Genomic DNA, 51376 nt, shown 5'->3' with positions numbered 1-51376 from the left:
CGCCGCCGCGGCCCCCGCTCCGGCCCCCGCCGCCGCCGCTCCCGCCGGAGGCGAGCAGGTCACAAGCCCCATGCCCGGCACCATCCTGGACGTGAAGGTCAGCCAGGGCGCTTCCGTGAAGAAGGGCGACGTGCTGATGATTTTGGAGGCCATGAAGATGGAAAACGAAATCATGTGCCCCTGCGACGGCAAGGTGGCCTCCATCAACGCCGCCAAGGGCGCGGCGGTGGAGTCCGGCACGCTGCTGTGCGTCATCCAGTAAGGCGCTGGAGGGACTGGAATGGAAGCTATACTGGATTTTGTAAACAGCTCGGGATTCGCGCTGTTTGCCCAGGGGGACAACTGGAAGTGCCTGGTGATGCTCCTCATCGCGTGCGGCCTTCTCTACCTGGGTATCGTCAAGAAGTTTGAGCCCCTGCTGCTGGTGCCCATCGCCTTCGGCATGCTCATCACCAACCTCCCCGGCGCGAACATGTATCACGAGATTTTCTTCGCCGGGGGGCACATCCACTGGGACCTCATCGGCGGGACCCCCGTCACAGCGGAGTTCCTGGCGGAGCTGGCGGCGGCGGACGTCTCGGACGCCGTGCTTGCAACAGCCACGGTGGGCCAGTCCATCACACCGGGCCTGGTAGACATCCTGTATCTGGGCGTCAAGCTGGGCATTTACCCCTGTCTGATCTTCATGGGCGTGGGCGCCATGACGGACTTCGGTCCCCTGATTGCCAACCCCAAGAGCCTGCTCCTGGGCGCGGCCGCCCAGCTGGGCATCTTCGTCACCTTCGTGGGCTGCCGGATGTCTGGGCTCTTCACCTCTGCTGAGGCCGGTTCCATCGGCATCATCGGCGGCGCGGACGGCCCCACGGCCATCTTCGTCTCCACCCTGCTGGCCCCCCAGCTGCTGGGTCCCATTGCAGTGGCGGCGTACAGCTACATGGCCCTGGTGCCCGTCATCCAGCCCCCCATTATGCGGCTTTTGACTACAGAGGAAGAGCGCAAGATCGTCATGAAGCCCCTTCGGGAGGTCTCCAAGAAGGAAAAGATCATCTTCCCCATCATGGTTGCCATCTTCGTGGCCTTGCTGGTGCCCTCCGCCGCTCCCCTGATTGCCTGCCTGATGCTGGGCAACCTCTTCAAGGAGTGCGGCGTGGTGGAGCGCCTGAGCAAGACGGTGCAGAACGAGCTCATCAACATCGTCACCATCTTCCTGGGCGTGTCCGTGGGCGCTACCGCCACGGGCCGGACCTTCCTGAGCCTCCAGACCATCGCCATCATGCTGATGGGCATCGTGGCCTTCGGCTTCGGCACCGCCGGCGGCGTGGTTCTGGCCAAGATCATGAACCTGTTCCTGAAAGAAAAGATCAATCCCCTCATCGGCTCCGCCGGCGTGTCCGCCGTGCCCATGGCCGCCCGGGTCTCCCAGGTGGAGGGCCAGAAGGCCAATCCCAGCAACTTCCTGCTGATGCACGCCATGGGCCCCAACGTGGCCGGCGTCATCGGCTCCGCCATCGCCGCGGGCGTGATGATCTCCCTGTTCGGCTGATAGATAGGAGGTATTGTAATGGCTATGGAATTTTTGTCTAAGAAGCCCCTGTATATCACCGACACCATCCTCCGGGACGCTCACCAGTCCCAGGCGGCCACCCGGATGCGGGTGGAGGACATGCTCCCCGCCTGTGAGGTGCTGGACTCCATCGGCTACTGGTCTTTGGAGTGCTGGGGCGGCGCGACGTTCGACTCGTGCATGCGCTTTCTTAACGAGGACCCCTGGGAGCGTCTGCGGAAGCTCCGCAAGGCTCTGCCCAACACGAAGCTCCAGATGCTCTTCCGGGGCCAGAACATCCTGGGCTACAAGCACTACGCCGACGATGTGGTGGACGCCTTCTGCCGCAAGTCCATTGAAAACGGCATCGACATCATCCGGATTTTCGACGCGCTGAACGACGTGCGGAACCTGGAACAGGCCATCAAATCCACCAAGAAATACGGCGGCATGGTAGAGGCTACCCTCAGCTACACCATCTCCCCCATTCACAATGAGGAGTACTTCGTCAAGCTGGCCCTGGAGCTGGAGCAGATGGGCGCGGACGTAATCTGCGTCAAGGACATGGCGAACCTGCTTTTGCCCATGGACGCCTATTCCCTGGTGAAGAAGCTGAAGGAAACCGTGAAAATCCCCATCCACCTCCACACCCACAACACCACCGGCACCGGCGACATGGTGTATCTCATGGCGGCCTACGCCGGAGTGGATATTGTGGACACGGCCCTGAGCCCCCTGGCCAACGGCACGGCCCAGCCCGCCACGGAGTCTTTGGTGGCCACCCTCCAGGGCACCGTCCGGGACACCAAGCTGGACCTGAACAAAATGAGCGAGGCCGCCGCCCACTTCCGCAAGGTCGCCCAGAAGCTCAAGGAGCAGGGCAGCCTGGACCCGAAGGTGCTGAACGTGGACACCAACACCCTCCTCTATCAGGTGCCCGGCGGCATGCTCTCCAACCTGATTTCTCAGCTGAAGCAGGCGAACAAGGAGGAGAAGTACTACGACGTGCTGGCGGAGATTCCCCGGGTCCGCAAGGACTTCGGCTATCCCCCGCTGGTCACCCCCACCAGCCAGATCGTGGGCACCCAGGCCGTCATGAACGTGGTGGTGGGCAAGTACAAGACCTTCCCCAAGGAGTCCAAGGGCCTCCTCCGGGGCGAGTACGGCCAGGTTCCCGGCGAAGTCAACGAGGAAGTCCGGGCCTTGGCGGGCATCAAGCCCGAGGACGTGATCACCTGCCGCCCGGCGGACCAGCTCCAGCCGGAGGTGGAGAAGTACCGGGAGGAGTTCAAGGACATCGCCAAGAGCGACGAGGACGTGCTGTCCCTGGCGCTGTTCCCCCAGGTGGCTCCCAAGTTCCTGGCCTGGCGGGATGGTCCCCATGACGAGCCCGCCGCTGCGCCTGCGGCTCCGAAGGCCGCCCCGGCGGACCCCAACGCCGTGCGGGAGCTGTTTGTGGAGTTCAAAGGCTGATTCGTTTTGATGAAAAGAGGACGGTATCGAAAGATACCGTCCTCTTTTTACAAGCCGTCGAACTCATAATTATCGGCGCTCAGCTCCAGCGTCTCCAGGACCTCCCCGTCCCCGCCGTACAGCGTCACCTTTACCGGGAGGTCTACGTGAATGATACCGTAGCCGTCCTCTCCCTTGCTGTAGAAGCGGTACCACTGGCTTGCCAGAGAGGTCAGGCTGGTGTAATCATGCCTGTAGTCCCCCTCCTCCCGGTAGCGGAAGGAGAACACCTTGTCGTTTACTTTCTCCCCCTGGTAGGCGTAGGTCCTCTGCTCCCCGAAGGTGGTCTCACATTCCTCCGTCTCCGGGTCGTGGACCTGGGTGGTCCGCTCCAGCGTGACCTCCGCCGTGGCGGAGGCCGCGTCCTCAAAGGCGCCCGCCACGTACAGTGTTCCGTCGATTGCCGTGCAAAAGGACCCCCGGCCCATTTTCAGATACCGGTACCGCTCCGGCCAGACCCCTAAAAGGTGGCGGCTGGAGCTTGTGCAGACGTAGGTATCCCCGGTGTGAGCCAGCAGATAAGTGGTGTGCCAGGGGAAAAAATCGCTGCTGTAGCGCCGGGACTTCCGCTCCACCACCAGGGGCTCCAGGTCGGAGAGGAAGTACTGCCGCTCCACCCGGTCCAGCATCCCCTGGACGGTGTAAGGCGGAAAGCCCAGCAGGGCGTACAGCAACGTCCCCAGCAGGGCGCACAGGGCCAGATTCCGGGCCGTCTTCTGCCCGCGGTTCAGTTTCATGGCTCCGCCTCCCATTCCACCCGCAGGGTCCAGTCCTGGCCGGAGAGGGGGTAGGAGATCTCCGCCCAACGGGGCGGGCCGTCCAGCGTCAGCCGCACCGTCTGGCGGAAGCGGGTCCAGCCGGAGGACGTCCCTTTGCCGACGAGGTTCCAGCAGCGGCTCTCCGGCCAGGTCCGGGCGATCTCGTCATATCGGAAGCGGGACAGCTCCCCCCGGTCGTCCCGCCAGGTAAACTGCCAGGGCCACACGCCGCCCAGCGCCGCCAGCGGGTCCCGCATCTTCATCCACAGGCGGACCTCCGCCATGGTATGGCCGTCCTCCTCCGTCACGTCCCCCGGCGCGGCGTAGAGGGTCCCGTGCTCCAGCTCCACGCTTACGGCGGAGGCCGGGGGCTCCTCCCAGTTCCACTCGGCCTGGGTCCGGTAAAGCAGGTTCTTCCCTCCGCTGTTCTGCAGCGCCGCCGCCAGGGTCAGCAGCACCAGGGCCAGGAGCAGCGTCCGGCTGGCCTTCCACAGCCACCCCAGCCAGGGCTTATGTACCCGGTCCAGGGCCCGGCCCACCTCCTGGGCGTCCCCCATGGCCTCCAGGGCCCGCTCCGCCGCCAGCGCCGGGTCCCGGCCCAGGCGCAGGAGGTCCTTTACGTGGTCGTCGTAGTGAACCCGGAGCTCCTGGGCGATGGCCTTCCGGTCCGGCTGGAAACGGACCTGCTCACACACGGTGTCCACCCAGATTTTAAACGCGTCTCTCATAGCGCCCCTCCTCACGCCGGGGAGGCGCTGTTGACCACCGCGTCCACCTGTTCCCGGAAGGTCGCCCACTCCTCCTTCCGGGCGTCCAGGGCCCGGCCGCCCTTCCGGGTGATGCGGTAGTACTTCCTTGTCCGGCCCTCCGGGGACTTCTTTTCCCGGACGCTGACCAGCCCCTCCGCCTCCAGGCCGTGAAGGATGGGATAGAGGGTCCCCTCCTTCAGGTCGAAGACGTGGTTGGACCGCCGGGCCAGCTCGGTGATCATCTGGTAGCCGTACATCTCCTCCCCCGAAAGCAAAGAGAGGACCAGCAGCGTCGTGCTGCCGCTCATCAGGCTCTTGTCGATTTTCATGGTGCGCCTCCTTTCAAAATGCCTCGGTCATCTATGGTTAGTATACATAGATGACCGAGGTTTGTCAAGCGCCAAACGGCGCGCCCCCCGCGCCATTCCGCCCTGGAGATCAGGAAAGGGCGGACACAGCGGTCCGCCCCGGGGAAAATACCTCTTTTCAAGTATAGGACCGTTCCACCCGGACCTTGGCCTGGAAGCCGCTGTCCAGCACCTGGACGGCGCTTTGGATCTTCTCCTCCACCTCCTGGTCCGTGAGGCGGAAGTCGAAGGGCACCGCCGCGTCGAAAATCACATGGGCGTGCCCCTTCCGGGGCACCACCCTGAAGTCGTGAATGGTGATGTCCCCGTCGATGCACCGGACCAAGGCCTCCACCCGCTTGCGGGTCTCCTGGGTGACGCCGTCGTCGGTGCACACCGGGTCCATGTGAATTACCGCCTCGCAGCCCAGGCGCTCCCGGAGCTCCCGCTCCACATGGTCAATGCGGTTGTGGAGCTCCAGCAGTTCTCCGCTGGCAGGGACCTCGGCGTGAAGGGAGATCATCCGCCGCCCGGGGCCGTAATCGTGGACGATGAGGTCGTGGACCCCCAGGATGGGCTGGTGGGACAGGACCAGGGACCGGATTTTCTCCACAAACTCCGCCGAGGGCGGCGTGCCCAGCAGGGGGTCCATGGTGGCCTTAACCGCCTGGACGCCGGACCAGAGGATGAACAGGGCCACCAGCAATCCCCCCCATCCGTCCAGAGCCACGCCCGTATAGCGCTCCACCAGGGAAGCGGCCAGCACCACCGACGTGGCGGCGCAGTCGCTGAGGGAGTCCAGGGCGGCGGCCTCCATGGCTGTAGAGCCGATGCGCTTTCCGATCCGCCGGTTGTAAAAGGCCATGTAGAGCTTTACGGCGATGGCGGCGCAGAGGACCGCCGTCACCCAGGGGCCGGTCTCCGCCGGGACAGGGCGCAGAATTTTCCCCACGGAGGACTGGGCCAGCTCGAAGCCCATCAGCAGGATCAGCATGGCCACCACCAGGCCGGAGAGGTACTCCATCCGCCCGTGGCCGAAGGGGTGCTCGTGGTCCGGCTTCTGCTCCGCCAGGCGAAAGCCCAGCAGGGTGACCACGGAGGACCCGGCGTCGGAGAGGTTGTTGACAGCGTCCGCCACCACGGCGATGGACCCGGAGGCCAGGCCCGCCAGCAGCTTCCCCAAAAACAGCAGCAGGTTTAAAAACACACCCACCCCGCCGCAGAGGATGCCGTAGCCCCGCCGCAGCTGGGCCTCCGTCTTCCCCTCGGGCCTGAGGAACCGGCGGGCCAGAATCGAAATCACAAACTCCACTCCCTTCCAGGAACTCATAAACGTTAGAGGATATGCGGAAGAGCGGCATGTTGATACCGCTCTTTCCCCTTTATTTCTTCCCCGGCAGAACCAGTTTCATATGGCAGCACAGGTCGTCCAGGTCCCGGTCCGTGGCGGCGGGCACCCGGAGCCTGGCCCCGCAGTCCCGGCAGATGAGGTCCACGGCGGACCGCCGGACCTCCATGCCGTAACGTCCGCTGCCGCAAGCGCAGGAGATTCCCTTCCGGGCGGCGATGTCCCGGAGCTCCGAGAGGACCTCGTACATGATAACGTTATCCAGGAAGGCCTCGTTGTCCCCCTGCCTCTTCTCCTTCTCCGCCAGGACAGCCAGCTCCCTGAGCTGCCGGTCCACGGTGCCCTCCGGGCCGATGAAGCAGCAAAACTGCTTCGTCCCGGCGCAGGCCAGGGCCACGGCCCCTTCCAGCACCTGTTTCCGGGAACAGACGGCGGTGTGGGTCCCCCCGCAAAGGCCGCAGGGAACGGTGAGCCGGTAGCGCTCTCCGTCAAAGGCCGCCGTCAGGGCGGAGCCGCCGCAGTCACACTCCACCTCCGCGCCGGAGGCCTCCAGCGCAAAAACGGAGCGCGCCTTCATAACGGGCTTCCCGCATTTTGGGCAGAGATATCCAAAGGTCCGCATCTCCTCGCGCATGGCAAAGCACCTCTTCCACGCTCCCCGTCGAGTCCGGGGAATCTGTATAGTTAGAATTTAAATTTTACCATAAGCCTTTGGCGAAGTCCAGTGCTTTTGTGCATACTGCGCAGAATTTCTCCGCACATAACCGCCCCTCGTCCTCCGCCGCCCGCAAACCGGCGCGGCCTTTGCGGGTTGAAAGCAAAGGAATTCCCCATCCGGCGGAGCGTTCCGCCCCTTCGGGGCGGGAAGCGCAGCGGTAAGGGGAATTCCTTGTCTATCGCTGAGGGAAAAGGGCTGTCGCATTAAGTATACATGCGCAGGCAAGCCGCCCAGCCGGCGGGCCTTACTTCAGGCGGAACGCGGCCACCAGGCTCTTGAGGAGGCTGGCCTGGGAGGAGAGCTCCTGGCTGGCGGCGGCGCTTTCCTCACTGGTGGCGGAGTTGGTCTGCACCACGCTGGAGATTTGGTCAATCCCCTCCGTAACCTGGCTGATCGCAGCGGTCTGCTTTTCCACCGCCTCTACCACGATGGACATCTGGGTCGTGACGCCGCCGGCGCTGACGCTGGTGCGGTCCAGGGACTGGGTTACCTCGTTCACCACATGACTGCCCTCGGCCACGGCGGCGATGGAGCTTTCAATCAGGTCCTTGGTGGCCTTGGCGGCTTCGTCGGACTTGTTGGCCAGGTTGCGGACCTCGTCGGCCACCACGGCGAAACCCTTTCCGGCCGTTCCGGCCCGGGCCGCCTCCACGGCGGCGTTCAAGGCCAGGATGTTCGTCTGGAAGGCAATGTTTTCGATGGCGGCAATGATTTTGCTGATTTCCTCGGAGGAGCTGGAGATCTTGCCCATCGCCACGTTGAGCTGCTTGACGTATTCCATGCTGACGCCCAGCTGGCCCCCCGCCTGTTCCACAAACTGACCGGCCTCCTCCGTGGCCTGGGCGGTCCGCCGGGCGTTTCCGGAGATGTCGCTGATGGTGGCGGAGAGCTCCTCGACGGAGCTGGCCTGCTCTGTGGCGCCCTGGGCCAGGGCCTGGGCGGTATTGGACACCTGCTCGGCTCCGGCGGATACCTGTTCGGCGCTTTCCCGGATCTGGCTCATGGTCTCATTCAGCTTGGACTGGATGCTGTCCAGGGAGACCTTGATGGACATAAAGTCTCCCACGTATTCCTGCCGGGCGGAGGCGGTCAAGTCTCCGGAGGCAATGGAGTCCAATACGGAGGCAATCTCGCCGATGTAGGAGCGGAGCCGCCGGATTGTCCTCTCAAAAATAAGGGCTAACTGGCCCACCTCGTCGTTGGAGTGAATGGCGATGCCGCCCTCCTCGCCGCCGGAAAGTCCCAGGTTACCCTGCTCCAGGCGGCCGGCCACCCGGGTAATCTCCGCCAGGGGAGAGGAAACGGTCTTTTTCAGGTACGCCGTGAGGAAAAAGATGCACACAACGATGACGGCGAGGCTCACCAGGATGGTATAGATTACCGTCATAAAAATCTGATGGTTGGCCTCCGCGGAAGAGATCCCGGCAAAGAGGAGGCCGTTGACCGCTCCGGCGGCGTCTCTGGTGGGAACATAGGAGCACAGATATTCCTCATCCAGAATGGTTGCCCTGCCCACATAGCTCTGCCCTTTTTGCAGCACAATTTCAGACAGCTCGGAGGACAACGTGGTGCCCACCACCCGCTGCCCGTTCTGGACTACGGTGGTGTAGGCCCGGGTATTTCCTTCAAAGATGGTAAACTCACAGCCCATGCGGCTTTTCAGATCATCCAGCAGCTGGTTGACATCTTCTGTGCCGCCGGTCTGGCTCAGGAGGTAGTCCAGCATATTGGTGCCGTTGGTGCAGCGCTGCTCCAGCATCCCGGTTGCCAAAGAGCGGAACATAATCACGCACATGCCCACGGCGAAGACAACGGATATCATCTGCATGATGACGACCACATTGCCCACTTTTTTGCCGATGCGGGTCTGTTTTCCTTCCGCGCTCTTTTGTGAAAACGCAATCTTTTTCATAGTCGCTTACCCCGTCTGTCTGTCAGAATTAAAATCGGCATACAGCCATTTGTCATTATACTGAGGGACCGCCCTTTTTGCAAGCCCTTTTTTATCCGGGGGATGTCCTGCCGCGCGTTTTATACGCCGTGCAGAGGCCGCCCTTTGCCGCGGGCAGGAACCGGGGCGCCGAAAAGGAGAGCCAGGCGGCGCCTGACTCTCCTTTCTGGCACGCCAGGAGGGATTCGAACCCCCGGCCCCCTCCTTAGGAGGGAGGTGCTCTATCCTGCTGAGCTACTGGCGCATAAAAAGTATCTTCCCTTTTCGCTTCTTCGTCCCACGGAGCCGCAAGGGCGGATAACACTTCTATTCTACCCGCTTTCCCCCCGCCTGTCAATCCCAAATCTAAGACTCTCACCCTGGACTTTTTTCCCGTTCCGCGCTATAATGGAGCCATTCTAAAAAGGAGGGTGAACCCCATGACCCCGGAGAAAAACGACAAGAAGCTGACCCGCTGGCTGCTGGCGGCTACCATCGCCCTTTTGGCACTGGTGCTGTGCCTCCAGCTCTGGCAGATGTTCGGCAGGAAAGCCGGAAACGACGCCCTGGCCCCGGATTCCGCCAACGGCCCGGCCGCGCCCCAGGCCGCAGAGCCCCTGACTCCCCCCGCCGCCGGCGTCTCTCAAGGCAAGACTACCATAATCGAAGACGTTCAGGCCCTCAACCCCGCCCTGTCCTCCGATGATCTGGCCTCCCTCTCCTCCAAGGAGCTGGAACAGCTCTGGAAGACCGGCGCGCCGGGCCTGCCCATCGGCATGTCCCTTGCCGCCCACGCGGCGGAACAGTACGCCGGAACCCTGGAAGTGGACTCCGTCACCAGCAAGACGGAGCCGGAGCTGGACGAGGCCCCCGCCCACTACGAGGTGGAACTCCGCCACCCCACCCTGGGGAACTTCGAGTATAAAATCGACGCCTACACCGGCGAGGTGCTGGAGGGCCTTCCCGATATCATGGGAAGCGTTCCGTCCGCCGCGCCGCAGGAGGCCCCCGCTCCGGAAGCCCAGCCCCCCGCTCAGGCCCAAACCCCTTCCGCGCAGAAGCCCGCCGCCGGGGACCAGGCTCCCGCCGCCACCGGCGAGGAGGCCGCGAAAAGCGCCGCCTTCACCCACGCCGGGGTCTCCGCCGCCGACGCGGAAGCCGTCCGCTGCAAGCTGGACTGGGAGAACGGCCACCAGGTCTACGATATTGAATTCTGGGTGGGCAATACCGAATATGACTACGAAATCGACGCCTCTACCAACGCCGTGCTGGAGTCCAAGCAGGAGCAGAACAGCCGCCCCGGCGGGACCGCTGCCCAGCAGCCGGGAAGCTTTATCGGCGAGGAAGCCGCCAAGAGCGCGGCCCTGTCCCACGCCGGAATTTCCGCCGCCGACGCGGGCTATGTGCAGTGCGAGCTGGACGAGGACGACGGCCGCTGGATTTATGAGCTGGAGTTCCGGGCGGGAAGCGTGGAGTACGAATATGAGATCGACGCCTCCTCCGGCACGGTGGTCAAGGCGGCGCAGGACCGCTGAGCCCGCGATTGAAAAAGAACTGTAAACATTCGGGCTTCCTGTTGCGTTTTACCAAAGGATACGCTATACTAGACGCTGTAGCTAACGTGATTAAAACCGGGCCTTCCGCAGGACCGGAATATGAAAGGGGATCTACAACCATGGCGTTTAATTTCGATGAACTGACCCGCAAAGCAAAGGACGTAGCCAACAAGGCCGCCGACCGGACCAAGGACGCCGCGGAGCTGGTGAAGCTCAACGTGGCCATTTCCGGGGAGCAGAAAGAGATTGACAAAAACTACCGCGCCATTGGCGAGTGGTTTGTCAGCGAGTACGAGGGTGAAATCCCCGACGCGGTGCGGGAAGCCGTGGAAGCCGTCAATGCCGGCAAGGCCAAAATTGCCGAGCTGGAGGCCAGCAAGCCCGTGAAGGAAGAGCCCGCCGGGGAGGCCGAAGAAGCCCCTGCCGGAAAGAAGTGCCCCATCTGCGGCGCGGAGTCCGACAGCAAATTCTGCCCCCAGTGCGGCGCACCCATGGGCGAGTAAGCGGCCCGCCGGGATGCCCCCGCTTTGAATAAAAACGTTTTTCCGGAGAAGGCCTCCGCAGACGCCTATGCGTCATGCGGAGGCCTTCTCCTTTTGTTTCTGCGACTCGGAGACCAGGCGGATTTATCCGATTTTACCGGCCCTCAACAGGCCGGACTGCGCCCGCGGCCCTGCACACGGGCTGCTTCACAGTTCCATCCACTCGTCCTCTCCAAAACGACTGTTTCCGGCGGCTTTTGGGCTTTCGGCCTGCCCAGCTCCACGCCTTTTCCCTTTGCGGCGGCTATGTCCTCTGCCTGACGCTGTTTAATGCTGATCCGATCTTGTTCGTTTATTGTACCCGATGGCGGCGTATTTCCAGACATCACCAAGCCTTCCTCCGGCATAAGCCGGGAAAAACAGCGGATACTAGCTTTTGCCAGAGTGACATACAACCATCACTTTATCAAAGGAGTTTTTCAATATGAAGGCAACTGGAATTGTGCGCCGGATTGACGACCTTGGCCGGGTGGTCATCCCCAAGGAAATTCGCCGCACCATGCGTATCCGGGAGGGCGACCCCCTGGAGATTTACACCAGCCGGGACGGCGAGGTGATTTTCAAGAAGTACTCCCTGCTGGGCGGCGTGGAGGATTTCGCCGGGCAGCTCTGCGAGACCATGAGCCGCTCCACCGGCTGCATCTGCGCCGTGACGGACCGGGACACGGTCATCTCCGTGGCCGGAGGCGGCAAGCGGGAGCTGCTGGGCAAGCGCATCACCTCCGAGCTGGAGCAGATCATGGAAAGCCGCCGCATCTACCAGTATGACGGCGGGGGAAACCCCATCCCCGTCTGCGACGGCAGCGACAAGCTGGTCACCAACGTGGCCGCCCCCATCCTCTCCGAGGGGGATCTGCTGGGCATGGTGCTGTTCATCGGCACGACGCCGGGCATCGCCACCGGGGACACGGAATACAAGCTGGCCCAGACCATCGCCGCCTTTTTGGGGCGGCATATGGAGGCGTAAGCCCTCGATGCGCATGGGAAATGGCCCGGTCGGAAGACCGGGCCCCGCAAAGCGGGATCGCCTTTTACGGAATCCGACGCGTAATTGCGGGGCCCGCAACCCGGTGCAGGCCATTTCCCATTTTTCCAGGAGATCATACAACCTTCACTTATCTGCCGGCCAAAAGACATCATATAACTATGTAGAAATATGACCACATGCACCCCGGGTATTTTGTCACATCCTCCATTGACAGCGGGACCTTTCCAGGTGTAAGCTTTAACACAACAAAGCGATACGGAAAACGGCGTTGATGGAGAAAAGTACCGGAGGGCGTTCCGCCCCAGTGAGCGGGGGACAGTGAGAACCCCGCGCAAAGAGCCTCCGGGAAGAACACTCCGTAGCTCCAAGCTGAACCCGGGGGGTCTCTCCCTTCCCCGGCAGTAAGCGCGGCGAGTTGTGATCGTTACCTCACACGGGCTTGTTGGAGCCTTGAAGGTGACCGCCCCCGGTCAGACGGGGAGGTAAATCAGGTGGCACCGCGGATAGCAGCTATTCGTCCTGAATGTTCAGGAGATAGCTGCGTTTTTATTTTCCCAGGCGGGAAAGCCATATCAATTCGGAGGTGCTTGTTATGTGTTCGATTATGGGTTTTGAGAAAAAGGACGTCACGCGGGAGGAGCTTCAGCCCTTCTTTGCGCGCACGAAATCCCGGGGGCCGGATATGTCCCGCGTTGTGGAAACCCCAACAGGGTGGCTCTGCTTCCACCGGCTGGCCATCATGGGCCTGACCCCGGAGGGGATGCAGCCCTTCCGGCTGGGCGGGGACTATCTGGTGTGCAACGGGGAAATCTACGGTTTCCGGCCTTTGAAGCGGCAGCTTCAAGAGCGGGGCTACTCGTTTCAAAGCGGCAGCGACTGCGAGATTCTGCTGCCCCTCTACCGGGAGTACGGCCTGGAGATGTTCGCCCGGCTGGACGCGGAATTCGCCCTGGTCCTCTACGACGGGAGGACGGATTCCCTCATCGCCGCCCGGGACCCCATCGGCATCCGTCCCCTGTTTTACGGGTATGACCGGGCGGGCGGCATCGTCTTCGCCAGCGAGGCCAAGAACCTGGTGGGGCTGTGCCGGGAAATCCGCCCCTTCCCGCCGGGGCACTACTACGCCGGGGGAACCTTCGTCCGCTACGCCGATTTTACCACGGTAAGCGAATACTGCCGGGACGACCGGGAGACCGCCTGCAAGCATATTCGCGATAAGCTCATCGCCGGGGTCGACAAGCGGCTGGACGCCGACGCGCCTTTGGGCTTCCTCCTCTCCGGCGGGCTGGACTCCAGCCTGGTCTGCGCCATTTCCTCCGTCGTGCTGGGGAAGAAGATCCGAACCTTCGCCATCGGCATGGACAAGGACGCCATCGACCTCAAATACGCCCGGGAGGCGGCGGATTACATCGGGGCCGACCACACCGAGGTCTATATGACCCGGGAGGAGGTCCTGGCGACCCTGGATGAACTGATTGCCCTGCTGGGCACCTGGGACATCACCACCATCCGGGCCAGCATGGGCATGTACCTCTGCTGCAAGGCCATCCACGAGCGGACGGACGTCCGGGTGCTGCTGACCGGGGAGATTTCCGACGAGCTCTTTGGCTATAAGTACACGGACTTCGCCCCCAGCGGCGAGGAGTTCCAGAAGGAGGCAAAAAAGCGGGTGGATGAGCTTTACATGTACGACGTGCTCCGGGCGGACCGCTGCATCTCCGTCAACTCCCTGGAGGCCCGGGTGCCCTTCGGCGACCTGGATTTCGTGAAATACGTCATGTCCCTGGACCCGGAGATGAAACGGAACACCTACGGCATGGGGAAATACCTGCTCCGCCACGCCTTTGAAAAGGACCGCCTCCTGCCCGAGGGCATCCTCTGGCGGCAGAAAGCCGCCTTCTCCGACGCCGTGGGCCACTCCATGGTGGACGACCTGAAAACCTACGCCCAGGAGAAATACACGGACGGAGCGTTCGAGGCCCTGCGGCACAAGTACGATTACCACTGCCCGCCCTTCACCAAGGAGAGCCTGCTGTACCGAGAGATCTTCGAGAAGCACTACCCGGGACAGGCGGCGATGATCCGGGATTTCTGGATGCCCAACAAAGCCTGGGAGGGATGCGACGTGGACGATCCTTCCGCCCGGGCCCTGAGCAACTACGGCGCCAGCGGACAATGAACGGCCCTCTTCCGGACCGGAAGTTTAGAAGTATTACCAATTGTGTTTGCATCGTTTTATGTTACGATTTAACATAAAGGTATCATGAAACGGTACACTTCCCGATATCGGGAAGGAAGATAGTTGGAAAGAAACCCAGGAAGGGTGTCTTTCCTTTCAATCAAACGTTTTTCAACGAGTTGAAAAACGTCCAGCCTGCCGAACGCTTTCGGCAGGCATGAAATTGAGGAGGAAACGATTATGAGTACTACCTTGCATCTCCCCGAGCTCTTCGGCAGCCAGGTCTTCAACGAGGAGACCATGAAGGACCGCCTCTCCCCCGCGTCCTACGGCGCTTGGAAAACCTGCGTCACCGAGGGCACGGCCCTGGACATCTCCACCGCCAACGAAATCGCCGAGGCCATGAAGCAGTGGGCCGTGGAGCGGGGCGCCACCCACTTTACCCACTGGTTCCAGCCCATGACCGGCGTCACCGCTGAAAAGCACGACAGCTTCATCAGCCCCACCGGCGGCGGCCGGATCATGATGGAGTTCTCCGGCAAGGAGCTGGTCCGGGGCGAGCCGGACGCCTCCTCCTTCCCCTCCGGCGGCCTCCGGGCTACCTTCGAGGCCCGGGGCTACACCGCCTGGGACCCCACCTCCTTCGCCTTTTTGAAGGAGGGCTCCCTCTGCATCCCCACCATTTTCTGCTCTTACTCCGGCCAGGCCCTGGACAAGAAAATGCCCCTCCTCCGCTCCATTGAAGAGGTCAGCCGCCAGGCCATCCGCATCCTCCGCCTCTTCGGGGACACCGAGAGCCGGAAGGTCATGGCCCAGGTGGGCCCGGAGCAGGAGTATTTCCTCATTGACAAGCAGCTCTTCGGCAAGCGGAAGGACCTGCGGATGACGGGCCGGACCTTATTCGGCGCCAAGCCCCCCCGGGGCCAGGAGCTGGACGACCACTACTTCGGCGCTATCAAGCCCCGGGTGGCCGCCTACATGAAGGACCTGGACGAGACCCTGTGGGCCCTGGGCATCCCCTCCAAGACCAAGCACAACGAGGTGGCCCCCTCCCAGCACGAAATGGCCCCCATCTATACCGACGCCAACACCGCCTGCGACCAGAACCAGCTGGTGATGGAGGTGATGAAAAAGGTGGCGGACCGCCACGGCCTGGTGTGCCTCCTCCATGAAAAGCCCTTCGCCGGGGTAAACGGCTCCGGCAAGCACGACAACTGGTCCCTCTCCACCGACACGGGGAAGAACCTCTTCAAGCCCGGCTCCACCCCCAGCCAGAACGCCCGCTTCCTCCTCTTCCTGGCGGCCTTTGTCAAGGGCGTGGACGAGTACCAGGACTTCCTCCGCACCACCGTGGCCACCGCCGGAAACGACCACCGCCTGGGGGCTCAGGAGGCTCCCCCCGCCGTCCTCTCCATCTTCCTGGGGGACGAGCTGAACGCCGTGGTGGACTCCATCATCCAGGGCACCGAGTACACCGACGCCAGCAAGAAAACCCTGGAGATCGGCGTGGATGTGCTCCCCGCCATCCGCCAGGACACCACGGACCGGAACCGGACCTCCCCCATGGCCTTCACCGGCAACAAGTTCGAGTTCCGCATGCTGGGTTCCTCCCAGTCCATCTCCGGGCCCAACATCGCCCTGAACACCATCATGGCCGAGGAGCTCAAGCAGTTCGCCGACGAGCTGGAGTCCTCCGCCGACTTCCAGGCCGACCTCCAGAAGCTGATCCGCCGGACCTTCACCGAGCACCAGCGGATCATCTTCAACGGAAACGGCTACGACGGCAACTGGATTGCCGAGGCGGAACGCCGGGGCCTGGCCAACCTCAAATCCACCGCCGACGCCCTGCCCGCCTATGTCCAGCAGAAGAACATCGACCTCTTTGTCAAGCACGGCATCTACACGGAGGAGGAGGTCCGGGCCCGGTATGAGATTCATGTGGAGAACTACCGGACGGTCCTCTCCATCGAGGCCGGCACCATGATCGACATGATCCGCCACGAGATCCTCCCCGCCGTTTCCGGCTGCGCCGCGGAGCTGTGCGAGCGGGCCTTTAAAAAGAAGGAGATGGGCTCCAGCTGCCGCTACGAAACCTCCACGTCCCAGAAGCTCTCCGCCCTGACGGACACGCTGATGGACGGCTGCGCAAAGCTGGAGGCGGACCTGGCCGCCATTCCCTCCGGGGCGGAGACCGCCATGCGGTACTGCCACGACGTGCTGATCCCCGATATGACCGCCGCCCGGGAGACCGCCGACCAGCTGGAAGCTCTCACCGACGCCAAGGCGTGGCCCTTCCCGGTGTACTCGGAGCTGCTGTTCTCCGTTTAAACGGTCTCCCCAAATCCCAGAAAAACGCTCAACGGCTTTGCCGTTGAGCGTTTTTTCAAGTCTTGGGCGCGTCCCCGTTCTTATTCCACCGGCGTCCCCCGCGGTAGGGCGGGCGGCGGCGCTTGTTCTCCCCGGCGGGGCAGTCCTCCCGCTGGTCCCGCTGACCCTCCGGGCGGCTCTGCTGCTTGGGGGGGCGGGGGCTTCCCTGCTTCTTGGGGGGCTGCGGCTGAAAGGCCGGTCCCTCGGGACGGGGGGCGCTCCGGCGGCGTCCGCCCCGGTGGCGGTGGCGGGGTTTTCCGGTGTCGCTTCCCTCGATGCTCATCTTCTCCCGGCGGGGGGCCTCCGCCAGGTGGTCGTCGGTGTAATAGGAGGTGGAGAACACGGGCTGAATCAGCTCCTCCTCCTCCCGCTCCTCCACAAAGCGGGCGGTGCGCTCGGGAATCTCAATGCCCTCCCGGCTGCCCTTGCCGTTGCGGAGGACCTGGATCTCACAGGCCCGGTAGGTCTTCAAATTCTCCGGCCCGCTGTCCAGGCTGACCTTCACCCGCTCCCGCAGCAGCTCCACGCCCTTCACATTGCCCGGCCCGTCGGGGGTCTGGACGAAGGACTCCAGCTTGGGCATCCGCTTGGCGGCGTCCTCATAGGCGTTCTGCTCGTACTTGAGGCAGCACATCAGCCGCCCGCAGGTGCCGGAGATCTTGGTGGGGTTCAGGCTCAAATTCTGGGTCTTGGCCATCTTGATGGAGACCGGCATAAACCCGTCCAAAAACTGGGAGCAGCAGAAGGGCCGCCCGCAGATGCCAAGGCCCCCGATCATCTTCGCCTCGTCCCGGACGCCGATCTGCCTGAGCTCAATCCGCGCCCGGAAGACGGAAGCCAAATCCCGGACCAGCTCCCGGAAGTCCACCCGCCCGTCGGCGGTAAAGTAAAACACAATCTTGTTGCTGTCAAAGCCCACGGAGACGTTGACCAGCTTCATCTCCAGCCCGTGGTCGGCGATTTTGCCCTCGCAGATGTCGAAGGCCTCCCGCTCCCGCTTCCGGTTGTACTCCACCACCCGGAAGTCGTTTTCCGTGGCCCGGCGGACAATGGCGCTGAGGGGCTTGACGATGGCCTCGTCCGCCACCTCGTGATTCCCCTGGGTGCAGGTGGCAAACTCCAGGCCCTGGGCGGTCTGGACGATGACATTCTCCCCCATGCGGACCTGGATGCCCTTGGGGTCGAAGAAATAGGTCTTGCTGCCGCCCCGAAAGCGGACGCTGATGACTTCAGTCAAAATAACTCCTCCAATTCAGCGGCCAGGGCCCCCAGCACATGGCCGGGACCCACGTTGTAGCCGCACTCTCGCCGGTATTGTTTCATGAGCTCTATTGTGCGCACAAGCTGTGCTTTTGTCAAGCGCTTCCCCAGTTCCTCCGCAAGCGCCCGATCCCCGTCCCCCGCCGTCCCGCCGTAGGTCAGGACCAGGGCCTGGGAGAGCAGGGCCTCGCTCCGCTCCAGCAGGGCGCTCAAATTCTCCCGGCTCAGCTTCTTTTTCTCCAGCCGGACCGCCAGCTCCGCGGCGCTTCCCCGCTTGCGCCTCAGCAGGCAGCGGCAGAGGGCCTCGCCCTCCCCGTCCTCCTCCCGGCCCTGCGGGGCCTTGGGCTGGAGCTTCAGCTCCACACAGCGGGATCGCAGGGTCTGGAGCACCGCCGCCGGATTCTCCGCGCAAAAGACAAAAGCGGCATAGGGCGGCCCCTCCTCCACCAGCTTGAGAAGGACGTTCTGGTCCTGCTCCGTCAAGAGGGCGCAGTCCGGGAAAAGGTAGACCTTCCGCTCCCCCTCGTTGGGGCGGATGTAGGCGTCCCTGCGGACCTCCCGGACCACGTCCACGGCGATGAATTTGTGCTCCTCGTCCCGGACGGTAATCACGTCGGGGTGGATATCCTCCCGGACCTTCCGGCAGGCGGGGCACACGCCGCAGGGGCGGTCCCGTTCCGGCCCCACGCACTGAAAGGCGGAGGCGGCGAACCGGGCCGCGGCCAGCCGGTCCCCCGGCCCGGTGAAGAGCAGGGCGTGGGAGAGGGCTCCCCGGGCCGCGGCGGCGCGAATGCGGGAGAAAACGGGGTCAGGGTTTGCTGGGGCCATGGCGGGACTCCTTTCTCCCCGGCGGGGCTGTGCGTTTTAATAAGAAGATTGTATCACAGGCCGTCCAAAAAGGAAAGCGGGGATTTTTTCGTTTCCAGGAAGCTCCTCACTCCACCGGCCAGAGGATGTCCCGAGCCACCGGCGTGTAGAAGAGGCGCTCCACCTCTCTGCGCTCCCGGGTCTGGCCCAGAATCCACATCAGCTTGGCCGCCACGGCCTCGGTGGTCATGTCATAGGCCTCCAGCACCCCCAGCTTGTTTTTCAGGGCATGTCCCACATGGTAGACTCCCACGTCGCTGCCCTCGTTCTCCACCTGGGTGGTGATGACCAGGGTCTTCCCCGCCGCCAGAGCTTCGTCCACACAGTGGTAGAATCCCCCGGACTCGGGCAGGCCCCCCACGCCGAAGCTCTCGATGATCAGCCCGTCGTTTCGCTCCAGGAGGAAGTCCGCCGCCCCCCGGTCCATGCCGGGAAGGAGCTTTAACAGGGCCACCCGGGTGTTCAGCGTGTCATAGAACACGGGATAGGCTCCGCAGTCCTGGCGGATATAGCGCAGGAGCACCCCGTCCCGGAGGATGCCGAGATAGGGGTAGTTGATGCTGGAAAAGGCCTGGAAGCTCTTGGACCGGGTCTTCCTGGCCCGGGTGCCGGGAATGACCTTGCCGTCGAAGACAATGGAGATCCCGGGAAGGTCCTCCGACGCGCAGCGGACCGCGTCCGTCAGGTTGGTCTTGGAGTCCGTGGAGTCGAAGCCGATGGGCCTCTGCGCGCCGGTGAGGACGATGGGCTTGGGGCTTCCCTGGATCAAATAGCTCAGGGCCGCCGCCGTGTAGGCCATGGTGTCCGTACCGTGGGTGAGGACAAAGCCATCGTAACGGCCGTAGTGTTCCCGGAGGCACCGGGCCATTTGGAGCCAGTGGCCGGGGCCGATGTTGGTGCTGTCCAGGTTTAAAAGCTGGAGGCAGTCCACGGCGCAGATATCCGAAATGCCGGGAACGTGGCGCAGAAGCTGCTCCGTGGTCAGCTCCGGAGCCAGGCCTCCCTCCGTCACCTCCGAGGCGATGGTGCCGCCGGTTCCGATGAGGAGGACGCGCTTTTTGTCTTTCGTGTAAGGCATGGAGGGGACCTCCTTAAAAATTGGAACGCGAGGCGCGTTGCCAGATGAGATCGCCGCAGCGGGGGCGGAACCAGGAGGCACACGCCAATCAGACAGGCAATCCTCAGCAGGGCATAGCTCTTCTTGCAGCCCATTTCCCCGCCTCCGATATGGTTTTACATTTTTATTATACCGCTTTTGATGCGCCCCCGTCAAGCGAGAAAGGCGGCGCCCCGCCGGGCGCCGCCTTTTCCGCTATTTGCTCAGAATCAGCTTGAAATCCGCCCCCTGGGGCTCTGCCGTCACCTGGTAGCCCAGGGAACGGGCGCAGCGGGTGACGTTCTCCACCGCCACCTGGGCGTCCACCAGGACCTCCAGCCGGGCGGGCTTTTCCTTTTCCAGGGCCTTCCGGGTCATGACCACCGGAATGGGGCAGGACTGCCCTCTCGCGTCGACCATCACGCTTCCTCCTTTCCGGGAAGATGAAGCAGGCTTACCGCCAGCAGCACGGCGAAACCGATGACAACGGCGACCATGCCCGCCGTCCCAATGCCGCCCACCTGGTACACGCCGTCCGCCGCGCTGTCGGGATTCCCCGCCAGGCCGAAGTTGTGGGCGGCCGCCGCTCCCGCCACCATGCCCAGCACCGTCACGGCGGCGTCGCCGCTGCCCTCGCCCGCCAAAATCAGCTGCCGCAGGGGGCAGCCCCCCAGCAGGATGGAGCCCCAGCCCGCCAGGGCCATGCCCAGGAAGGACCAGAGGTGCTGGCTGTGGGCCACGGGCTGAGAGAGCATGGAGAGGTTATAATTTCCAAGAATGAGATTTCCCACGGTGACGGTGGCCCAAATCGCCAGGAAACCCGCCAGAAGGGTGAAATCCCGGAGCAAAAAGACATCCCGGAGCCCTCCCGCCATGCACAGGCGGCTCCTCTGGGCGAAAAAGCCCACCGCCAGCCCGGCGGCCAGGGAAATCAGCCAGAAGGCCCGCATGGACCCCGGCCCCTCCTCAGAGAACTTCAAAAGCCCCGGGGCCAGGAGAAGCAGGGCCAGCAGGCCCGCCATCACGGCGGGCAGAATCAGCCCCTCCCCCCGCTTCACCGGATAGGCCCGGCCCAGGGAAAAGCCCTTTTTCAAAAAGGCCACGCCCACCAAAATGCCCGCCAGAAAGCCCAGCAGGCCCGCCACGGCGGTCAGGTCCCCGCCGCCCAGGCGGATGACCATCCGCAGGGGGCAGCCCAGGAAGGCCAGCGCGCCAATCATCACAAACAGCCCCAGCACAAAGCGGCTGGCGGGGCAGGACCCCGCTCGGGCCTTGAACTCCCGGAAGGACAGGGCCGAGAGCATGGCTCCCAGGACGATGCCGGGAATCTCCGGGCGGAGATACTGAACCTTCCCCGCGCCGTGGAGGCCCAGGGCGCCGGCGATGTCCCGCTCAAAACAGGCGATGCAAAAGCCCATGTTCTTGGGGTTCCCGGCGGCGGTCAGGATCAGCGCCGCCGCGCCCACCACAACCCCAGCCAGGATCATCAGGCCATAGCGGCGGGCAAAGGTGTTTTCTTTCATAAAGTTCCTCCTCAATCTGCTATTCTTTCTTTAGAATAACACTTTTCGGAAAAAGGACCCCTCAAAGGGTCAGCGCATGGAAGCCCGCTGCCTCGATGCCCGCCTCCCGGAAGCGGCGTTCCAGAATCTCCCGCAGCTCCGGCGGGGCGGACCAGGCCAGCCCGCAGTCGGAGGTAACGCTCCGGGGAACGGAGATCAGCTTTCCCTCCAGCCCCTCCCGGCGGCAGAGGCGCTCCGCCGCCATGGCTCCGGCAGTGGTGTGGAAGGACACCACGCAGCGCGGAATCCGCCGTCGCATAAAAGGCCCTCCTCCTCGTTATTCTTTTATAAGAATAACATATCTTTCCTCCGGCGGCAAGTCTTTTTTCGAAAAGGTCAACCTATTTTTGTTTTTTCACACTTCAGCCAAACGCAGCCCTCTTTTTCGGTCGGAATCACCAAGTATTTTGCGCCTCTTCCCCTCCGCGCCGCATAATCCCCGCTCCTTTGGGAATCCTTTTCCAGGGAAGCAATGCCAGTCGTTTCAAGCGGTTTGGAAAAGAGATGCTTTATTATCAAAAATTCACAACGGCCCTTTCAAATTGTTGTTTGAAATGATGATTGCCAAAAACTTCACGCTGTGATACTATTACTTCTGGAAAACACCCAAACAAATCGTTTACGCAATCGTTTATATGGCATTCCGGTACAATTTGTACCCAAAATTCGAAAGGAGTTCCTGTATTATGAAAGCGAAAATCGGCATCAATGGTTTTGGCCGCATCGGCCGCATCGTGTTCCGCGCCGCCCTGAAGCGCGACGACGTCGAGGTCGTCGGCTTGAACGACCCCTTCATGAATCCCGAGTATATGGCCTACATGCTGAAGTATGACAGCGTGCACGGCAAGTTCCCCGGCGAGGTCTCCTACACCGCCGACGCCCTGGTGGTGGACGGCAAGGAGTTCAAGGTCTTCACCGCCAAGGAAGTTTCCGACATTCCCTGGAGCACCGTCGGCGCGGAGTATATCTGCGAGTGCACCGGCCAGCACCTGGAAAAGAGCAAGTGCGAGGGCCACATCAAGGCCGGAGCCAAGCACGTCATCATGGGAGCCCCCTCCAAGGACGACACCCCGATGTTCGTCATGGGCGTGAACAATAAAAAGTACACCTCCGACATGACCTATGTCTCCAACGCCTCCTGCACCACCAACTGCCTGGCCCCCATCGCCAAGGTTCTGAATGAGAAGTTCGGCATCGTCGAGGGCCTGATGACCACCGTCCACTCCGTCACCCCCACCCAGAAGCTGCTGGACGGCGCTTCCATGAAGGACTGGCGGGGCGGCCGCGCGGCCACCGGCAACATCATCCCCTCCTCCACCGGCGCGGCCAAGGCCGTGGGCAAGGTCATCCCCGAGCTGAACGGCAAGCTGACCGGCATCTCCATGCGCGTTCCCACCCTGGACGTGTCCGTGGTGGACCTGACCGCCCGCCTGGAAAAGCCCGCCAGCTATGAGGACATCTGCAAGGCCATGAAGGAAGCCAGCGAGGGCGAGCTGAAGGGCATCCTCGGCTACACCGACGAGGACGTGGTCTCCAGCGACTTCCTGGGCTGCCCCCTCACCTCCATCTTCGACAAGAAGGCCGGCCTCAGCCTGACCGACAACTTTGTCAAGGTCGTCTCCTGGTACGACAACGAAACCGGCTACGCCAACAAGATGGTGGAGCTGATCGCCTATATGTTCTCTGTGGACAACAAGTAAGGATTTCCATGAACCAGGTCCCGCCGTTTTCAGAACGGCGGGACCTTTTTTGAAGATTGGAAAATTTTTTGTTGCCATTTGGGAAAGAATATAGTAGAATACAAAGGCAGTCCTCCGCAGGCAGCTGCGGAGCCGGTCTCGCGCAATGAAGCTCTGCGAACCATGTCAGGCGGGGAACCGAGCAGCATTAAGCGGAATGTTTCATGTGCCGCGAGGCAACCGGCTCCGCAGCTGCGTGTGGAGGATTTCCTTTTCTTTAGCCTTATACCAAGGCTTAGCGGTTTGAAGAACCGGCGGGCGGCTTGAGCGCTCCCGCTGGGAGGAAGGAGGGGACCAGGCCCGTGTATCAGGCCCTCTATCGAAAGTGGCGGCCCAAGGCCTTTGCCGACGTCATCGGCCAGGAGCACATTACCGAGACCCTCCGCCGCCAGGTGGCCGAGGGCCGGACCTCCCACGCCTACCTCTTCACCGGCACCCGGGGCACCGGGAAAACCACCTGCGCCAAGATTCTCGCCAAGGCCGTGAACTGCGAGGCCCCCGTGGACGGAGACCCCTGCGGCAAGTGTCCCTCCTGCGTGGGCATCGACAGTGGCGGCTTCCTGGACGTTTTGGAGCTGGACGCCGCCTCCAACAACGGCGTGGACCAGGTCCGGGCCCTCCGGGACGAAGCGGTTTACTCCCCCGCCAACGTGAAAAAGCGGGTTTACATCGTGGACGAGGTTCACATGCTCTCCACCGCCGCCTTCAACGCGCTGCTGAAAATCCTGGAGGAGCCGCCGGAGCACCTGATGTTCATCCTGGCCACCACGGAGCTTCACAAGGTCCCCGCCACCATCCTCTCTCGCTGCCAGCGGTTCTCCTTCCGGCGCATCCGGCCGGAGGACGCGGCCCGGCGGCTGAGCTATGTGGCGGAACAGGAGTCCATTGACCTCCGGCCCGACGGGGCGGAGCTTTTAAGCCGCCTGGCGGACGGAGCTCTGCGGGACGGGCTGAGCCTTTTGGACCAGTGCGCCGCCGCCGGAGGGACCATTGACGCCGCCGCGGTGCTGGACGTGCTGGGGCTGGCGGGAAACCTCCAGACCGCCCGGCTGATGGAATTGATTTTGAGCCGGGACGCCCAGGGGGCCCTCCTCCTGCTGGACGAGCTCTACAAGGGCGGCAAGGACATGGGGGCGGTGCTCTCGGAGCTGTCCACCCTCACAAGGGACCTGCTCCTCCAAAAGACCGCCCCCAAGGGCGGCGCGGCCCTGCTCTCCGGCGGCTACGACGCCGCCGCCCTGGACCGCCTGGGAAAGGGCGTGCCCGCCGGGCGCTTCCTGCACCTGGCTTCCACCCTGCAAAAGGCCTCGGCGGAGCTGTACGCCAGCGCCAACCGCCGCTTGGATGCGGAGCTGTGCCTTCTGCGCCTGTGCGACGAAAGCCTTTCCGGGGACCTGACGGCCCTGGAAGCCCGGATCGCCCGGCTGGAGGACAATCAAGCCGCCCGGGCGGCGCTGGCCCAGCGGCCCGGGGCCGCGCCGCCGGAGCAGGCCCCGCCGCCTCATAAGGAGCCGCCCGCCCCGCCCAAATTTCCGGACCCGCCTCCCTGGGACGAGCCTCCCCTGCCGGAGGAACCGCCCATGACGGACGAGCCGGGACAGCGAGTCTATGACATCCCCGAGGCTCCGCCGCTCCCGCCGGAGCCTCCGAAGCCCTTCTCAGCGCCCCAGGCCCCGGCGGCCCCCGCCGCCGGAAACGCCCCCGCCAGAGCGGTGGACGGCGGCTGGTGGCGGACCCTGGCGGAGAACTGCAAGAACCGCCTCTCCCCCATGTACCGGCCCTTCCTGGGCATGTGCTCCGGCTTTTTGGAGGGGGACCTGCTGACGGTCTGCGCCCCGGACGACCTGACCCTGGGCCGCCTGGACAACAACCGGGTCCGGGAGATCCTGGAGCAGGAGGCGGAGGCCCTCACCGGCAGCCCGGTGCGGCTCATACTCCGCACCGGGGAGGCCCCGAAGTCCTCCCCGGAGGAGAACCTGAAAAATCTGGTGGCCTTTGGCCGGCAGTTTGACAACATTGAAATCACAGAATAAAGGAGAAGATCACCATGGGATACAGCGCCCGCCGCGGATTCACCAGCGGCAATATGAAAGCCACCGGCGCCCAGCGCCAGGCTGCCGTCCAGCAGCAGATCGCCCAGATGCAGGAGGCCATGAACGCCGCCCAGACGGAGGTGGAAAACCGCTCCTTCACCGCCAGCGTGGGCGGCGGGGCTGTGGAGGCCGTGGCCAGCGGCAAGAAGGAATTGACCTCCCTCACCATCAAGCCCGAGGCGGTGGACCCGGAGGACGTGGAGATGCTTCAGGATCTGGTGGTCTCCGCCGTCAACGAGGCCCTGCGCCAGGCCGGGGACGCCATGGACAAGGCCATGGACAGCATCACCGGCGGGCTGAACCTGGGGGGCCTGGGACTTTGAGCGGGAAGGACGGGGCCGTGACGGCTCCGTCCTTTTTTAAGGAGGTTTTATGAAACGAGTAAAGCGCCTTTGGGCGGCGGTCCTGGCCCTGGTCCTGCTGGCGGGCTGCGCCCCCGGACGGACGGAGCCCCTGCCCTACCCGGAGCCCGCCGCCTCCGAGCCGGGGAAGACCATCGCCTATGTCCCCCTGGACGACCGGCCCGACAACGTGGAGCGGGTGGTGTATCTGGCGGAGTCCCTGGGCTATGCCCTGGCCATGCCGGAGAAGGTCCTGTACCGCACGGCCCTGGACGGCCAGCCGAAAAACTTCGACAGCCTCCAGCGGGGGGAGCCCTGGTCCCTGTTCACCTGGGTGCTGGAGCAGGAGGCGGCGGGGTGCGACCGCTATATTCTCTCCCTGGACCAGCTGCACTCCGGGGGGCTGGTGGCCTCCCGGTCTATGACAGGGTACGACATCGAGCTTCCCGGCGGCGGGACCGTTCAGGTGCACTCCATGCTGAAGAAGCTTTTGACGGCCCTCTCCGCCGATGAAAACAATGTCGTCTGGCTGCTGGATTCTGTCATGCGGCTGGCCCCCACCGTGGGCTATGAGGGCGGTACCCTGGAGGACTACAATGCCATCCGGGCCTTCGGAGCCCTGCCCCGGCGGACACTGGAGGGGGACGCGCTGAATCTGGAGGACATTGGCGAGAGTTACTGGTGGGGGCCCAATGGGGAAAACCTCCGCTCCCAGACGAAGGAGGCGGGCGACTATGAGGCCGCCCGCCGGCACGTACGCTCCCGGGACCGGAAAATGACGCTCTCTTATGTGGTGCAGGATACGCTGAGCAAACCCGGCTATGAGAACTTCCGGCTGTTAACCGGCATCGACGACTCCTCCCTGGAGGACTGCATTCAGAAAAATGAGATTGCCTACCTCCGCCAGGGGCTTCGAACGGACAGCGAGGGGAAGCAGCTGGACTGGCTCCTCTCCGGGGTGGACGATCTGGCCTTCAAGGCCGTGGCCCGGCTGTATCTGGACGAGACGGGCTGGACGGGGGCGCGGACGGCGGTCACTTACCTCGGCGGAACGGAGGACCGGCCCGCCTGTGAGTACGACTTCCAGCCCCTGACGGAAATCATGGAAGAACACCTGGCCTTCTTCGATTTGCGGGAGGCCGACACTGCGGAGCTGCAAATTCTGGTACTGACCCAGCCGGAGGACCCGGACCAAATGAACGCTTACCGCAAACATCTCATAGAGGCCCTGCGGGACTACAGGAAGGCCCGGCGGCCCGCCATCCTCATCGACGCCAGCAACGGGACCTATGGCACGGTGGTCTATGAGGCGCTGACCAGGGACACGGAACTGGGATATCTCACCGCCTACTCCGGCATGCTGGACATGGCCATCGTCACCGGCACCGCCCTGAGCCACGGCGTTGCCCGGTACGCCGTTTTGAAAAACGGGGGCGGCACCGACGCCTGTGACCGGGCCTGGGCCCGTACTTTGGCGGACAGCATCCTGAAGGACTTCTGCTACAAGGGCGTGGTGCGGAACGAACTGCTCGGCTATATCCGAAACGACCTGGGCGGGGACCCCAACAACTTCTGGGCCCCGGACCTGGACCGGGAGGACCTGCTCCAGCGCCTGGAAGAAGGTATGAAAAAAGAGACTTCCGCCGCAATCAAAAACCTGGAGCGGAGCCGTCTTATCACGTCGCTGGAACCCTATGCGGAAAAAAACTGGGGCGGCATCGCCCTGGAGAACTACCGCTTCCCCTGGGACCGGGCCTTTGAGATCGGCATGGACATCCGGCTGGGGGAATTCCAGTGAAGGCCCCAAAGAGCGCAAAAAGCCCGCCGTCCGCAGACGGCGGGTTTTTTATAATCCCGCAGGAAACCGTACTTTACAGCTGCTTCACCGTGTAATACACCGCCAGGGCAAAGACCACAACGCCCAAGGCCCACATGGCGTAGTACGCCACGGCGGCGCTGAACAGCCCCAGCACCACCGCCGCGGCGGACAGCCCGGCAGCGGCGTAAATGGGCAGCAGGTCCGCCTCCGGGGGAAGCAGATTCCCAAGCTTCTTGTTCTTCGCCAGATAGCACAGTCCCGCCAGCAGCAGCACATACGCCACGGCCAGCGCCTTCACAGGCAGGCCCAGCGTCAGGTGATTGAACAGGCGGCGGCACATCCACAGAAGAATCAGGGTTCCGCTCAGGGCCGTCATGGCCACGGAGCACTCCCGGTCGTAGAAGGCCCAAATGACCGTCAGAACCATGGTCACCGGCACCACCACGCTGAGAAGCGTCACGGCGGACTCGAAATACAGGCGGATGAGCATACTGCCGCCGCCGAAGAACACGCCCAGGCCAATCAGACACCAGCCGATGAGGCGCTTGCGCTGGTCGGCCTTCCAAAGCACGCTTAAAGCCACGCCCAGGACCAGCGCCGCCGCCCCCAGGCCCGCGAAAATCAGCAGCCGGTTATGCCAGGGCAAGGCCTCGGTCACCACGTCGCCGTGGATGTAATACCTGCGCAGAACCAAAAGGTATACCTCCGCCAGACAGGCCGCAAGAAAGAAGATGGTCGCGCCATACAGGGCATTATCCCGCTTCTGGGGCTTTCCGTTCGGATTCTTTGCCATTTATCAAGACCTCCAAGGTGTTTTTTCTTTCAAAAATACCCGGCGGAAACGCTCTCCGCCGACACGCTTAAATAGTATAGCAGACTTTTCTTCCTTTTGCAAGGCCCTTCCCGCCAGGTTTTTTATTTTTTCGCCTAACTCTCCCTTTTTCGTTGAGAAGCGGCCCCGGCCGTGCTATACTATCCATATTGAAATTGCAATCAGACGGACAAAGAGGTTTACTATGAAACGACTCACCGCATATGTTTTACTGACGGTCCTGTTCCTCTCGGGCTGCGGCGCGCAGATGAGCCCGGACGAGGCCCAGGAGAGCATCCAGGTCATCGCCATGGACACCGCCATGCTCATCACCACCTACGGGGAGCGCTCCCCCGCCGCCGCCTACGCCTGCGAGGACGTTATACGGGACCTGGAGGCCAAGCTCTCCCGGACCGTGGAGGACAGCGAAGTCTCCCGGCTCAACGCCGCCGGGGGAGGTGCTGTGGAGATTGGCTGGGATGCCTATTCCCTTTTGGAGCGGGCCGCCGCTTACAGCTCCTCCACCGGTGGGGCCTTTGATATCACGGTGGCCCCGGTGGTCTCCGCTTGGGGCTTCACGGAGGACAGCTTCCGCGTCCCCTCTCGAGCGGAGCTGGACCGGCTTCTCCCCCTGGTAGACAGTTCCCAGGTCTCCGTTACGCCCTCCCTTGATTCCAACGGGGACGGACCCAAGGCCACGGTCACCCTGGGTCCCGGCCAGGCCATCGACCTGGGGGGCCTGGCCAAGGGCTACGCCGCCGACAAAATCGTGGGGGTCCTTCGGGAACACGACGTGCCCCGGGCCAACATCAACCTGGGCGGCAACGTGCTGGCCTATGGCGGCCGGCCCGACGGCACCCCTTGGCGGGTGGCCATTCAGGATCCGGCCCGGGTGGGCGAGCAGGACGCCTTCGCCGGAGTGCTGGCGCTGACGGATTCCTTTGCCGTCACCTCCGGGGGCTACCAGCGGTATTTCGAACAGGATGGAAAAACCTATCATCATATTATCGACCCCGCCACGGGATACCCGGCGGACAGCGGCCTGACCTCCGTCACCGTTGTCGCCGCCCTTGGAGAGGGGGACGGCAGCGGCTTCCCCGGCACCATGTGCGACGCCTATTCTACCGCCCTTTTTATCATGGGGGAGGAACGGGCTCTGGCTTTCTGGCGGGACGAAATGATGTGGGGCGAAGAGGGCTGTCCTTTTGACCTGGTGCTGGTGACAGAGGACGGCCGGGTTGTCGTCACGGAGGGGCTGGCGGACCGCTTCACCCTGGAGGAAAGCAGCGGGTATACCCTTGAGGTGGTCTCCCCATGAGGCCGTCCCCCAAGCTCTACCCCACGGCCTGGGACGCACTGGTAGTCCTCTGCGTGGCGGCGCTGGCCGTCGCCCTGGCCCTGTTCCAGTGGCGGGGCGGAACCGCCCAGGCCCTGACGGCGGTGGTGTCCGTGGACGGCGCGGAGGTGGACCGCTTCCCGCCGGAGGACCTTCTGGAAGGCCCCAGAACCTATACCGGCAGCGGCTATACGCTGGAGGTGGCTCTTGGCATCGACTACGAGGACCCGGAACGGAACGCCCCGCCCCCCTCCGGGAAATCCGGCCTCCGGGTGGCTCTTTCCGACTGCCCCACCCAGGACTGCGTCCACACCGGGACCATCACCAGAGGCGGGCAGAGCATCGTCTGCCTCCCCGCCCGGATCGTCATCCGCCTGGAGGGCGGCGCGCCGGCCCCGGACGCGGTGGACGCGGTCTTAGGTTAGGAGGCGCGGGATGAAGCTGACAACAAAACAACTGACCCTCTGCGCCCTGCTGACGGCTATGGCCCTGGCGCTGAGCTATCTGGAAAATCTCTTTCCCCTCTCCCTGGCCATCCCCGTTCCCGGCGTGAAGCTGGGCCTTGCCAACATTGTGACGGTCTTCGCCCTCTATGCCCTGGGACCGGGGGAGGCGCTTTTGATTCTGCTGGCCCGGTGCTTTCTGGGTGCCCTTTTTGCCGGAAACATGAACGCCCTTGTCTTCTCCCTGCTGGGGGCCTTAAGCGCCCTGGGGACCATGGTCCTCCTCTCCCGGCGGCGGGCGCTTTCCATTTACGGCGTATCCGTAGGCGGCGCGGCGGCCCACAACTGCGGACAAATCGCCGCCGCCCTGCTGACCCTGGGCAGTACCGCCCCCCTCTATTATCTGCCCGTTTTGCTGGCGGTATCCCTGCTTACCGGCGGACTGACCGGGCTGGCCTCCGCCTGCCTGTTCCGGGGACTCCGGCACACCGACTTGATGAAAGGCTGACGCGTATGGACAAGAAGGACAAAAAGGACGAAATCATCCTCCAGCAGCTGGAGGTCATCCAGACCCTGACGGAGCACAACCTCCGCCGGATGGGAACGGATTTCTGGGGCTCCCCCCTGACCCCAGAGGTCAAAACGCCGGAGGCCCCATCCCGGGATGCCCCCAAATCCCCGGCCTCCTCCCAAGGCAAGCCCGACGCTCCGGAGGCCCCCCAGACCGCAGGCGCGCGTACCGAGCCCCAGGAGGAGGCTCCTCCGCCGGAGAAGCTGGAGGATCTGCAAAAGGAGCTGGACGGCTACATCGGCCTTGCCGCCGTAAAAAAGGAGGTCCGAAACCTCATTGATTTGGTAAAGGTCCACCAGCTCCGGGAGAAAAACGGCCTGCCGGTGACGGAGCTGTCCCTCCACATGGTCTTCTCCGGCAGTCCCGGCACCGGAAAAACCACCATCGCCCGGCTGATGGCCCGGATCTTCCACTCCCTGGGCATCCTCTCCAAGGGGCAGCTGGTGGAGGTGGACCGGGCCGGGCTGGTGGCGGGCTACGTGGGCCAGACGGCGCTGAAGACCAGTAAGGCCGTGGAAAAGGCCCTGGGGGGCGTGCTGTTCATCGACGAGGCCTATGCCCTGAACGGCTCCTCGGGGAACGACTTCGGCCAGGAGGCCATCGACACCATCCTCAAGGCCATGGAGGACCACCGGGACGACCTGGTGGTCATCGCCGCCGGATACGACGATTTAATGGATCGCTTCATTCACTCCAACCCCGGTTTGGAATCCCGCTTCAACCGCTTTTTGCACTTCGAGGACTACACGCCGGAGGAGCTGCTGGCCATCTTCAAGATGCGCTGCGAGAAGGGCTGCTATGAGCTGGAGGAGGACGCCGAGGGCCTTGTCCGGGACTTCCTCCGGGAGGAGAACCGGGACCCGGAGTCCTTCGGCAACGCCCGGGGGGTGCGGAATGTCTTTGAGCGGATCTTAGTCTGCCAGGCCAGCCGCCTGGCGGGACAGGGAGCCGTCACCCGGGAGGATTTGATGAAGCTGACGGCGGCGGACGTGGAGGCCGCGCGGGACGGAGAACACCTTGACCCCCTTGGAGGCCTGTGATGAAAAATCTTCTCTGCCTGCTGCTGGCCCTGGCCCTGTGCTCCGGGCCGGCGGCCTCGGCGGTAAAGTGGGCGTCTCCCGCTTCCGCCCATCCAGCGGTGCACTATGACGACATGCTCCCCGTCACCGCCTTCGACGAGACGGCCCTGCTCTCCGCCCTGAAGGAATTGGAAAGCACCTGTTCCCGCCACAGCCGGGACCGGGGAAGCCGGGAGACCCGCCGCCGGGTCCAAGCCCTCTATGAACAGATCATGGAGGAGACGGACCTGCTGGCCACCCTGGCCAACCTCAGCGCCATCCAGTACGACGCCAGCGGCGGAGCTCCGGAGGAGGCGGCGCTGTACCTGGAGCTCTCCGCCCAGCAGACCCGGCTTACCAGCCGCTGCTATCAGGCCCTGGCCGTAATGGCCGCCTCTCCCTACGGCGATATTCTGGACGCGGACGCCGGGGAGGGCGCGGCGGACAGCCTCATGGGCTACCGGGGACTGACGGAGGAGGAAGCCGCCCTCTATGAGGAAGAGGACCGGCTGATCCAGACCTACGACCAGATTATGGAACAGGGTGTTCCCGTCCTGGCGGAGGGCCGTATCTGGACGGCGGAGTCTCTGGAGTCCGCCGGGGTGGACGGGGAGACCTATGAGGCCGTCAGCCAGGCCCTGGCGGAAGAGCGGTACCGGGCCGCCGGGGAGGTTTACCTCCAACTGGTCCGCCTGCGGGCGGAGCAGGCCCAGTGGGCGGGCTATGACGATTACGCCGAATACGCCTACGAGGCCCTCTACACCCGGGACTACGGTCTGGAGGACGCCGCGGACCTCCACCGGCTGGCAAAGCGGTACATCCTCCCCCTCCAGCTGCGCCTGCTGGAGGAGACCAGCGAGCAGGAGCTCCGGGCCCTCAGCGTGCGGAGCCGCATGGACGGCGAGGAGGTGCTGGATGCCATTCAGCCCTTCGCGGAGGGCTTTGACCGGGAGATGGGAGAGACCTTCCGCTTCCTGCGGGACCACCACCTCTACGACATCGAGTACGGCGAGGCCAAGCTGCCCACCGGCTACACCGTGGCCCTGCCCGCCTACGGCAGCGCGTTTATTTTCAACAGCCCTTACGGCGACTATCAGGATCTCAGCGACACGGTGCATGAGTTCGGCCACTTCTTCGAGACCTTCCACTGTGCCCAGCACGACCTTTGGACGGACTTCAACATCGACGTGGGAGAAATTCACTCTCAGGCTTTGGAGCTGATCTTTGCCGGACAGGCGGAGGAGCTCTTTGGAGAGCGGTACGGAGAAGCCTACCGGAACGCGGTGCTCTACAACATTCTGGATTCCATTTTGGACGGCTGTCTTTACGACGAGTTTCAAACGGCGGCCTACCAAAACCCGGAGATGACCGCGGAGGAGCTGAACCGGCTTTTCAAGGTCCTGTCGGAGGACTACGGCTATTCCTACGGCCCAGGCGTGGACGCGGACCCCGCCTGGGTGGAGAACGCCCACAACTTCCAAAATCCCCTGTACTTCATCAGCTACGCCACCTCCGCCCTCTCCGCCCTGGACCTGTGGTTTCTCTACCTGGACCGTCCCCGGGAGGCCAAGGAAACCTACCTGGAGCTCTCCGCCCTGTCCCTCTCCATGCCTTACATGGCGGCTGTGGAGGAGGCGGGTCTCCGGGACATCTTCGAGCCGGAGACCGTCCCCGCCCTGTCGGAGACGCTGGAGGAGTATCTGGACGGCAGGCCCATCTCTTACGGCGAACAGCAGGGCGGCACGGCGGGGCGCTTTGAGGAAATTCTCCTGATTCTCTGCTTTGTTCTTGTAGCCCTGGGGGCTGTGCTCCGCCTCCGGCGCGCCCAGCGGCAGCGGGCAGAGCGCCGCCGGGACGCCAACGACCCCTGGCCTTCCCAGGAGAGGCGGGAGACCTTCCGCCGGAGCGGGCCGGACCCCTGGTCCGGTCAGGATAAAAAGCCCCCTTGGGAGCTGTAGCTTTATGGGACCGCCTGTTTCAGGCGGTCCCCAGCCTGTCGAAAAGCGGCCTGTTTGGAGAATATCCAGACAGGCCGCAAAGATATTGAAGGATAAAAGATAAAGGCAGTTGTGGAGGTGGGAACGGGAAGAGCGCTTTCTGGCTTTCCAGCTCGCCAGCTTTTTGAGGTTCATGGCAGCAAATTTAAGCCTCACCCAGTTGGATACCCGGGTCAGACCACGGTAAAACGTGTAGCGCGCAGTTTTTGGATTTGGTACATAAATGCCGGGTCGGGCACTGAGCGCAGATTTTCGGGTCGCTTGCGTATTCCCGGTAACCATCCCGGTTGGTGGTGCGGTAAGCCAGGGGCTGGTATTCCGGACAGATCACGCAGCCGTAGTATTCATCATAGACGTAAGCCCACCAGGGATGTCCGCCCTTTCGGGTCACGGGACGCTTGTAAGCAGTGGACAGCACCCGGCCATCATCAAACACTTTCCTGCAGATGTGCGGGGTCTTGCAGGCAGCGTCTGCCACCACGGTCTCTGCCTCGGGAAAGGCCTGGGTCAATTTGTTGTAGACATCATCAAACGCCACGCTGCCGTGGACATTGCCGGGGGTAACCACAGCCTCCAGTACACAGCCGTTCTTGTCGCAGGCAGTGTGAGCTTCGCAGGCAAAGCACCGCTTATGCTCTCCTTTGTGAAACAGCCCGCACTCCGGGTTCTTCACTCAGCGTGTATCGCAGGAACCATCGGTACGCTGCATCCGTCTTTGCTCTGCGGAGCGTCCCCGGCAGCGATACGTTCCCGTCCAGGTGTTGGAGCAGCACCAGTTTGAACAGCACTGCCGGATCGATACTCCTCTATTCCCTATTTTATCATCTTTATATGAAAAAGTCTGCCTTGTGGCAGACTTTTTCGACAGACTGAAGCAAGTCAGTTTATCTGACTTGCTTTACTGGATATAGTATGTAGACTAGCGTGCGTCTACTGCTGTATTGGGATTTGTGATGTTTCCATTTTCGTCTACAATAGCTCCAGGCCTTAACTCGGGATGGTTCTCTCCTGTATTGTGTTGATTTGCCCATGCATCCATGCCTGTTAAACCCTGGCCAGCTGCTTCGTTGTCTGCTCTGTTCTTATCTTCTTGTGATTGACCGCCACTGGGCTGGGATTGTTGTTGACTACTGCTTTGAGTTGGCTGTTGGATTTGTAGCTGACCGCCACCGCCAGGCTGCTGTTGCTGAACTACGGGCTTTGTAGTGCTTAAGTAGCTGTTTGACACATAAACTATGTTGCCGTTGCTGAGTTGTATGCGGCTCCAACCTTCTGCTTCTGCTGTTCCAATGCCTATACGGGTTACACTGTCTCCCTTGTTGAGCGAACCCGCTTTATCAAATGATGTTCCTGCTCCATTACGGAGATTTACCGTGCCGGTTGCATAGACTGTTTCGTTAACGTCAGTGAATAACTGCACCTCGTCCTCTTGGGATTCTGTTTCCTCCGGGGGCTGGGTGTCCTCGGTTTCAACGGGGGCCGCCGGGGTCTGCTCGGGTTCGGGCTCCGGGACTGGGTCCTTGATTGGTTCGGGGGTTGCGATTGGCTCCGGGGCTGATGTGCTGGGGGCTGGGTCCGTGGGTTGCTCCGCATTGGGCTGACCGCAAGCCGTCAACGATAAAGCAAGGGCCAGAGCAAGGGCGTATATCAGCGTCTTTTTCATCGTGTGTTCTCCTTCCACATTATTCTTCGTTCTGTCTCAACGGTCTGGTCCTTGGGGGTGGGTTCTTCCCGTCCCCCATGGGCTTTGCCCGGGACCGCCGAGACAACAAAAGCGGCGCAGGGTTTTGCTATATCCCTACACCGCCGAAAGCTAAACACACATTCCCATTTTTCACGCTTGAATAAACCGTGATTATTTGATAAAATGAGGACGGCGCAGAAATCTGCTGTGTGGGAGGTCATCTCTCCTGCATAGGGGCGTGGGGTGCTGGAACACTTCACGCCCTGCCTTTATTTGCTTCTGCTGGCTCTTGCTTCATTATAGCCAATAGAGTCTAAATTGTGCAAGGGATTTTTGTATTGTTGTTGACAAAGTGGCGTGGTGAGTAAGTCGGCGGCTGGACACAAGGCGGGGACGCTGGACAGCATGAAAAAACAGGGGGCCGGGTTTCGGCCTCCTGTTTCTCTGTTTTTTAGAGTTCGGCTGGGTTGGTGTTGATACTTCCTTATTGTGCCCCGGCTTCTTTTTGCTTCTTCAAGAAACCGTGAACACACTTATTCCTTCACAGCGGCCTTCAGGGCCTCCGCCCGGTCGGTCTTCTCCCAGGCTACGCCCAGGTCCTCCCGGCCCATGTGGCCGTAAGCGGCCAGCTTGCGGTAGATGGGCTTGCGGAGATCCAGGTCCCGGATGATGGCGGTGGGACGGAGATCGAAGACCTTGCCCACGGCCTCCTCCAGCTTCCCGTCGCTGACGGTTCCCGTGCCGAAGGTTTCCACCATGATGCTCACGGGTTTGGCAACGCCGATGGCGTAGGCCAGCTCAATCTGGCAGCGCTTGGCCAGGCCCGCCGCCACGATGTTCTTGGCCACCCACCGGGCGGCGTAGGCGGCGGAGCGGTCCACCTTGGTGGGGTCCTTGCCGGAGAAGCAGCCGCCGCCGTGGGGGGCGCTGCCGCCGTATGTATCCACGATGATCTTCCGGCCCGTCAGTCCCGCGTCGGCGGCGGGGCCGCCCTTGACGAAGCGTCCGGTGGGGTTCACATAGTACTTGGTGTTCTCGTCCAGCATTTCGGCGGGCAGGACCTCCTTGGCCACCAGGTTGATCATGTCCCGGCGGATCTGCTCCAGGGTCACGTCCGGGTTGTGCTGGGTGGAGATGACCACGGTGTCGATGCGGACCGGGTTGTTGTTTTCGTCATATTCCACGGTGACCTGGCTCTTGCCGTCGGGGCGCATGTAGGAGACCAGGCCGCTCTTGCGGACCTTGGTCATCTGAAGGCAGAGCTTCTGGGCCAGGGACAGGGGCAGGGGCATCAGCTCCGCCGTCTCGTCACAGGCGTAGCCGAACATCATGCCCTGGTCGCCTGCGCCGTGGTTCAGCTCGGATTCCTCGTTGTTCTTGTTTTCCAGGGATTTGTCCACGCCCAGGGCGATGTCGGCGGACTGCTCGTCAATGGAGGTGATGACGCCGCAGGTGTCGCAGTCGAAGCCGTATTTGCCCCGGTCATAGCCGATGTCCCGGACCACCTCCCGGGCGATTTTGTCGATGTCCACATAGCAGCTGGTGGTGATTTCGCCCATGACGTGGATGAGCCCGGTGCAGGCCGTAGTCTCACAGGCTACCCGGCCCTGGGGGTCCTTTTCCATGATGGCGTCCAGGACGGCGTCGGAAATCTGGTCGCAGATTTTGTCGGGATGCCCCTCGGTAACGGACTCCGAGGTGAAGAGGTAATGTCTTGCCATAGCGTTCTCCTTCTCGCTTTCCCTGAAAGCGGCGCGCCTTTTTTCTTCCCGCGCGCTGGGACAATTTGGGGCGGCTGAACAGCCCGGAAAGGCAAAGAAAAACCGCGCATTTCGACGCGAAACGCACGGGAAATCTTTCCTCGCTCCTCATCTGTCGTTTCCGCCGGATTTGGCACCTTTCCTAGGGAGGTTGCCGTGGCTTCATCGGGCCGTTCCCTCCGCCACTCTTGATAAGGATATTTACTTACGTAATATTGTATCAGGTCCTGCGGGTTTGTCAAGGGCTCCCCGCCCTTTTTCGCCGGAAATTTTTCCCGGTAAAGGCAATGTTCAAAAAATGTTGGTGACTTTTTCCGGCGAACGGGGTATAATGCTCTTTAATTCTAGAACTGAAATCGGGAGGGAGCCCCTTTGAGAAAGCTGAACAGCGCCATGGAGCGTTTCGCGCTCCAGCACCCCAACTTCGGCGTCCCCAACCTCATGCTGTACATCGTCATTGGAAACGTGATCGCCTTTTTCCTGCTGCGCATGACCAGCGGCCTGGCCATCCAATTTTTATACTTCGACTGGGGGCTGGTTCTCCGCGGGCAGATCTGGCGGCTGCTGACCTTCGTCTTTGTACCGGAGAGCACGCAGCCCTTCAACCTGATTTTGTCTTTGTACTTCATGTACTTCATCGGCTCCATGCTGGAGCGGGAGTGGGGCACGCCGAAATTCAACCTCTACTACCTCTCCGGCGTGGTCCTGACCCTCATCACGGGCGTCGCCAGCCACTACGCCTTCGGCTACGGCGTGCTGATGGGGACCTACTACGTGGGCATGTCCATGTTCCTGGCCTTCGCCGCCCTGTATCCCGACGCCCGGCTGATGCTGCTGTACATCATCCCGGTGAAGGCCAAGTGGCTGGCCCTGGCGGACGTGGCCCTCTTCGCCGTGGACATCATCGCCGCCCTGCTCCGGGGGGACTGGCTCAGAGCCCTGCTGCCCGTCATCGCCCTTTTGAACTTCCTGATCTTCTTCTGGTGTGAGATCGTGGATCAAATTGACCGGCGGCGGGCCTATGCCCGGCACCGGAACTCCCATCAGACCATCCAGTTCAAGTCCGCCGTCCGCCAGCAGCGGAAGAAGGAGGCCCAGCAGGGCTACCGGCACAAGTGCTCCGTCTGCGGCCGGACCGACACGGACTGCCCGGACCTGGAATTCCGCTACTGCTCCCGCTGCGCGGGCTACCACTGCTTCTGCGTGGACCACATCTTCAACCACGAGCATTTCAAGGAGTGAACCCTTTGAGAAATCCGTTTCCGAATCCCCGGCGCCGCCTGTCCCTGCCCCTCAGCCTGCTGGCGGCGGTGCTGCTGGCCGGGGGCATCACCCTGCTGGCCCTCTGGTGCCAGCCCAACTCCTTCCGGGGGCTCCTCTCCGGCTTCCTCCGCCAGCCCCTGCTGATTGTCCTCAACGCCCTGCCCGTGGGGCTTTTGCTCCTGGCGGCGGCGGCGCTTCTGCGAAACGTCTTCTTCGGCGCGGCCCTGGTGAATCTGGCGGTATGCGCCCTGTCCATCGCCAACCGGGTGAAAATTGAGGTCCGGGACGAGCCGGTGTTCCCCCGGGACTTCGCCCTTTTAAAAGAAGTGGGCAGCGCCCTGGAGAGCTACGACATCCACTATCCGGCGGCGCAGATCGCGGCGGCAGTCCTGGTAACCGCTGCCCTGCTGGCCCTGGGGGTTTTCATTGGCTGCAAGCCCTTTCCGGCGGAGCGGCTCCGGGGCTGGGCCGGAAGCCTCGCGGGCTTTGCGCTCTCCCTTGCCGTTCTGACGGGGCTGATTTTCACCGTTTACGCCTCCAAGGGCCTTTACCAGTCCTTCAAGGTCAGCAACGCCGAATACGTCCCCGCCGTCTTCAACGACCTGGGCTTCCCCTATGCCTTTTGCCACCATTTCACCACCTACCTGGTGGACCGGCCCGAGGGCTTCAGCCGCGCCGGGGCGGAGGAGTGGGAGACCGGGGACCGTACCGGGCTGGGGAAGGACGTCAGCGTGATCATGGTGATGAACGAGGCGTTTTCCGACATCACCGACGCTCCGGCCTTCCCGTATACGGAGGAGAACGATCCCCTGCCCAACCTCCACGCCCTCCGGCGGGACCCCCACGCCCTCAGCGGCCATGTGGTGGTGCCCGGCTTCGCCGGGGGCACGGCCAACACGGAATTTGACGTGCTGACGGGGATGCAGACCATGGCCCTCTCCGCCTCCACCACCTCCGCCATGCGGGTGGTGAACCGGAATCTGGACAGCCTCTTCCGGGTCTTTGGGAACGACGGCTACGAAACCGCCTTCTGCCACCCGGGGGACAACTGGTTTTACAACCGGGAAAACGTCTACCGCTGGTTCGGCGCGGAGGAAAGCCTGTTTATCGGGGACATGGAGGCCCCGGAGTACAAGGGCCGCTGGGTGACCGACGATTATACGGCAGACCTGATTGAAGGAGCCTTTGAAAAGGCGCGGGCCCCCCTGTTCCACTTTACCACCACCATCCAAAACCACATGTCCTACACCGCCGACAAGTACGGCCCGGGCTACCGCTTCCCGCCCACAGGCATCTCCGGCCTCTCGGAGGAGGCGGAGACCCTTCTGAGCGTCTACGTGGAGGGCGTCCGGGACGCGGACGCCATGCTGGGCCGCCTCTGGAAGTACTTCGACGCGCAGTCCGAGCCGGTGGTCCTGGTCTATTGGGGGGACCATCTGCCCTACCTGGGGAACGACATGCTGGGCTACAAGGAGCTTGGCGTCGACGTGGCCCCCGGCCCGGACGGCCGGGAGAACCTGGCGGCCTACAAAACCCCCTACGTTCTCTGGGCCAATGATTCGGCGGCGGAGGTTCTGGACTGGGACAACGCCGCGGAGGCCCTGGACCTGCCGGAGACCGTCTCCGCCTGCTTCCTGGGGGCCGCTGTTCTGGAGCTGACGGGCCGGGGGGAGGAGAGCCCCTGGTTCTCCTTCCTGAATGCGCTCCGCCGGGAGCTGCCGGTGGTGCAGAAGAGCACGTATCAATTGGCGGACGGCTCTTTCACGGAGGAGCTTTCCGGCGAGCAGCGGGAGCTCGTTCAGAAGTGGCGGCGGTGGAGCTATTACAAGCTCCAGTATAAGGAGGTCCCATGAGCGCCCGGCCCCTGGCCCTGTGCGGCGTGCTGACCGCCCTGGCGGCGGCCCTGCTTGCCCTGGGCGGCGTGATTCCCGGCATGGTCTTCTGCGCCCCCATCCTGGCCATGGGCGCGCTGCTGCCGGTGCTGGAAGAGCTGGGCCCCAAGGCCGCCGGAACGTCCTACGCCGCCGCGGCCATTCTGGCCCTTCTGCTGGCGCCGGACCGGGAGACCGCCTTTGTCTACCTGTTCTTCGGCTGGTATCCCATCCTCCGGCCCAGGATCGCCGCCCTGCCCTCCCGGCTTTTGCGCCTTGCGGCCCGGCTGGCGGTGTGCAATGTTACGGCCCTGCTGCTCTATGGCCTGGTTCTGCGGCTTATGGGCCTGACGGCGGAGCTGCTGGAGTCCGCTTGGTACTTTAACGCGGCGCTGCTGGCGGCGGGGAACGTGGTCTTTTTGCTGACGGACTCCACCCTGGCCCGGCTGACCAATATCTGGCACTGGAAATTGAAAAAGCATTTATACCGATAAGTATTGTGATTGAGGTGATACCATGAAAACCGCGCTGGTCCTGGAGGGCGGAGCCCTGCGGACCATCTACTCCTCCGGCGTGTGCGACGCTTTCCTGGACGGGGAGCTTCCCCTGCCGGACTACACCCTGGGGGTCTCCGCCGGGATAGCCTACGGCGTCAGCTACCTCTCCCGGCAGAGCCGCCGGAATCTGCAATTGATTTGCCACTATGCCAATGACAAGCGCTACATGGGCTTTCGCAACCTGGCGGACCCCCGGAACCGCTCCTACTTCGGCCTCCGGTTCGCCTATGAGACCATCCCCAACGAGCTGATTCCCTTTGACTACGACGCCTTCGCCGCCTATCCGGGCCGGGCGGAGGCGGTGGTGACCAATCTGAACACCGGGGAGGCGGAATATCTCCCCGTTCCCCGGCGGGACTCGCCCAATTTGCACCTGCAGGCCACCTGTGCCATCCCGCTGATGTTCCCCATCATCCGCATCGGGGGCCAGCCCTATCTGGACGGCGGCTGCGCCGACGCCATCCCCTGGCGGCGGGCCTTCCATGAGGGCTGTGACCGGGTGGTGGTGGTGCTGACCCGGGAGCGGGACTACTACAAGAAGCCGGGCCGCTCCGATCAGGCCATTGGCCGGGCCTTCAAAAAATACCCCTATTTCCAGGAGACCATGCGGACCCGGTCGGAGCGCTACAACGCCTGCCGGGAGGCCCTGTTCGACCTGGAACGGCAGGGCCGGGTCCTGGTCATCGCCCCCAGGGACACCCTGGGCTGTTCCCGGACGGAGAAGAACCTGGACACCCTCCGCCGCCTGTGGCAGGAGGGGTATTTCGACGGACGCCGGGAAATCGAGCGGGTCCGGGAGTTCTGGACAGCAGAATAAGGAACGCCCCCTGATGGAATCCATTCCACCAGGGGGCGTTTTTTCACCTGGAAAACTGCGTTGCCGTTGCTCCGGCCCGGTTTCTCACCAGACAGAAAGAGCGTGCGAAAGCTCTTTATGCTGCCTTTTTCTCGCGAGAAAAAGTTAGTCCTCGCACAGGCCGGCTGTGATGATGGCCATGGAGTAAACCTCCTGGGCGTTGCAGCCCCGGGAGAGGTCGTTGATGGGGGCGTTCAGGCCCTGGAGAATGGGGCCGTAGGCATCGAAGGAGCCCATGCGCTGGCAGATCTTGTAGCCGATGTTGCCCGCGTTGATATCCGGGAAGATGAAGGTGTTGGCCTGGCCGTGGACAGGGGAGTCCGGACACTTGGTCTTCATGACCCGGGGAGAGACGGCGGCGTCGAACTGGAGCTCGCCATCCACCACCACGCCGGGGAGGGCGAACTTCGCCTTTTCGCAGGCGCCCCGCATTTTGTCCACGTCCTCGCCCGCGCCGGAGCCGTGGGTGGAGTAGCTGAGGAAGGCCACCTTGGGGTCGATGCCGAAGGTCCGGGCCGTGGAGACGGTTTCCACCGCGATCTCCACCAGCTCCTCCTCGTTGGGCTTGATGTTGATGGCGCAGTCCGCCATGGCGAACACGTCCGGGTCGCCGGTGGCGGAGGGACGGACCAGGATGAAACAGCTGGAGACGATCTTGCACCCCGGCTTGGTCTTGATGAGCTGGAGGGCGGGGCGGACGGTGTCGGCGGTGGAGTAGGTGGCGCCGCCCAGGAGGGCGTCGGCGTAGCCCATCTTCACCAGCATGGTGCCAAAGTAGTTGCCCTGCTTCAGGGCGGCGCGGCACTGGTCCTCGGTCATCTTGCCCTTGCGGAGGGCCACCATCTCGGCCACCATCTTGTCCATGTCCTCAAAGGTCTCGGGGTCCAGGATCTCCGCGCCCTTGACGTTGAAGCCAACCTCCTCGGCGGCGGACAGGATTTCCTCCCGGTTGCCCACCAGCACGGGCATCAGGAACGTGGCGGACAGCAGGCGGGCGGCGGCCTCCAGAATGCGGGGGTCGGTGCCCTCGGTGAACACGATCTTGCGGGGATGGGCCTTCAGCTTTTTGATGAGAAATTCAAACATGTCTTTTCCTCCAGATGTACAAGTCTTCGCGGGGGTTTTATAGATCCATTATACACGTTTGCCCGCCCTGGTCAATCCAAATTTCGGGACGGCCGCATAAAAATTTACGGTTTTGTCACCAATTCCCAGCCCCAATATGGCACACTGAACCCGCCGCCTGGGCCGTCTGCTGTCGAAAACGCCGGAAACGCCCGGAAAACCCGCGCTTTTTTGCTCCTCTCAGGACTTGACGGAAGGGGAAAAAAGCGGTATGATAGACATCGGTAACAAATTGTAACTTTTTTAGAACATTCCGGCCCGCCCATTCCCGGGGAGGGCCCCATATAAGGAGACCCTATGAGCGAAGACAGGAAAAAAACCGCCGCCCAGGCCCCGCCCCGGCAGGACGGCAAGCCGAAGCCGGAGGCCGCCGGAGAGCGGGAGGACTTCCCCGAGGGCTGGAGCCCTTGGCGGGAGTGGGACCTCCCGCCGTCCATCCGGGATTGGGAACCGGAGGAAGGCGGGCGGGAGCGCCCGGAGCGCTCGGAGCGCCGCGCCGCCTCCCGCAGCCGGAACCGCCGGAGCGCCGCCGCCCGGAAAGCCCGCCCGCAGGAGCGGCAGGAGAACCGTTCCCCCCGGAAGGCCATTGCCGAAAAACGGCTGCATTTCCGCCGCCGCTGGCGGCGCATCGTCCGGGAGAACAAGGCCCACCGCTTCCCGGAGTCCGAACGGCTGCCCATTCAATTGGTGCTGCTTCTCTGGGGCCTGCTGCCCATGTGGGGCAGCCTCCTCCAGGAGCGGGTGCTGCAAAAGAACAGCGCCTCCCGGCAGAAGAGCGCCCGGAGCGACCAGAAAAAGCGCCGTTGGCGCATTCACCCCGCCGTCTTCCTGGGGGGGGGCTGCGTGATGGCGGCGATCGTGCTGTTCTTCTCCACCTACACCAACGGCGTTACCGTCACCTACGACGGGAAGGTGCTGGGCTCCCTCTCCAGCGAGGCGGAGGCCGAGGAGGCCCGGGCGGAGCTGGAGCAGGTCACCGCCCGTACCCTGGGCCGGAGCTTTACCATCGACGACTCCCTGATTCAGTACTCCTCCGGTTTGCTCCGCCGCCAGGACCTGGTGGACAAGGAGGTTTACGAGGAGGCCTTGAGCGAAGAGGTGGGCATGGTCACCGCCGCCTACTGCCTTTACGTGGATGGGGAGCGCATCGGGGCCACGCCCTACCAGGGAGCCCTGGAGCAGCTGCTAAAGCAGATCCAGCTCTCCGCCACCAACGAGGGCACCATCTCCGTCTCCTTTGCCGAGAATGTGGAGGTCAAGGAGGAGTACGTGCCCACCGACAGCCTGATGAACCTGGGCTACGTGGCCGAGACCCTGTACAGCACAAAAACCGCCGAGGTCACCTACACCGTGGCCAAGGGAGACACCTGGTCCGAGATTGCCGAGGACCACGGCCTGACCTCCAAGGAGCTGGAATCCCTGAACCCCGGCTACAACATCGACAAGCTGCAAATCGGCGAAATCCTCACCATGTCCGCCTCCGTGCCCTACCTGACCATGACCGTGGTTCAGCAGGAGCGGTATGTGGACAGCGTAGCCTTCGACGTGGAGTACACCGACAGCCCGGACATCTACGTGGGCGACTACAAGGTCACCTCCGCCGGAGAATACGGCGCGGCGGACACGGTGGCCAACGTCACCTATATCAACGGACAGGAAACGGAGCGGACCGTCCTCTCCAGCGTCACCCTCCGCCAGCCCGTCACGGAATACCGGCTCCAGGGCACGAAGCCCCGGCCCACCTGGCTTCCCACCGGCAGCTTCCGCTGGCCCACCACGGGGCGGATCAGCTCCCGCTTCGGCGGGCGGAGCTCCCCCGGCGGCATCGGGTCCACCAACCACAAGGGCATCGACATCGCCGTCCCGAGAGGAACTCCCATCTACGCCGCGGACGGCGGCACGGTCACCTACTCCGGGTGGATGGGCGGCTACGGCTATCTGGTTCAGATCGACCACGGCAACGGCTATGTGACCCGCTACGGCCACAACAGCAGCCTGACGGTCTCCGTGGGCCAGAAGGTCTACAAGGGCCAGCAGATCGCCCGGGCCGGCTCCACCGGCAACTCCACTGGAAACCACTGTCACTTCGAGGTCCGCTACAACGGCGTGGCCAAGAACCCGCTGAACTACCTGTAGCCACGGATAAAAGGACCGCCGGAAAAATCCGGCGGTCCTTTTGGCTGCGGTTCTTTAAAGAAAGGCGGCTCAGGGCAGCTTGTACTTCCTCAAATCCTTGTCCAGGCTCTCGGTGAACTCTCCGGCGGCCTTGAAGTCATGGAGGAAGGCGTGGCGCTGCTCGGCGTGGTCCTCCCGCTCCTCCATGACGCAGACGGCGATGTTGGAGCAGTGGTCGGATACCCGTTCCAGGTTCGTCAGAAGGTCGTTCAGGATAAAGCCCAGCTGCACGGTGCACTCCCCGCTCTGGAGGCGGTGGATGTGCCGGGCCCGGATCTCGTCGGTAAGCCGATCGATGGTCTCCTCCAGGGGCTCCACCAGCTTGGCGGCGGCGGGGTCGTCGGCCTGGAAGCAGCTTACCGCCGCGGTCAAAATATCCTCCAGGGCCTGTTCCAGCACCAGGAGCTCCGCCTCCGCCGCGCCGGAGAAGCTGAGCCCCTTTTCGTGGAGCTCCCGGGCGGACTCCTGGATGTTCAGGGCGTGGTCCCCGATGCGCTCGAAGTCCCCGATGGCGTGGAGTAGCCGGGCCACGGTGTGGATATCCTCCATGGAGAGGCCGTGCTGGGAAATCTGCACCAAATAGCCGCTGAGGCGGTCCTCGTAGACGTCCAGCTTGTCCTCGTTTTCCAGAAGCTCCGCTTCCAGATTCCCGTTATACCTGGAAAGCTGCCCCAGGGAGGCCAGAAGGCTCTTCTGGGCCAGGGTCCCCATTTCGCAGGTCATGGCGGCGCACTCGCTGACCGCCGCGCCGGGGGTGCGGAGCAGCAGGGGGTCCAGGAAGGCGAACCGGGGGGTCTTGTCCTCTTCCTTGACAGCCGCCCGGGCCAGCCATTCCAGCTGGCGGGAGAAGGGCAGCAGCAGGGCGGTGGTGCAGACGTTGAAAACCGTGTGGCACAACGCCACGCCCACGGCCCCCACGGCGGAATCCATAAAGGGGAAGTGGAACAGCAAATCCCCGCCGCAGAAGACAATGAGCCCGATGGCCGTGCCGATGATGTTGAAAGCGATGTGGATGACGGACACCCGCTTGGCCCCCCGGGAGACTCCGATGGAGGAGATCAGCGCCGTGACGCAGGTGCCGATGTTCTGGCCCATGATGATGGGGATGGCCACGCCGTAGGTGATGGACCCGGTGAGGGCCAGGGCCTGCAAAATGCCCACGGAGGCCGCCGAGGACTGGATGACCCCGGTGAAGGCCGCGCCCACGGCCACGCCCAGCAGGGGATTGCGGAAGGCGGTCAGCAGGTCCGAGAAGCCCGGCATATCCGCCAGGGGGCTGACGGAGTCCTTCATCATCTCCATGCCGGACATCAAAATGGCGAAGCCAATGAGAATCCGCCCGATGTCCCGCCGCCGCTGGCGCTTGGAGCCCATGATGAGCAGGATGCCCGCCAGGGCGAAGAGGGGGGAGAAGTTCTCCGGCTTCAAGAGGTTCAAAAGCACGCTCTCGCTCTCAATGCCGGTGAGGGACAAAATCCACGCCGTCAGCGTGGTGCCCACGTTGGAGCCCATGATGACGCCGATGGTCTGTCCCAGCTCCATGACGCCGGAGTTCACCAGGCCCACCAGCATCACCGTCACCGCCGAGGAGGACTGGACGGCGATGGTGATGCCCGCGCCCAGGAGCAGGCCCTTCATGGGGTTGGAGGTCATGCGCTTCAGCAGCCGCTCCAACCGGCCGCCGGCCATCTTCTCCAGGCTCTTGGACATGGTGGTCATGCCGTAGAGGAAGAAGGCCAGGCCGCCGCAGAGGGTAAACAGGGAAAAAATATCCATAAGCTTTCCTCGCTTCCGTGTCCGCGCCAAGGCGGACGCTCCATCTTATGTGACGGCTCCATTATATATGTGGAGGGCAGGCGCAGGGAATCGGCGGAATGACCAAAACGCAAATTTTACGGAAATTTTTGGCGTTCCGCCCAAAATTATTCTTCCGCTTTGTCTGTTTCGCCGGTTCCCTCTTCCTCCGGCTCCGGAATCCAGGGGCAGCGGCCGTAGAACGAGGTCTGTGAGCGGATTTCCTCCGCCAGCTCCGGCGCGGCCTGGCCGGGGAGAAGCCGCCAGCGCCAGTTGCCCGCGCCCACGCCGGGGACGTTGATCCGGCTCTCGCTGCCTAAGGCCAGGTAGTCCTGCATCTGGGCCACAAACAGCTCCGCGACGCTGCCCTGCCCCGCCCGCAGCAGGGCAAGGCGCACCTCCTCCGCCCCGGAAACTCCCAGGTACTTCTCGGCGAAGGCCCGCTCCCGCTTGGGGGCGGAGGCATACCACCCGGCGGCGGTGTCGTTGTCGTGGGTGCCGGTGTAGCAGACGCAGTTGGGCTGGTAGTTGTGGGGCAGGTAGGCGTTGGAGGGGTCCGAGAAGGCGAACTCCAGCACCTTCATCCCCGGCAGGCCGGACTCCTCCCGGAGCTGGTGAACGCCTTCCGTCAGGATGCCCAGATCCTCGGCGATGAAGGCGATGCCCTGAAACCAGGAGGTCAGCACCCGCAGCAGGTCCATGCCGGGACCCTTCTCCCAGGAGCCCACCCGGGCGGTCTCGGCCCCTGCCGGGACGGCCCAGTAGCTCTCCAGGCCCCGGAAGTGGTCGATGCGGATGATGTCGAAGAGCTTGGAAGCTCCCTCCACCCTCCGAATCCACCAGCCAAAGCCGTTGCGCTTCATGGCTTCCCAGTCGTACAGGGGATTTCCCCAGAGCTGGCCGTCCTCAGAGAAGTAGTCCGGCGGCACGCCCGCCACCTTGGAGGGCTTCCCCTCCTCGTCCAGAAGGAACTCCTTCCGCTCACTCCACACGTCGGCGGAGTCCAGGGAGACGTAAATGGGCAGGTCCCCGATGAGGCCCAGGCCCAGGCCGTTGACATAGGTTTTCAGCGCCGCCCACTGGGTAAAGAACCAGTATTGAACGCAGGTCTCAAAGGCCGCCTCCTCCGCCAGCTCCACCCGCCAGCGTTCCACGGCCTCCGTTTCGTGGCGGCGGAGGCCCTCGTCGGGCCACTGGAACCAGGGGAGGCCCCCGAAGTGCCGCTTCGCGGCCCGGTAGAGGGCGTACTCCCGGACCCAGGGGCGCTCCTCGGCAAAGGCCCGGGCGGCTTCCGCCGCCTCGCCGCTGACCCGGGAGAAAGCCTTGCGGAGCAGGGGCTCCCGGCTCTTTTTCAGCGCGGCGTAGTCAATCTTGTCCCCGGCGGGGACCTTGGCGGAGGCCAGCTCCTCCTCCGTCAGGAGGCCGTCCCTGGCCAAGAGCTCCAAATCAATGAACAGGGGATTTCCGGCGAAGGTGGACTCGCTGGCATAGGGGGAATCCCCGGCCCCGGCGGGGCCCACGGGGAGAATCTGCCACCAGGACTGCCCCGCGTCCTGGAGGAAGTTGGCGAAGGCCCGGGCCTCCGCCCCCAGGGAGCCGATGCCGTACTCCGAGGGCAGGGAGAAAATGGGCAGGAGGATGCCTGCGGAACGTTTCATAAGAAAACCTCCATGATGAATAGTGTGCCCCCTCATTGTAAAAAAACGCCCCCCGGTTGTCAAGAACCGGAGGGCGCCGGATTTACAGCTTTTTCTCATAGCAGTTCAAAATCTCGCGGATGTATCCGTGAAAGAAAAATTCCGTTCCCCCGGCGAAGCGGTAGCCGATGGAGGGATACAGGCGGTTGGCGGGGGCGTTCCCCTCCCAGGTGTCCAGGCGGATGACCGTCTTGCCCTGGGCCCGGGCGGTTTCCTCGCAGAAGGCCGCCATCCGCTTGGCAAGGCCCTTCCCCGACTGGGCCGGGTGGATGCAGAGGGTGTGGATTACCCCCACCTCCTCCCGCCCCGCCGGAATGGACCAGGAAATTTTGTCGTACTCGGGAAGCTGAATCCCGTTAAGGTTCACCACGCCCCAGAGCGCGCCGTCCTCCTCTCCCACATACAGGGTCCCGGCCTCCAGAGCCTTGCGGGCGTCCTCCGTAGTGGGATAGCTTCCCCGAAGCCAGTTGGTATAGGCGGGACCCTGATCCTCCTTGTCAAAAATCGCCTCGTAAATCTCCCCGATTCGGGGCAGGTCGGCGGCGGTGGCTTTGCGAATCATGGCAACGCGCTCCTCTCTCTTTAATAAATGAAATGGGGGAAAGGCGCGCCGTCCCGGCGCGCCTTTTATCGGGTTCAGGCCTGTTCCTCTCCCGCCTCCCCGGACGGGGGCGCTTCCTCCGGCGCTTCCGCCGCCGGGGGCTGCTCCGCGGCCTCCTCCGGGGCCAGGATCTTCTCGGAAATCATGTGGACCTTCTTGGCCGCCGGTTCAATCTCCGGCGGGCGGGTGGAAGCGTAGGGGTTTTCCACCAGGGCGGGGTCCCGGCCCTCGATGATGGCCACCATCTCCGCGCCGGTGATCGTCTCCTTTTCCAGAAGGTACGCCACCACCTTGTCCATGTCCTCCCGGTTCTCCCGGATCACCTCCACGGCGGTTTTGTAGGCCTCGTCCAGCAATACCTTCACGGCCTTGTCCATCCGGGCGGCGGTGTCCTGGGCGCAGTCCATGCCATAGCCCCCGTCCAGGTACTGGTTCCGCCGGGAGGCCAGGGCCATCATGCCGAATTCCTCGCTCATGCCGAACATGGCTACCATGTTCCTCGCCACATTCGTCGCGTCCTGGATGTCCTGGGAGGCGCCGTTGGTCATGGTGTCCATCACCACCTCCTCGGCGGCCCGGCCGCCCATGGAGACGGTGATCTTCGCCATCAGCTCTTCCTTGGTCCTGAGCTCCGTCTTGTCCTCCTCGGGCATCAGCAGGGTGTAGCCCAGGGAGCCCTGGGTGTGGGGGACGATGGTGATTTTCTGCACCGGCTCCGTGTTCTTCTGCTTATAGGCCACCATGGCGTGGCCCACCTCGTGGTAGGCCACCAGCTTTTTCTCGAACTCCGTCAGGACGCTGCCCTTTTTCTCCGTACCGGCGATGACCAGCTCGAAGGCGGCCAGCATGTCCTCCTGGCTCACCAGCTTCCGGCCCTTCCGCACGGCCCGGAGGGCCGCCTCGTTGACGAGGTTGGCCAAATCCGCGCCCACGCACCCGGCGGTGGCCAGGGCCACCTTCTTCAGGTTCACGTCCTCTCCCAGCTTGATGTTCCGGGTGTGGACCTCCAGGGTGGAGATGCGCCCCGCCAGGTTGGGCCGGTCGATGGTGATGCGCCGGTCAAACCGGCCCGGGCGGAGGAGGGCCTGGTCCAGCACCTCCGGGCGGTTGGTCGCCGCCAGGAGGATAACGCCCTTGGTGGGGTCAAAGCCGTCCATCTCCGCCAGAAGCTGGTTTAAGGTCTGTTCCCGCTCGTCGTTGCCGCCCATGCGGTTGTCCCGGGATTTGCCGATGGTGTCGATCTCGTCGATGAAGACGATGCAGGGGGCCACCTTGCTGGCCTCCTTAAAGAGGTCCCGGACCCGGGACGCGCCCACGCCCACGAACATCTCCACGAAGTCGGAGCCGCTGATGGAGAAGAAGGGCACGTTGGCCTCCCCGGCCACGGCCTTGGCAAGCAATGTCTTGCCGGTGCCCGGAGGGCCCACCAGCAGGGCGCCCTTGGGGAGCTTCGCGCCGATCTCCGTGTACTTGCCGGGGTTGTGGAGGAAGTCGATGATCTCCGTCAGGGACTCCTTGGCCTCGTCCTGGCCCGCCACGTCCCGGAAGGTGACCCCGGTCTGCTTTTCCATGTAGACCTTGGCGTTGGATTTCCCCACGCCGCCGATGCCCCCGATGCCGCCCATGCCCTTTTTGGCCATCCAGTTCATCACCAGGCTCATCACCAGGATGATGATGAAGAAGGGGGCCAGGTTCACCAGGAACAGCAAAATGGGGCTCATGGGGGGCTGATAGTCCTGGTTGATGCGGATGGGTTCCTCATGAGCCGGGTCCAGGGACATGCTGGCCTCCCGGACCCGCTCCACCACCGCGTCATAGGATTGGAGGCGCACGGTGAACAGCTCCAGGGACAGCTTCATCTCCCGGCCTTCCCCGTCCACATGGGTGTAAACGGCGGAACCGTCCTCCTGGGTGGATTTGGTGTATTCCATCCCCTCGCTGTTGGTGTAGACGTAGCCGTCCGCCGGGGTGATGATGAGGATGGATTCGCTGTTGTCAAAGTCCACCCCGGCCACCTTCCCGGCGTCCAGCATATCCAGGAACTCGCTGTACTCCAGCTCTACGCTGCTTGCCTGGTGGCCCATGCTGGTCATGTAGGTGGTGGCGTAGCTCACCAGCACCGCCAGCAGCACGGCCCAGCAGATCAGGTGGATAAAGCCCCGCCAGTTGCTGTTTTTATTCTGGTCCGGCTTTTTCTTGTTGTTGTTTTGGTCCATGTATGCAATTGCTCCTTTCAAGGGAACGCACGGTATTGGTCAAAGCGTGAAACCCGGCGAAATTATATGGCAGTATATCACAGAACCTGGAAACCCACAAGGAGGTTTCATGAAGTTTCTGGAAAATGTCAAGGGTTAAATGCAGAAAAATCTAAAATTGTTTTTTGTGCATTATTCACAAAAGCAATTCTACCCCCTCAATACCGGCCTCCTGGGCAAGCTCCAGCAATACCCGTCCGGCACACCT

The 51376-nt window shown here is 63.1% G+C and carries 43 protein-coding genes, 1 tRNA gene, 1 other RNA gene, 1 pseudogene, 1 riboswitch and 1 other annotated feature; of the genes and pseudogenes, 23 read left to right on the top strand and 23 right to left on the bottom strand.

Features of this window, described 5'->3' with window-relative positions:
• The 3 genes from Q1M04_RS10640 to Q1M04_RS10630 all read left to right on the top strand — a co-directional run.
• Positions 1–262: biotin/lipoyl-containing protein (locus tag Q1M04_RS10640; RefSeq protein WP_300447692.1), on the top strand; the 262-nt coding region annotated here is incomplete at its 5' end.
• Positions 263–280: 18 nt separating this feature from the next.
• Complete coding sequence (locus tag Q1M04_RS10635; protein ID WP_297999097.1) at positions 281–1543, top strand: sodium ion-translocating decarboxylase subunit beta; 1263 nt, start codon at positions 281–283, stop codon at positions 1541–1543.
• An 18-nt stretch (positions 1544–1561) separates the two neighbouring features.
• Positions 1562–3016, top strand: coding sequence for a pyruvate carboxylase subunit B (locus tag Q1M04_RS10630; protein ID WP_297999095.1), 1455 nt, complete (start codon positions 1562–1564; stop codon positions 3014–3016).
• Between the two features lie 47 nt (positions 3017–3063).
• Here Q1M04_RS10630 and Q1M04_RS10625 read toward each other — a convergent pair whose 3' ends face one another.
• The 7 genes from Q1M04_RS10625 to Q1M04_RS10595 all read right to left on the bottom strand — a co-directional run bounded on the left by Q1M04_RS10625 (position 3064) and on the right by Q1M04_RS10595 (position 9170).
• The gene (locus Q1M04_RS10625) at positions 3064–3792 is read right to left on the bottom strand and encodes a hypothetical protein (protein ID WP_297999093.1); all 729 of its coding nucleotides are present in this window, start codon (positions 3790–3792) and stop codon (positions 3064–3066) included.
• On the bottom strand, positions 3789–4541 hold the full coding sequence (locus tag Q1M04_RS10620) for a permease prefix domain 1-containing protein (RefSeq protein WP_297999090.1): 753 nt from the start codon (positions 4539–4541) through the stop codon (positions 3789–3791). Before Q1M04_RS10620 ends, Q1M04_RS10625 begins: the two co-directional genes overlap by 4 nt.
• Positions 4542–4552: 11 nt before the next feature.
• A complete protein-coding gene (locus tag Q1M04_RS10615) occupies positions 4553–4891 on the bottom strand; it encodes a PadR family transcriptional regulator (protein ID WP_297999087.1) in 339 nt (112 codons plus the stop codon).
• Between the two features lie 157 nt (positions 4892–5048).
• The gene (locus Q1M04_RS10610; protein WP_297999084.1) at positions 5049–6212 is read right to left on the bottom strand and encodes a cation diffusion facilitator family transporter; all 1164 of its coding nucleotides are present in this window, start codon (positions 6210–6212) and stop codon (positions 5049–5051) included.
• Between the two features lie 79 nt (positions 6213–6291).
• Positions 6292–6891 carry a hypothetical protein gene (locus Q1M04_RS10605; protein ID WP_297999081.1) on the bottom strand — a complete coding sequence of 200 codons (600 nt, stop codon included), beginning with the start codon at positions 6889–6891 and terminating at the stop codon, positions 6292–6294.
• Positions 6892–7219: 328 nt separating this feature from the next.
• On the bottom strand, positions 7220–8887 hold the full coding sequence (locus tag Q1M04_RS10600) for a methyl-accepting chemotaxis protein (RefSeq protein ID WP_297999079.1): 1668 nt from the start codon (positions 8885–8887) through the stop codon (positions 7220–7222).
• Between the two features lie 206 nt (positions 8888–9093).
• Positions 9094–9170 (bottom strand) — tRNA-Arg (locus Q1M04_RS10595).
• 175 nt (positions 9171–9345) lie between these two features.
• On the opposite strand from Q1M04_RS10595, the gene Q1M04_RS10590 reads away from it, so the two are divergent.
• The 5 genes from Q1M04_RS10590 to Q1M04_RS10570 all read left to right on the top strand — a co-directional run bounded on the left by Q1M04_RS10590 (position 9346) and on the right by Q1M04_RS10570 (position 16498).
• Entirely contained in the window at positions 9346–10440 is a 1095-nt protein-coding gene (locus tag Q1M04_RS10590; RefSeq protein ID WP_297999076.1) for a PepSY domain-containing protein, read from the top strand.
• Positions 10441–10580: 140 nt separating this feature from the next.
• Positions 10581–10964 (top strand): zinc ribbon domain-containing protein, encoded by a 384-nt coding sequence (locus Q1M04_RS10585; protein WP_293279006.1) that lies wholly within the window; start codon positions 10581–10583, stop codon positions 10962–10964.
• Positions 10965–11427: 463 nt separating this feature from the next.
• Entirely contained in the window at positions 11428–11970 is a 543-nt protein-coding gene (locus Q1M04_RS10580; protein ID WP_295756628.1) for a stage V sporulation T C-terminal domain-containing protein, read from the top strand.
• A gap of 280 nt (positions 11971–12250) precedes the next feature.
• Positions 12251–12516 (top strand) — a binding site (T-box leader).
• Between the two features lie 67 nt (positions 12517–12583).
• Entirely contained in the window at positions 12584–14170 is a 1587-nt protein-coding gene (gene asnB / locus Q1M04_RS10575; protein WP_297999071.1) for an asparagine synthase B, read from the top strand.
• Positions 14171–14410: 240 nt separating this feature from the next.
• Entirely contained in the window at positions 14411–16498 is a 2088-nt protein-coding gene (locus Q1M04_RS10570) for a glutamine synthetase III (protein ID WP_297999068.1), read from the top strand.
• A gap of 442 nt (positions 16499–16940) precedes the next feature.
• Here Q1M04_RS10570 and Q1M04_RS10565 read toward each other — a convergent pair.
• The 6 genes and pseudogenes from Q1M04_RS10565 to Q1M04_RS10540 form a co-directional block, all read right to left on the bottom strand.
• Positions 16941–17774, bottom strand: a pseudogene (locus Q1M04_RS10565) (stage 0 sporulation family protein); the annotation flags it as partial.
• On the bottom strand, positions 17771–18625 hold the full coding sequence (locus Q1M04_RS10560) for a DNA polymerase III subunit delta' (protein WP_297999062.1): 855 nt from the start codon (positions 18623–18625) through the stop codon (positions 17771–17773). The gene Q1M04_RS10560 and the pseudogene Q1M04_RS10565, both read right to left, overlap by 4 nt.
• A gap of 106 nt (positions 18626–18731) precedes the next feature.
• Positions 18732–19742: an asparaginase gene (locus tag Q1M04_RS10555; protein WP_293279685.1), complete on the bottom strand. Its 1011-nt coding sequence runs from the start codon at positions 19740–19742 to the stop codon at positions 18732–18734.
• Between the two features lie 234 nt (positions 19743–19976).
• Positions 19977–20180, bottom strand: a complete 204-nt coding sequence (locus Q1M04_RS10550; RefSeq protein ID WP_297999059.1) for a sulfurtransferase TusA family protein — start codon at positions 20178–20180, stop codon at positions 19977–19979.
• A complete protein-coding gene (gene yedE, locus Q1M04_RS10545; protein ID WP_297999057.1) occupies positions 20180–21283 on the bottom strand; it encodes a YedE family putative selenium transporter in 1104 nt (367 codons plus the stop codon). The genes Q1M04_RS10550 and yedE overlap by 1 nt, the downstream gene beginning before the upstream one ends.
• A gap of 61 nt (positions 21284–21344) precedes the next feature.
• Positions 21345–21581: a DUF3343 domain-containing protein gene (locus tag Q1M04_RS10540; RefSeq protein WP_293279688.1), complete on the bottom strand. Its 237-nt coding sequence runs from the start codon at positions 21579–21581 to the stop codon at positions 21345–21347.
• A 427-nt stretch (positions 21582–22008) separates the two neighbouring features.
• On the opposite strand from Q1M04_RS10540, the gene gap reads away from it, so the two are divergent.
• The 5 genes from gap to Q1M04_RS10515 all read left to right on the top strand — a co-directional run bounded on the left by gap (position 22009) and on the right by Q1M04_RS10515 (position 27293).
• The gene (gene gap, locus Q1M04_RS10535) at positions 22009–23022 is read left to right on the top strand and encodes a type I glyceraldehyde-3-phosphate dehydrogenase (protein ID WP_295756612.1); all 1014 of its coding nucleotides are present in this window, start codon (positions 22009–22011) and stop codon (positions 23020–23022) included.
• Positions 23023–23151: 129 nt separating this feature from the next.
• Positions 23152–23251, top strand: an RNA gene (ffs, locus tag Q1M04_RS10530) — signal recognition particle sRNA small type.
• Between the two features lie 112 nt (positions 23252–23363).
• Entirely contained in the window at positions 23364–25094 is a 1731-nt protein-coding gene (gene dnaX / locus Q1M04_RS10525) for a DNA polymerase III subunit gamma/tau (protein WP_297999055.1), read from the top strand.
• A gap of 14 nt (positions 25095–25108) precedes the next feature.
• Positions 25109–25477, top strand: a complete 369-nt coding sequence (locus Q1M04_RS10520) for a YbaB/EbfC family nucleoid-associated protein (RefSeq protein ID WP_295756608.1) — start codon at positions 25109–25111, stop codon at positions 25475–25477.
• A 49-nt stretch (positions 25478–25526) separates the two neighbouring features.
• Positions 25527–27293 (top strand): DUF4127 family protein, encoded by a 1767-nt coding sequence (locus Q1M04_RS10515; protein ID WP_297999053.1) that lies wholly within the window; start codon positions 25527–25529, stop codon positions 27291–27293.
• Between the two features lie 73 nt (positions 27294–27366).
• Here Q1M04_RS10515 and Q1M04_RS10510 read toward each other — a convergent pair whose 3' ends face one another.
• A complete protein-coding gene (locus Q1M04_RS10510) occupies positions 27367–28107 on the bottom strand; it encodes a hypothetical protein (RefSeq protein WP_293280060.1) in 741 nt (246 codons plus the stop codon).
• Positions 28108–28330: 223 nt separating this feature from the next.
• Between Q1M04_RS10510 and Q1M04_RS10505 the strand changes: the two genes are divergently transcribed.
• From Q1M04_RS10505 to Q1M04_RS10485, 5 genes are read left to right on the top strand one after another with little or no spacing between them, the layout of a single operon-like run.
• Entirely contained in the window at positions 28331–29443 is a 1113-nt protein-coding gene (locus Q1M04_RS10505; RefSeq protein ID WP_297999051.1) for an FAD:protein FMN transferase, read from the top strand.
• Positions 29440–29886, top strand: coding sequence for a NusG domain II-containing protein (locus Q1M04_RS10500; protein ID WP_297999049.1), 447 nt, complete (start codon positions 29440–29442; stop codon positions 29884–29886). Before Q1M04_RS10505 ends, Q1M04_RS10500 begins: the two co-directional genes overlap by 4 nt.
• Positions 29887–29896: 10 nt before the next feature.
• Positions 29897–30412, top strand: coding sequence for a Gx transporter family protein (locus tag Q1M04_RS10495; protein WP_293280063.1), 516 nt, complete (start codon positions 29897–29899; stop codon positions 30410–30412).
• Positions 30413–30417: 5 nt separating this feature from the next.
• A complete protein-coding gene (locus Q1M04_RS10490; protein WP_297999047.1) occupies positions 30418–31515 on the top strand; it encodes an AAA family ATPase in 1098 nt (365 codons plus the stop codon).
• Positions 31515–33491: a hypothetical protein gene (locus Q1M04_RS10485; RefSeq protein WP_297999045.1), complete on the top strand. Its 1977-nt coding sequence runs from the start codon at positions 31515–31517 to the stop codon at positions 33489–33491. The genes Q1M04_RS10490 and Q1M04_RS10485 overlap by 1 nt, the downstream gene beginning before the upstream one ends.
• 184 nt (positions 33492–33675) lie before the next feature.
• Here Q1M04_RS10485 and Q1M04_RS10480 read toward each other — a convergent pair whose 3' ends face one another.
• The 4 genes from Q1M04_RS10480 to metK all read right to left on the bottom strand — a co-directional run bounded on the left by Q1M04_RS10480 (position 33676) and on the right by metK (position 36935).
• Positions 33676–34203, bottom strand: coding sequence for a transposase (locus tag Q1M04_RS10480; protein ID WP_300345913.1), 528 nt, complete (start codon positions 34201–34203; stop codon positions 33676–33678).
• Positions 34160–34330, bottom strand: a complete 171-nt coding sequence (locus Q1M04_RS16165; RefSeq protein ID WP_366140822.1) for a transposase — start codon at positions 34328–34330, stop codon at positions 34160–34162. Before Q1M04_RS16165 ends, Q1M04_RS10480 begins: the two co-directional genes overlap by 44 nt.
• Before the next feature lie 119 nt (positions 34331–34449).
• On the bottom strand, positions 34450–35193 hold the full coding sequence (locus Q1M04_RS10475) for an SH3 domain-containing protein (protein ID WP_297999614.1): 744 nt from the start codon (positions 35191–35193) through the stop codon (positions 34450–34452).
• Between the two features lie 554 nt (positions 35194–35747).
• Positions 35748–36935 carry a methionine adenosyltransferase gene (gene metK / locus Q1M04_RS10470; RefSeq protein WP_297999617.1) on the bottom strand — a complete coding sequence of 396 codons (1188 nt, stop codon included), beginning with the start codon at positions 36933–36935 and terminating at the stop codon, positions 35748–35750.
• Positions 36936–37079: 144 nt separating this feature from the next.
• Positions 37080–37172: riboswitch (SAM riboswitch) on the bottom strand.
• A 174-nt stretch (positions 37173–37346) separates the two neighbouring features.
• Between metK and Q1M04_RS10465 the strand changes: the two genes are divergently transcribed.
• Genes Q1M04_RS10465 through Q1M04_RS10450 form a run of 4 tightly spaced genes read left to right on the top strand, consistent with a single transcriptional unit; the run spans position 37347 to position 41482 of the window.
• Entirely contained in the window at positions 37347–38216 is an 870-nt protein-coding gene (locus tag Q1M04_RS10465) for a rhomboid family intramembrane serine protease (protein WP_293279090.1), read from the top strand.
• Positions 38217–38221: 5 nt separating this feature from the next.
• A complete protein-coding gene (locus Q1M04_RS10460) occupies positions 38222–40090 on the top strand; it encodes an LTA synthase family protein (protein WP_297999621.1) in 1869 nt (622 codons plus the stop codon).
• Positions 40087–40602, top strand: coding sequence for a hypothetical protein (locus tag Q1M04_RS10455; RefSeq protein WP_297999625.1), 516 nt, complete (start codon positions 40087–40089; stop codon positions 40600–40602). The genes Q1M04_RS10460 and Q1M04_RS10455 overlap by 4 nt, the downstream gene beginning before the upstream one ends.
• A gap of 22 nt (positions 40603–40624) precedes the next feature.
• The gene (locus Q1M04_RS10450; protein ID WP_293279083.1) at positions 40625–41482 is read left to right on the top strand and encodes a patatin family protein; all 858 of its coding nucleotides are present in this window, start codon (positions 40625–40627) and stop codon (positions 41480–41482) included.
• Between the two features lie 144 nt (positions 41483–41626).
• On the opposite strand, the gene pta is transcribed toward Q1M04_RS10450, so the two are convergent.
• Positions 41627–42607 (bottom strand): phosphate acetyltransferase, encoded by a 981-nt coding sequence (gene pta, locus Q1M04_RS10445; RefSeq protein WP_297294349.1) that lies wholly within the window; start codon positions 42605–42607, stop codon positions 41627–41629.
• 336 nt (positions 42608–42943) lie between these two features.
• Between pta and Q1M04_RS10440 the strand changes: the two genes are divergently transcribed.
• Positions 42944–44782 (top strand): peptidoglycan DD-metalloendopeptidase family protein, encoded by a 1839-nt coding sequence (locus Q1M04_RS10440; RefSeq protein ID WP_297999628.1) that lies wholly within the window; start codon positions 42944–42946, stop codon positions 44780–44782.
• 69 nt (positions 44783–44851) lie between these two features.
• On the opposite strand, the gene Q1M04_RS10435 is transcribed toward Q1M04_RS10440, so the two are convergent.
• The 4 genes from Q1M04_RS10435 to ftsH form a co-directional block, all read right to left on the bottom strand.
• Positions 44852–46597 (bottom strand): Na/Pi cotransporter family protein, encoded by a 1746-nt coding sequence (locus Q1M04_RS10435; protein ID WP_297999631.1) that lies wholly within the window; start codon positions 46595–46597, stop codon positions 44852–44854.
• A 146-nt stretch (positions 46598–46743) separates the two neighbouring features.
• Positions 46744–48273: a 4-alpha-glucanotransferase gene (gene malQ, locus Q1M04_RS10430; protein ID WP_297999633.1), complete on the bottom strand. Its 1530-nt coding sequence runs from the start codon at positions 48271–48273 to the stop codon at positions 46744–46746.
• Between the two features lie 82 nt (positions 48274–48355).
• The gene (locus Q1M04_RS10425) at positions 48356–48874 is read right to left on the bottom strand and encodes a GNAT family N-acetyltransferase (protein ID WP_293280200.1); all 519 of its coding nucleotides are present in this window, start codon (positions 48872–48874) and stop codon (positions 48356–48358) included.
• A gap of 74 nt (positions 48875–48948) precedes the next feature.
• Positions 48949–51129, bottom strand: a complete 2181-nt coding sequence (gene ftsH / locus Q1M04_RS10420) for an ATP-dependent zinc metalloprotease FtsH (RefSeq protein WP_297999636.1) — start codon at positions 51127–51129, stop codon at positions 48949–48951.
• Positions 51130–51376: the final 247 nt, after the last annotated feature.

The sequence above is a fragment of the uncultured Oscillibacter sp. genome (genome assembly GCF_950073225.1).
Classification (GTDB): domain Bacteria; phylum Bacillota; class Clostridia; order Oscillospirales; family Oscillospiraceae; genus Oscillibacter.
Note: the sequence above shows the minus strand (reverse complement) of the source record. Positions and strands in the feature narration are given on the sequence as shown.

Excerpts from the sequence above, each read along its gene's own strand:
- malQ (WP_297999633.1), bottom strand. The coding sequence starts at position 48,273 with ATGAAACGTTCCGCAGGCATCCTCCTGCCCATTTTCTCCCTGCCCTCG.
- Q1M04_RS10605 (WP_297999081.1), bottom strand. The coding sequence starts at position 6,891 with ATGCGCGAGGAGATGCGGACCTTTGGATATCTCTGCCCAAAATGCGGG.
- Q1M04_RS10585 (WP_293279006.1), top strand. The coding sequence starts at position 10,581 with ATGGCGTTTAATTTCGATGAACTGACCCGCAAAGCAAAGGACGTAGCC.
- Q1M04_RS10450 (WP_293279083.1), top strand. The coding sequence starts at position 40,625 with ATGAAAACCGCGCTGGTCCTGGAGGGCGGAGCCCTGCGGACCATCTAC.
- Q1M04_RS10550 (WP_297999059.1), bottom strand. The coding sequence starts at position 20,180 with ATGGTCGACGCGAGAGGGCAGTCCTGCCCCATTCCGGTGGTCATGACC.
- asnB (WP_297999071.1), top strand. The coding sequence starts at position 12,584 with ATGTGTTCGATTATGGGTTTTGAGAAAAAGGACGTCACGCGGGAGGAG.
- Q1M04_RS10475 (WP_297999614.1), bottom strand. The coding sequence starts at position 35,193 with ATGAAAAAGACGCTGATATACGCCCTTGCTCTGGCCCTTGCTTTATCG.
- Q1M04_RS10540 (WP_293279688.1), bottom strand. The coding sequence starts at position 21,581 with ATGCGACGGCGGATTCCGCGCTGCGTGGTGTCCTTCCACACCACTGCC.
- Q1M04_RS10520 (WP_295756608.1), top strand. The coding sequence starts at position 25,109 with ATGGGATACAGCGCCCGCCGCGGATTCACCAGCGGCAATATGAAAGCC.
- gap (WP_295756612.1), top strand. The coding sequence starts at position 22,009 with ATGAAAGCGAAAATCGGCATCAATGGTTTTGGCCGCATCGGCCGCATC.
- Q1M04_RS10555 (WP_293279685.1), bottom strand. The coding sequence starts at position 19,742 with ATGCCTTACACGAAAGACAAAAAGCGCGTCCTCCTCATCGGAACCGGC.
- Q1M04_RS10425 (WP_293280200.1), bottom strand. The coding sequence starts at position 48,874 with ATGATTCGCAAAGCCACCGCCGCCGACCTGCCCCGAATCGGGGAGATT.
- yedE (WP_297999057.1), bottom strand. The coding sequence starts at position 21,283 with ATGAAAGAAAACACCTTTGCCCGCCGCTATGGCCTGATGATCCTGGCT.
- Q1M04_RS10455 (WP_297999625.1), top strand. The coding sequence starts at position 40,087 with ATGAGCGCCCGGCCCCTGGCCCTGTGCGGCGTGCTGACCGCCCTGGCG.
- Q1M04_RS10590 (WP_297999076.1), top strand. The coding sequence starts at position 9,346 with ATGACCCCGGAGAAAAACGACAAGAAGCTGACCCGCTGGCTGCTGGCG.
- Q1M04_RS10495 (WP_293280063.1), top strand. The coding sequence starts at position 29,897 with ATGAAGCTGACAACAAAACAACTGACCCTCTGCGCCCTGCTGACGGCT.
- Q1M04_RS10600 (WP_297999079.1), bottom strand. The coding sequence starts at position 8,887 with ATGAAAAAGATTGCGTTTTCACAAAAGAGCGCGGAAGGAAAACAGACC.
- Q1M04_RS10635 (WP_297999097.1), top strand. The coding sequence starts at position 281 with ATGGAAGCTATACTGGATTTTGTAAACAGCTCGGGATTCGCGCTGTTT.
- Q1M04_RS10570 (WP_297999068.1), top strand. The coding sequence starts at position 14,411 with ATGAGTACTACCTTGCATCTCCCCGAGCTCTTCGGCAGCCAGGTCTTC.
- Q1M04_RS10630 (WP_297999095.1), top strand. The coding sequence starts at position 1,562 with ATGGCTATGGAATTTTTGTCTAAGAAGCCCCTGTATATCACCGACACC.
- pta (WP_297294349.1), bottom strand. The coding sequence starts at position 42,607 with ATGTTTGAATTTCTCATCAAAAAGCTGAAGGCCCATCCCCGCAAGATC.
- Q1M04_RS10485 (WP_297999045.1), top strand. The coding sequence starts at position 31,515 with ATGAAAAATCTTCTCTGCCTGCTGCTGGCCCTGGCCCTGTGCTCCGGG.
- Q1M04_RS10560 (WP_297999062.1), bottom strand. The coding sequence starts at position 18,625 with ATGGCCCCAGCAAACCCTGACCCCGTTTTCTCCCGCATTCGCGCCGCC.
- Q1M04_RS10505 (WP_297999051.1), top strand. The coding sequence starts at position 28,331 with ATGAAACGACTCACCGCATATGTTTTACTGACGGTCCTGTTCCTCTCG.
- Q1M04_RS10620 (WP_297999090.1), bottom strand. The coding sequence starts at position 4,541 with ATGAGAGACGCGTTTAAAATCTGGGTGGACACCGTGTGTGAGCAGGTC.
- metK (WP_297999617.1), bottom strand. The coding sequence starts at position 36,935 with ATGGCAAGACATTACCTCTTCACCTCGGAGTCCGTTACCGAGGGGCAT.
- Q1M04_RS10625 (WP_297999093.1), bottom strand. The coding sequence starts at position 3,792 with ATGAAACTGAACCGCGGGCAGAAGACGGCCCGGAATCTGGCCCTGTGC.
- Q1M04_RS10500 (WP_297999049.1), top strand. The coding sequence starts at position 29,440 with ATGAGGCCGTCCCCCAAGCTCTACCCCACGGCCTGGGACGCACTGGTA.
- Q1M04_RS10510 (WP_293280060.1), bottom strand. The coding sequence starts at position 28,107 with ATGGCAAAGAATCCGAACGGAAAGCCCCAGAAGCGGGATAATGCCCTG.
- Q1M04_RS10490 (WP_297999047.1), top strand. The coding sequence starts at position 30,418 with ATGGACAAGAAGGACAAAAAGGACGAAATCATCCTCCAGCAGCTGGAG.
- Q1M04_RS10440 (WP_297999628.1), top strand. The coding sequence starts at position 42,944 with ATGAGCGAAGACAGGAAAAAAACCGCCGCCCAGGCCCCGCCCCGGCAG.
- Q1M04_RS10515 (WP_297999053.1), top strand. The coding sequence starts at position 25,527 with ATGAAACGAGTAAAGCGCCTTTGGGCGGCGGTCCTGGCCCTGGTCCTG.
- ftsH (WP_297999636.1), bottom strand. The coding sequence starts at position 51,129 with ATGGACCAAAACAACAACAAGAAAAAGCCGGACCAGAATAAAAACAGC.
- Q1M04_RS10615 (WP_297999087.1), bottom strand. The coding sequence starts at position 4,891 with ATGAAAATCGACAAGAGCCTGATGAGCGGCAGCACGACGCTGCTGGTC.
- Q1M04_RS10435 (WP_297999631.1), bottom strand. The coding sequence starts at position 46,597 with ATGGATATTTTTTCCCTGTTTACCCTCTGCGGCGGCCTGGCCTTCTTC.
- Q1M04_RS10580 (WP_295756628.1), top strand. The coding sequence starts at position 11,428 with ATGAAGGCAACTGGAATTGTGCGCCGGATTGACGACCTTGGCCGGGTG.